The sequence below is a fragment of the Kitasatospora sp. NPDC001664 genome (genome assembly GCF_053596675.1).
Map to the genome: position 1 here is coordinate 1 of NZ_JBSFGS010000034.1, position 54,975 is coordinate 54,975.

Consider the following 54,975-nt stretch of genomic DNA (forward strand, 5'->3'; position numbering starts at 1 on the left):
CCGGCGGGGTGGGCCGCGGTGGCGCGGGCGGGGGGGGGGGCCGCTCGCCGGGGCGCCGCGCCGGGCCTGATCCACCCCACCGACGCCGCTGCGGCGGTCAACGCCTTGGCGGGGCTGACCGCGCGCCTGCCCGACCTGCTCGACCAGGTGGGCACGTTCCTCAGCGGCGAGCAGGCCACCGGCCGGATCGGCACCCCGCTGGCGGAGGACTTCGACGGCGTCCGGCTGGCGCGGGACGCCCGCGAGCACCTCTACGAGGCCGGCCGTACCGCCGCGCTGCTCGCGGAGTCGCTGGCGGCGGCCGCCACCGCCCTGGCTCCGCTCGGGCAGACCCGCACGGCCGGTGGCCCGACCACGCCGCACGTCTGACGGCGCCGCGCGTCCGGCGGCGCCGCGCCCTGACACCGGGATGACGGCGGCTGTCGGTGGGATGTCAGCGGCCTGCCGGTGGGGCCCGGCACCTTCGGAAGGGACGGCGGCCCGGATCCACCGGGCGGCCCGGCCTCGAAGGAGTCACCGTGCACGACACCCACGTCACGATCATCGGCGCCGGACTCGGCGGCCTCGCGCTGGCCCGCGTCCTGCACGTCCACGGTATCCCCGCCACCGTCTACGAGGCGGAGTCCTCGCCCGCCGAGCGGGCCCAGGGCGGGCTGCTGGACATCCATGACTACAACGGCCAACTGGCGATCCGGGCAGCCGGGTTGACGGAGGAGTTCGAGAAGATCGTGCTGCCCGGCCGGCAGGCGCTGCGCGTGCTGGCGACCGACGGCACCGTCCTGCTGGACAAGCCCGACGACGGCAGCGGCGGCCGCCCCGAGGTGGAGCGCGGCGAGCTGCGCCGGATCCTGCTGGAGTCGCTCCCGCCCGGCACCGTCCGCTGGGGCCGCAAGGTCGCCACCACCCGCGCGCTGGGCGGCGGCCGCCACGAGGTGGCCTTCGCCGACGGCGCGAGCGTCACCACCGGTCTGCTGGTCGGCGCGGACGGCGCCTGGTCGCGGGTGCGGCCACTGCTCTCGGACGCGGTGCCGCAGTACTCCGGGACCTCCTCGGTGGAGACCCACCTGTACGAGGCGGACACCCGGTGCCCGGCCGGAGCGGCGGCGGTCGGCGGCGGGTCGATGATCGTGCCCGGCGAGGGGCAGGAGCTGTTCGCCCACCGGGCGGGGGGCGGCACGCTGCACGTCTACGCGCTGCTGACCCGCCCTCAGGAGTGGTTCGAGGCGGTCGACTTCGCCGAGCCGGCCGCCGCCCGGCGGCGGATCGCGGCCGAGTACGCGGACTGGGCCCCCGCCCTGGCCGCGCTGGTGGCGGAGGGCGACAGCGCGCCCGTGCTGCGCCCGCACTTCGGCCTGCCGGGCGACCACCGGTGGGAGCGCGTCCCCGGGGTGACGCTGCTCGGCGACGCCGCCCACCTCCAGCCGCCGAACGGCGAGGGCGCCAACCTCGCCCTGCTGGACGGCGCCGAGCTCGGCCTCGCGATCGCCGCCCACCCGGGCGAGCCGGAGGCCGCGCTGGCCGCCTACGAGCAGGAGATGTTCGTCCGCAGCGCCGAGGTCGCCGCCGCGGAGCACGTCGGCGCGGACGACCTCGAGGGCTTCGCGGCGGCGCTCGGAGCGGCGTAGCCTGCGGCAGCGACGGACGGCAGGCGACGTGCGCCAGCGACTGGCAACAGCCGAGAAGGGGCACGCGCCAGCGACTGGCAGCAGGCGGACAGTGCAGCTGCCTGCGGCAACTGCCTGTCGCCCTGCCGCGCCTGGCGCACCGTCAGCCGGCTGCGAGGGGTGGGCCGCTCGGCGGTTCGGGGTCCGGAACACGCCTGAAGCACCTCCGCGGCGACCAGCCTGCGGCGGCCTTCGCCCGTGAGCGGGGCCCTTCGGCCTGCGGTGTCCAGCTCTCGAACGCTCCCGATGTCCCCGCGCAGCGTCCTCACCTGCCCGAGCCGCCGTCAACCGCCCGCCAGCGGGAGGCCCTGGCTCCGCATGGACTCGACCGTCGCGTCCTGGACCGTGCGCAGCGCTCCGCTCAGCGGCGTCCGGTTCTTGAGTGCCTTGGGCAGCTCCGCGGTGAGCGACTTGGAGGTGGCGGCCATCGCCGGGCCCCAGCGCCAGCGGGAGCTGCCCGAGGCGCCGAGTTGGCGGAAGACGTCGCCGATGACCTGGCCGCCGAAGTAGGGGCTGGGGGCGTTGAGGGCGGGGAGGGTGTCGGTGGCGACGGCCGCCGGGTAGATGCGGGCCTTCTCGACCAGGATGTCCAGGGCCTTGCGGTCGGTGCCGAGCCAGGCCGCGAAGTCGGCGGCGGCCCCCGGCTGGGCGCAGCCCCGGGCCACGGCGGTGGCGGAGCCGCCGTCGAAGACGGCCGGGTCGTTGCCCTTGCCCCAGCCGGGGAGCGGGGCGACCGCCCAGGCGCCGGAGGCGCCGGGGGCGTTCTCCTCCAGCAGGGCGGCGTACCAGACGGGGGCGGGGAAGGCCGCGACGGTGCCGTCGCCCAGGCTCTTGTAGAGCTCGGCGGAGAATCCCTGACGGACCGCCACCAGCCCCTTGTCCACCAGCCCTTGCCAGTACTGGGCGGTGGCGGCGGTGGCCTGGCCGGCGATGTCCACCTGCCACTTGCCGCCCTGGGTGGCGAACCACTGGGCCCCGGCCTGGGCGGCGAGGGCGGTGAACCACCAGGGGTCGTCGGGGGTGAAGGCGGTGAGCGTGGTGCGCGGGGCCACCCGGTGCAGCCGGTCGGCGTCGCGGGCGAACTCCTCCCAGGTGGACTGCGGGCGCATGCCGTACCGCTGGTAGACGTCGCGCCGGTAGAAGAGCGCCATCGGGCCGACGTCGACGGGCATCCCGTAGGCGTCGCCGTCCACCGTCACCTGGGACCAGGCGGATTCGGGGAACAGCACCCGGGCGGCGGCGGTGTCGACGGGGGTGACGGCCTTCGCCGCGACGAAGGCCGGGAGGGACTCGTAGCCGACCTGGACCAGGCAGGGGCCCTTCCCGTCGGCTATCGCCTGCAGCATCGCGTCGTAGCCGCCCTTGCTGCCGGGGTCGGTCGGCCGGAACTCGATCCGGGTCTTCGGGTGCTCGGCGGTGTAGGCGGCGGCCGCCTCGGCGTAGCCGGGGGCCCATCCCCAGAAGGTGACGGTGGTGCCGGTGTCGGCGGCAGGACTGGAGCAGGAGGCGGTCGCCGCGGCCATCATGAGGGCGGCGAGGGCGCCGAGACAGCGTCGTCTCGGGGAGCTGGTCACGGGTGGTCCTTGCATCGGTGTCGCACGGGACGGCGTGGGGGTGACCAGCAGTATGCCGCCAGAAATCGGCTGTACGTCAATGACTTTGATCGAATCGAGGCCGTACCGCCACCACCGCATGCCCGGACGCCGCACGCCTTGTCAGCACACGGTCAGATTCCTCGGCCCTTGGCAGAACGCACAGAGCTCACGCCCGGGGCGGGCAATCGGGCCGGAGCTATTGACCAGGGCGCGCAGGGTTTCTACATTCTGTTGCACCTCGAAGCGCGGAATCCTGATTCCGCATCGTGGATCCACCCATGGGCCGGTCCTGTTCGCCGCAGGAGCCGGCTGGCGAGCGGCTTCCCTCCCGCCCGCCGGGGTCGTCCCAACGTCGCCGCGTCCCCCAGCGGTCGCCGTTCCCGGACCCGAAGAATCCTTGGACGTGGAGGAACCACACGTGAGACCTCGGACCGCCGCCGAGCCCGGCCCGGCACCGCACCCCGTCGACGAGCTGCTGCCGCCCGGCCGGATGGCGACCGTCGCCCTCCAGCACGTGGCCAGCATGTACGCGGGGGTCGCCGCACCGCCCCTGATCATCGGCGCGGCGGCCGGCCTGACCCCCGCTCAGCTGACCACCCTGCTGGCCGCCAGTCTGTTCATCGCCGGCGTCGCCACCCTGCTGCAGACCCTGGGCCCCTGGGGCATCGGCTCCCGACTGCCGTTCGTCAACGGCGTCTCGTTCGCCACCGTGTCGCCGATCCTGGCGGTGATCGAGGCCGAGAAGGGCGCGGCGCTGCCGCTCATCTTCGGCTCGACCCTGGTCGCCGGCCTGTTCTGCTTCCTGCTCGCACCGCTCTTCTGCCGGCTCGTCAGGTTCTTCCCGCCGGTGGTCAGCGGCACCGTGATCACCCTGATCGGCATCTCCCTGCTCCCCGTCGCGGGGAACTGGGCGCAGGGCGGCAACTCCCTCGCCCCCGGCTACGGTTCGCTCGGCAACCTCGGCCTGGCCGGGGTGACCCTGCTCGCCGTCCTGCTCTTCAACCGCTTCCTGCGCGGCTTCCTGCAACGGATCTCGATCCTGCTCGGGATGCTGGTCGGCACCCTGGTGGCGATCCCGTTCGGCAAGGTCGACGCCGGCGCGCTCGGCGAGCTGCCGCTCTTCGAACTGCCGCACCCCTTCGCCTTCGGCGCCCCGCAGTTCCAACTCGCGGCGATCGTCTCCATGCTGGTGGTGATGGTGGTCTCGATGACCGAGTCCACCGCCGACATGATCGCCCTCGGCGAGGTGGTGGAGCGCCCCGCGGACGACCGCACCATCGCCGGCGGCCTGCGGGCGGACGGGCTGGCGACCGCCTTCGGCGGTGTCTTCAACGGCTTCATCTGCTCGGCCTTCGCCCAGAACATCGGCCTGGTCGCCCTCACCCGGATCCGCAGCCGCTTCGTGGTCGCGCTGGCCGGCGTCTTCCTGGTGGTCATGGGCCTGCTGCCGGTGGTCGGCGGGCTGGTCTCGCTGGTGCCGCAGCCGGTGCTCGGCGGCGCGGGCGTGGTGCTCTTCGGCTCGGTGGCCGTGGCCGGCATCCGCACCCTCGGCAAGGCCGACCTGAGCCTGGGCTCCAACGCCGTCATCGTCGCGGTCAGCCTGGCCTTCGGCATCTTCCCGATCGCCTTCCCCGGCTTCTACCGGGCCTTCCCCGAGCAGCTCGCCACCGTCCTGCACTCCGGCATCTCGGTGGGCTGCCTGCTGGCGGTCGTCCTGAACCTGCTCTTCAACCACCTCGGACGCGGCCGCGAGATCCCGCCCGCGTACGTCCCCGAGCAGCAGGTCGAGGCCCTCGGCCGGGTCGCCGACCCGGCCTGACGCCCCGTCCGCCCGACACCGCCGGTCCTGCCCGCGCCGCCCGTTCCCTTGCCGAGGAGCGGGCGGCTCAGGACACTTGACCCCGTTTCACCCGGCCCGGGTGGAGCGGACGCCGTCGGCGCGTCCGGCGGACCGGATCGGGGTGTCCATGGGTTCCAGGATCGTGGCCGGCCCCGGCACGCCCCCGCTGGTCGGCCGGGCCGAGGAGCTGGACGCGCTGCTGACCGCCGCGCTCTCGCCTCCCGCCGTGCTGGTCCTGGAGGGTGAGGCCGGGGTCGGGAAGACCAGGCTGGTCACGGAGCTGCTGGCCGCGCCGAGGCTGGCCGGGCACCGGATGCTCACCGGCCGCTGCCGGGCCTCGCGGGAGCCGTTCCCGTACGGCGTGGTCGTGGAGGCGCTCCTCGGGGCGGCCGCCCGGCTGCCCGCCACCGCACGGCACAGTCCCCTGCTCGGGGTCCTGGGCGGTCACCTGCCCGAGCTTGCGGCGCACCTTCCCGCACCCCCCGCTCCGCTCGGCGACCCGCGCGCACAGACGCACCGGTTCTTCCGCGCGGTGCGCGAACTCCTGGACCTGCTGGGCCCGCTGGTGCTCGTGGTGGAGGACCTCCAGTGGGCCGACGACCACTCCCGGCGGCTGCTGCGCTTCCTGCTGGACGACCTGCCGGCGCGCACCGTCCTGCTGCTGACGCACCGTCCGGAGGACTCCCCCGGCGGACTGCCGCTGGGCCGGGCGTTCCGGCCCGGGCCGGGCGGCACCAGCCTGCGCGTCCGGCTCGGCCCGCTGGAGGTGGCCGAGGTGGGGCGCCTGGCGGCCGGCCTGCTGGGCCTGCCGGAGGTGCCCGCCGCCCTCGCGGCCCGGCTGCACGACCGGACGGCGGGGCTGCCGCAGGTCGTGGTGGCGGTGCTCGGGGCCCCGGCGGGACACCACCGGAGCACCCCGGGTCGGGGCGGCGGCCGGGGCGGAGCGGTCCAGGGCGGTACGGGCCAGGGCGGTACGGGCCAGGGCGGCGTGCCGCCGAGCGACGAGCTCACGGCCCGGAGGCTGCTGGAGACCGCCCCGCTGCCGCCGGTGCTGCTGGAGTCGACGGCGGAGCGGCTGGCGGGGCTTCCGCTCGCCGCCCGCCGGGTCACCGAGGCGGCCGCCGTCCTGGCGGAGCCCGCCCCCGCGCACCTGCTGTCCGCCGTGGCCGGCCTGGCGCCCGCGCAGGGCCGCCGGGCCCTGAGCACCGCCCTGGAGCGGGCCGCGCTGGTCGAGGTCGCGGACTGCCGCTACGCCTGCCGCCACGAGCTGGCCCGGCAGGCGGTCTACGCGACGGTCCCCGGCCCCCGCCGCCAGGAGCTGCACCGCCGGGCGGTGGCCGCCCTGCTCGGGGAGCGGCCCGAGCCGTGGGCCAGGCTCGCCGAGCAGAGCCGGCTGGCCGGTGACCACGCCGGCTACCTGCGGTACGGCGAGGCGGCCGCCGACCGGGCGATCGGGACCGGCGATCCGACGACCGCGATCCGCCTGCTCCAGGCCCTCCTCCGTTCCCCGGAGGCCGGCACGGGCGAAGGCGGCGGCGCCCGTCCGGGCCCGGACCGGCTCGGCGCCGAGGACGTGGACCGCCTGGCGGCGAAGCTCGGCGCCGTCGCCTTCACCGGCGTCGCCCAGCGCGAGGTGCTCCCGCTGCTGACCGGACTGCTCGCCGGGGACCGGCTGTCCGCTCCCCGGGCCGCCGAACTCCGGCTCAGCCTGGGACTGTTGCTGATCCGTCAGGCCGACGGCCTGGAGGCGGCCCGGGTGGAGATCGAGCTCGCGCTGACGGGTCTGGCGCACCGTCCGGACCTCGTCGGGCTCGGCATGGCGGTGCTCGCGCAGCCGTACCTCGGCGCGTCCCCGCTGGACGCGCACCTGCCGTGGCTGCACCGGGTGGACGCGCTGATCGGGGCCACCGACGACCCCCGGCTGCGGCTCACCCTGGCGGCCAACAACATCGCCTCCCGCCTCCACACCGGCGACCCGGGGGCCTGGGAGGTGGCCGACGGGCTGCCGGTCGAGGCGGGGACGCCCGAGGAGCTGCGCCAACTGGCCAGGCTCTACTGCAACGCCGCCGACGCCGGCGCCTGGACCGGCCACCACCGCCGGGCCCGCGGCCTGCTCCAGCGCGGTCTCCGGCTGGCGGCCGACGCCGGCGCCCCGTACGTGCTGAGCACCGCCCGGGCCACCGCCGTCCACCTCGACTGGCTCACCGGGCAGTGGGCCGGGCTGGAGCAGCGGGCCGACGAACTGCTCGCCGAGTACCGGGAGTTGCTGCCGGTGGCGAGCGAACTGGAGCTGGTCCTCGGACTGCTCGCGGCGTCCCGGGGCGCCTGGGACCGAGCCGCCGCCCACTTCGCCGCGACCGGCGTGCACCAGCCGGACAACGCCGTCACCCCGGTGGCGATCGCCGCGCACGCCGGTCTGGTCGGCCTGCTGCTCGCCCAGGACGCCGACCGGGCCGCCGCCGAGGAGGCCGGCCGCGGCCTGCGGCTGCTGCGGGCCAAGGGCGTCTGGGCCTGGGCCGGCGAGCTCGTCCCGGCCGCGGCCGAGGCGTTCTGCCGGACCGGCCGGGCCGCCTCCGCGCTCCGGCTGATCGCCGAACTCGACCGCGAGAGCGCCGCGTTGGCCGCCCCGACGGCCCGGGCCGCGCTGGCCCGGGCCCGGGGCGTGGTCGCCGCCCACGACGGCGATCCGGCCACCGCCGCGAGCTGGTTCGACCGGGCCGGGGCGCTGTACGAGCGGCTGCCCGCGCCCTATCCGGCGGCCCTCGCGGCCGAGCGCGCCGCCCGCTGCCGCCTCGATCTGGGCGATCCTGGCGCACCCGCCGTACTCGGGGAACTGGCCGACCGGTTCGTGGAGTTGGGAGCACCACGCGACGCGGCGCGGTGCCGCCACGCCTTCCGGGCCACCGGTTCCCCCGCACCGTCCCGGCGCGGGCGCCGGGGCTACGGCGACCGGCTGTCGCCCCGGGAGCACGACGTCGCCCGGCTGCTCGTGGACGGCCACACCAACCGGGAGATCGCGGAGGCCCTCTTCCTCTCGGTCCGGACGGTCGAGCAGCACGTGGTGAACGTGCTGCGCAAGCTCAAGGTCGGCTCGCGCACGGAGGTGACCAGCGTCCCCGAGCCCGCGGCGGAGGCGGGCTGACGGCCCGTCGGCGCCGCATTCTTTCCGTAGCCGTACGGGGCGGTCCACCGATTGTTCCCCCCGGGGCCGCGCCCCGAGGGTTACCGGCAGCACACCACCCCGACAAGGAGCTGCCGTGAAACCGAACCACCGCGCGCTGGGCGTCCTGACCGCCGTGCTCGCCCTGCCGCTGCTCGCCCTCCCGACCGCCTCCACCGCCGGGGCGGCCGGGTCCCCGCCCCCGGCCGTCGCGCCGCTCGGCGACACCCCGCTGCCGCACGCGGACGTCACGCCGCAGTCGGTGGGCGGCACGCCCGCCTCCGTCAAGGACTATCCGTTCGTCATCGCCGGTCTGCGGCAAGGGGGTTCGCGACCGCAGGGCCAGACCTGCACCGGCTCGGTGGTGGCCCCCCGCAAGATCCTGATCGCCGCGCACTGCAAGGCCGCCGAGGGACAGAAGTCCTTCCTCTACGGCCTGGACGACCTGAACGCCTCGGGCGGCACCAGGATCGGCGTGGTCAGCTACGACACCCACCCCAAGTACGTGAACTTCGACCAGGGGTACGACGTCGCGGTGGTCACCACCGACCAGGACGTCCCGGTGCCGGGCGGCAAGTACGCCACGGTGGCCACCTCCGCCGACACCGAGCTCCACAAGCCCGGGAAGACGGGGCTGGGCCTGGGCTACGGCAAGAAGGACTTCAACGACGACTCCAAGGACGTCACCCTCACCAAGTTCGGCCTGCCGATCGTGGCCGGGTCCAACTGCAACGGCGTCGGCGCCGGATTCCAGGACGCCACGATGATCTGCAGCGGCTACTCCGACGGGCACGTCTCGATCCTGCCCGGGGACAGCGGCGGCCCGCTGATCGTGGACGGCAAGGTGGTGGGCGTCGCCTCCTGGAGCCGCAGCGACTTCAAGTGGTACAGCGTCTACGGGCGGCTCAACAACGACATGGGCGACTGGGTCAAGGAGCAGATCGGCGGCACCCAGCCTCCGCAGACCTTCTCCCTCGGCCTCTCCCCCGCCGCCGTCAAGGTGGACCCGGGCAAGTCCGTGTCCACCACGGTGACGAGCACCGCCGGCCAGAACGGCAGCGAGACGGTCGAGCTGACCGCCTCCGGCCTGCCGCAGGGGGCGAAGGCCACCTTCCAGCCCTCCTCGATCAGCACCGGCACCAACGCCAAGCTCACCGTCGAGACGGCGTCGACCACCCCGCAGGGCGACTACCAGGTGACCGTCACCGGCACCGGCCCGAGCGGCACCGCCACCACCAAGCTCACCCTGACCGTCGGCGCGGGCACCCCCGCCCCCGGTGACCTCAAGGTCTCCGTCAACCCGACCGGCGGCACCTCCTCGCCCGGCTTCTTCCTGAACGTGACGGTGACCGTCACCGGCGGCACCGGCACCGTGAAGCTCTCGGCCACCGGCCCCGGCCTGCCGATCCCGCCCTCGTTCAGCCCCGCCTCGGTGAACGGCTCCGGGACCTCCCAGATGCAGGTGGTCGCCCCGTTCCAGGCCGGGACCTACCCGGTCACCGTGACGGCGAAGGACGCCGCCGGGAAGACCGCGACGGCGACGTACACCCTCACCGTCCGGTAGCGGCGGGATGACGGGGAGGGCCGCACCCGGCGGGGTGCGGCCCTCTTCGGCGCGTGCTGACGGCGGGTCAGAAGGTGAGCGTGAAGCCCTCGACGGTGCCGGTGTCGAAGCGGTACACGTCCTGCACCCGCAGCGACCAGGTGCCGTTCGCCGTCTCGGCCGAGGCGTTCACCGTGTAGGTGGTGTGGAGGCCGGCCGCCGACCCGACGCCGCCGGCCTTCTGCAGGGAGAAGACCGCGCCGCTCGGTCCGACCAGGTCCACCACCAGATCGGCGGTGTAGGTGTGGCCGATGTCCACCTTCACCGCGAGCGCCGCCGGTGCCTTGCCGTCACAGCCCTGCTGGGTGACCGAACTGCTCACCGCCGCACCGGCGTCCGGGATCGCCACCGGCGTGGTGGTGGAGCGCGGGGCGCAGGCCGGGGGCGGGGTGTCGCCGCCGATGAACGAGACGTTGAGCAGCTTGTTCGGCGAGCCGGAGCCGGCGTTCTTCACCACGCCGTCGGTGGCCCCGGCCACCAGCGCGTCCCGGACGGCCTTCGGGGTGGCGGTGGGGTTGGCGGCCAGGTAGAGCGCGGCGGCGCCGGCCACGTGCGGGGAGGCCATCGAGGTGCCGCTCATGGTCGCGCTGCTGCCGCTGTTCAGCCCCAGCGAGACGACGTTGTTGCCCGGGGCGAAGATGTCCGTGCAGGAGCCGTAGTTGGAGAAGGACGCGCGGTTGTCCGACTCGTCGGAGGCGTTGACGGTGATCACCTCCGGCACCCGGGCCGGGCTGGTGCCGCAGGCGTCGGTGCTGCTGTTGCCCGCCGCCACGGCGTAGGTGATCCCGGCCGCCACCGAGCGCTTGAGCGCCTCGTCGCCGACGCCGACCTGGTCCATCGTCATGCTCATGTTGGCCACGGCCGGCTTGGCCGCGTTCACCGTCAGCCACTCGATCGCGTCCACCGCGGCGGAGTCCGGCCCGGTGTTGGAGCAGTCCCCGCCGAGGACCTTGAGCGCGACCAGCTTGACCTTCTTGGCCACCCCGTAGGTCTTGCTGCCGATGGTGCCCGCGACGTGGCTGCCGTGCCCGAAGCCGTCGGCGCCGCCGCTGCCGACGAAGTCCTTGCCGACCGAGGCCCGGCCCTCGTACTCGGGGTTGTCGGGCTTGATCCCGGTGTCCAGCACGTAGGCCGTGACGCCCTCCCCGGTGTTGGGGTAGGTGTAGGACTTGTCCCGGGGCAGCGCCTTCTGGTCGATCCGGTCCAGCCCCCAGGTCGGGTTCGCCTGGGTGCCGGCCGTCCGGGCGGTGCCGTCCTCGTAGACCGCCGCCACCGCCGGGTCGGCCGCCAGCCGGCGCGCCTGGCGGGCCGTCAGGCCCTTGGCCGAGAAGCCGTGCAGGGCCTGGCTGTACGTCGAGCGGACCGTGCCGCCGTACTGCCCGGCCAGGGCGGACGCCCCGGCGAGGGCGGCGCCGCCCTTGAGGACCACGACGTACTGGTCCCCGTAGTGCTGCCGGGCCGCCACCACGGTGCCCTCGGGCTGGGCGGCGCCGGCCGGGGCGGCGAGGGCGAGGAGGACCGGTATCGCCGCTGCCGCGACGAGGAGTCTGCGCATGCTCTGGCTCCACTTGCTCGTGCAGGGGACCGCGGGGCGGGACCGCGCCGCGGGCGGTGGCCACCGCCACCGCTGCCTCACTGTTGGGGGTGCTCTCCGGGCGAACAAGCGAGGTGGGGCCCCGTAGGGCTACCTAGGAAATCCGGATGCGGCGGCGGGGAGCGGCCGACGGCGCCGTCCGGACCGCCGAGGAGTGACGGGCCGTCACCGGAGCGGGCCGGTAGCGTCGGGGCATGATGCGGATCACAGTGGACCTTGAGTTCGGGCCGGACGGATGGCCGGACCTGGCCGGCGGCGGGGTGCTGGCGGTCCGGGTGCAGGACGTCTCGCTGATGGACGCCCCCGCCCGCACGGTCGCCTCCCGCTCGGTTCCCGTCCCCTCCGGCGGCACGGTGCCGACCGCCTTCGCCCTCGCGTTGCCGGAGCCCGAGGCCGTTGCGCGCTACGCCGCGAGCGCGGTGCTCAACCTCGGCTGGGCCCCGTCCGACGGCGAGTGGCTGCGCCCCGGCGACTGGCTCAGCACGACCCACCATCAGATCCGGCCCGGTGACCGCACCGTGACGGTCCGGCTGGAGCGCTACGCCCCCGGGGGCTGAGCCGGCCGAGCCGCTGCACGATCGCTGCGGGTGGGCGGCCACCACCGACGGACGCCACGGTGGTGCGGACGGAGGGAGCGTGGCGGTGGCAGCGAAGCGCGGAGGTGCTCGTCCGCACTGGGTCTTCGGGGACCAGCTGGGGCCGCACTTCCGGGAGCCCGGGGAGGGCGGGCCGGACGAGGCGGCGCCGATCGTGATGGTCGAGGCCCGGTCGGTGCTGCGGCGGCGGAGGTTCCACCGGGCCAAGGCACACCTGGTGCTGTCGGCGATGCGGCACGCGGCCGCCGAGCTCGGTGACCGGGTGCGGTACGTGCGGGCCGAGACCTACCGGGAGGGGCTCGCCGAGGCCGTCGGGGCGGGCGCGGAGGTGACGGTGTGTCATCCGACCTCGCGGGCCGCGCTGGGGTTGGTGTCGGCGATGCCCTCGGTGACGGTGCTGGCGCCGCGCGGTTTCCTGGTGCCGTTCGCCGACTTCCGGCGGTGGGCCGGGCCGCCGCGGTCGCGGCGGCTGGTGATGGAGGACTTCTACCACCGGGTGCGGCGGGCGGAGCACCTGCTGCTGGAGCCCGACGGCGGGCCGGCCGGCGGGCGGTGGAACCTCGACCACGACAACCGGGAGCCGCCACCCAGGGGCGTCGCCGCGCTGCCCGTGCCGCCGCCGTTCGAGCCCCGGGAGGACGGGATCGACGAGGAGGTGCGGGCCGATCTGGACCGCTGGGAGCGGGCCGGCGAGGTGGCCTTCGTGGGGCGGGACGGGCCGCGCCGGTTCGCCGCGACCAGGGCCGAGGCGCGGGAGGCGCTGGCGCACTTCGTCGAGCACCGGCTGCCGGACTTCGGCCGCTACGAGGACGCGATGCTGCACGCCGATCCGTGGATGGCGCACAGCGCGCTCTCCGTGCCGCTCAACCTCGGTCTGCTGGACCCGGGCGAGTGCGTGGCCGCCGCCGAGGCGGCGTACCGGTCCGGTGCGGTGCCGCTGAACAGCGCGGAGGGCTTCGTCCGGCAGGTGGCGGGCTGGCGCGAGTACGTCTGGCAGCTGTACTGGCACCTCGGCCCGGAGTACCGGGAGGTCAACCGCCTGGGCCACCACGAGCCGCTGCCGGAGTGGTTCCGCGAGCTGGACGCCGACGCCGTCACCGCCCGCTGCCTGGCCGGGACGCTGGCCCTGGTGCGGGACCACGGGTGGGTGCACCACATCCCCCGGCTGATGGTGCTCGGCAACTGGGCGCTCCAGCACGGCTGGGACCCGGCCGAGTTGACCGACTGGTTCCACCGCTGCTTCGTGGACGGCTACGACTGGGTGATGGCCGCCAACGTGCTGGGGATGTCCCAGTACGCCGACGGCGGGCTGGTCACCACCAAGCCGTACGCGGCCGGGGGCGCCTACCTGCACCGGATGGGCGACCACTGCGGGCCGTGCGCCTACCGGCCGACCGAGCGCCTGGGGCCGCGGGCCTGTCCGTTCACCACCGGCTACTGGGCCTTCGTCCACCGCCACCGGGAGCTGCTGGCGGCCAACCACCGCACCTCACGCGCGGTGGCGGGCCTGCGCCGGCTCGGCGGCCTGGAGGAGGTGCTGGCCGCCGAGCGCGAGCGCGGGCAGGCGCCGCCGTGAGGAGCGGGAGGGGGTGACGGCCGGTCAGACCAGGCTGCCGTGGAGGCGCAGGCGCGCGATGCCGCCGTCCGGGAAGACGTCCAGGCGGACGTGGGTGGCCGGGCGGGGTGCGTCCAGCAGCAGGCGGTGGACTGCGTCGGGCTGCAGGCGGGTGGGCGGGAGGAGCTCGAACCAGGCGTCCGGGTCGGCGGCCTCCTCGTCGCGGCCCCACAGGCCGGCCCACCCGGCGGCGTTGCCGACGTAGTAGCCGGTGTCGATCTCCACCGCCCGGATCGCGCCGCGCCCGGCCAGCCGCAGCCGGACCCAGTCGTGGCCGCCGTCGCGGCGCCGGCGGTTCTCCCAACCGTCGCCCATCGCGCCGGACTTGCCGGGCAGCGCGATGCTCACCGGGGAGGAGAAGAAGCGGTCCGAGGCGTCCTCGACGGTGCCGCCGTTCTCGACCGCCGCCAGGTCGAAGGTGCCGAGCGCGGCCAGCCAGGCGTGGTCGGGCCGGGCCTCGCCGTGCACCCGCAGGCGGGCGATGCCGCCGTCCGGGTACTGACGCAGTCTCAGGTGGGTGAAGCGGCGGCCGCCCTCCACCGCGAAGCCGTTGGCGGCGTGGCCGCGCACCGGCGAGCGGGGCACCAGCGGGTGCCAGGCGGTGTCGGCCGCCAGCAGCTCCTCCGGGCCCGGGGTGCCGGGGAGTTCGGTGCCCTCGACGGCGACGTGCAGGGGGTGGTTGCCCCGGAAGTGCGCGGTGTCGACCACCACGCCGTGCACCACGCCCGGCACGCCGAGGCGGATCAGCGCCCAGTCGTGCTCGTCGGCTCCGGGGTGCGGGCGGCCGTCGGCACCCCGGCGGCGGCGGGTCTCCCAACCGTCCATGATCTGGCCCTTGTTGCCGAAGGTGTGCGGCCGGAACTCGGCGGGGTGGGGCAGCAGCAGGTTCTCCCGGTCGGCGAAGAGTTCGTCGTTCGCGGCGAGCACGGCGCCGCCGAGGCGGCGGTCGGCGAGGTCGACCAGCTCGGTGAACGGGAACTCGCCGGAGCGGTAGTCGGCGTAGGGGTTGCCACCGGCGTACGGCGGGGCGGAGGCGTCGGTCGGCGTGGCGGTTGCGGAAGGCTGTGTGGTCATGGATCCACCATCGGCCCTGACGACCTGTCAGGTCCATCGCAGAGTTCTGAGCGAACCGTTCAGCTGGACTGAAGGGTCCGGGCCACCCCGGCCAGCTCGGCCAGCACCCGGCGCAGCGGCGGCGTGGACTCGGTCCCGGCCCGGACCGCGGCCACCACCCGGCGGACGGGCAGGTCCTCGGGCAGCGGGCGGATCACCGCCGCACCGACCCGGCCGGCCGAGGCCAGCCGGGGCACCAGGGCCACCCCGAGCCCGGCCGTGACCAGGGCCAGGATGGCGGCCCAGTCCACGGCGGTGTGCGCCCGCCCGGGGACGAACCCGGCCCTGGCGCAGGCCTCCAGGGTGATCTCCCGCCAGGGGCCGTCGGCGCCGTAGATCCACCCCTCCTCCGCCAGGTCGGCCAGCCGCAGGCCGGGTGCGGCGGCCAGCGGATGGCCGGGCGGCAGGGCCACGTCCATCGGATCGGTGAGCAGCGCCGTCTCGACCAGGCCGGGCCCGCGGCCGACCGGCCCGACGGCGAGCGACAGCGCCAGGTCCACCTCACCGGTGGTGAGCAGCCGCAGTGCCTCCTCCGCCTCGGCCTCCTCGACCCGTACGGTCAGCCCGGGCACGGAGGTGCGCAGCCCCGCCACGGCCGGGACCACCAGCCCGGTGATCGCGGTGGCGAAGGCACCGACCCGCACCTCGCCCGCCTCGCCGTGCAGGTAGCCCGCGAGCTCCGCCTCGGCGCGCTCCAACTGGCCGAAGACCACGGCCGCGTGACGCAGCACCAGCCGGGCCGCCGGGGTGAGGCGGACGCGCCGTCCGTACGGCTCCAGCATCGGCGCCCCCACCTGGCGGGCCAGCGCCGAGACCTGCTGCGAGACCGCCGAGACCGACAGGTGCAGCCGCTCGGCGGCGGCCGTCACCGTCCCGCACTCGTCGACCGCCCGCAGCACCCGCAGCCGTCTCAGGTCCCATTCGCCCGTCGCTCCGCCCATCGGGCCAGCTTAGGGGGCCGTTTCCTCCGGCGGCCGGGCCCGTCGGTCAGGGGGTGGTCGGGCCCGTGGCGTCGATCTCGGCCCAGACGGTCTTGCCCTGCGGGTTGGGTGCGGCGCCCCAGCGGTCGGAGGCCTGCTGCACGATGTAGAGGCCGTGGCCGCCGGGCACGCCGGGGCGGTGCGGCTCGCGGAGCACGGGCAGCTGCGGGGAGGTGTCGCTCACCTCGATCCGCAGCCGGGCCTCGGCCACGTCGAGCACCACGTCGAGCGGGCCGTCCGCGTGCAGCATGGCGTTGGCCACCAGCTCGGCCACCAGCAGCACCACGTCCTCGGCGCCGGGCCAGGACCAGTCCGCCAGTGCGCCGAGGGTGAACTCGCGGGCGCGGGCGACGGGCTTGCGCTGCCCGGCCAGGGCCAGCCGCCGGCGCTGGCCGCCGGGCGGGAAGGCGGGGGCGGCTCCGGAGTGACGGACGGTCAGGGTCTCCCGGGGCGCGGTCATTCGGTCAACCCTTCCGATCGGTGGTCGTCACAGGGCCTGCTTCCCGCCCTGCCGCGTTTGATGCACGCGACCTCACCGCGGTGGTCACCGGGCCCCGTCGAGTGCGGCCTGAACGCTCGGGCTCAGCTCGAACACCGCTTCGGCGCCGGTCAGTTCGAGCAGTCGCCGGACGGGCGCGGAGGCCGCCGCCAGCCGCAGTCCGACCCCGGCCCCCTGGGCGGCGACCCGTGTCCTGAGCAGCAGGTTGAGCCCGGAGGAGTCGCAGAAGCCGACCTCGGCGAGATCGACCACCACGACCTCCGGCCGGGCGTGCAACGCATCGTCGAGGACCTGCTCGGCGGGCGAGAGCGACTCCACGTCCAGGTCGCCCACGAGGCGGCAGACCACCGCGCGTTCGCCGACGGCGCTCAACTCGGCCGTCAGCCCTTCGTCGTGGACCGGCATCCGCGTCCCCTCCCCCAGTGGTGTCGTCATGACTCTACGCGCTCCGGGTGCTCAGGTGGATTCGAGGCCGCGGCGCAGCTTGGCGAGCGTACGGCTGAGCAGGCGGGAGACGTGCATCTGGGAGAGCCCGAGCCGCTCGCCGATCTGGGACTGCGTCAGTTCCTGGGTGAAGCGCATCGACAGGATGAGCCGCTCGCGCTCGGGCAGGGCGGCGATCAGCGGCTGGAGGGAGACCAGGTCGTCGACCAGGCCGAGGCGCGTGTCGCTGCCGCCCAGGCGGGCGGCCAGGGCGCCGCCGGCGTCCTCGTCGGGGCCGACGGGGAGGTCGAGGGAGTCGGCGCTGTGCGCGTTGGCGGCGCCCAGGCCCTCGATGACCTCCTCCTGGGTCAGTCCCAGGTGCTCGGCGAGCTCGGCGACGGTGGGGGCGCGGTCGAGGTGGTGGGCGAGGTGGTCCTGGGCCTTGGCCAGGGCGAGGCGCAGCTCCTGCAGGCGGCGGGGGACGTGGACGGCCCAGGTGGTGTCGCGGAAGTGGCGGCGGATCTCGCCCAGGATGGTGGGGATGGCGAAGGTGGTGAACTCCACCCCGCGGTCGGGGTCGAAGCGGTCGATCGCCTTGATCAGGCCGACCGCACCGACCTGCAGCAGGTCCTCCGCACTCTCGCGGTGGGCGGTGAAGCGGCGCATCGCGAAGCGCACCAGCGAGAGGTTGAGCTCCACCAGCGAGGAGCGCACGTAGGAGTACTCGCGGGTGCCCTCCTCCAGTCCGGCCAGGCGGGCCAGCAGCACCCGGGTCAGGTCACGGGCGTCCGCCGGCGCCACCTCGCCCAGGTCCTCCACTCCGTCCAGCTCCGGGGCCACCTCCCGGTGGCCGCGCGGCGGTGCGATCCGTACGCGGTCCTGCGGGATGGTGAGCTCGGCTGTCACGAGCTGGTCCCCGATCGCGGGCATGTCGGTCCTTCCCTCGGCTGCCAGGTCATTCGCCCGGCTACCCCCGTGTTCGGAGCTCATGCACCAGCGGATGGTGAAGGTCTTGTGAAGGCGCCCGGGGGTGGCGCTTGGCGGTCCCACTGCAGGTGGAGCACGGCGAGGTCGTCGGTGTGCCGGCCGTCGTTCAGGGCCTGGGCCCGCTCGATCACCCGGTCGACGTGGACGGCGGGGTCACCCGGGACGCCGGAGCCGATCAGCGCGAGCAGGCCCTCGACCCCGAGCCGCTCGCCGGTGCCGCCGTTGTGCCCCTCGGTGAGGCCGTCGGTGTAGATGGTCAGGGCGCCGGCCGACGGGAGCGGGACGAGCGTGCTGGGCCAGTTCCGCAGCCCGGGCAGGATGCCGAGCGCGATGCCGTGGTCGGCGCGCACCTCGCGGGTGCCTGCGGGGGTGGTGAGCAGCGGCTCGTGGTGGCCGGCCAGGTACAGGGTGGCGGTGCCCCCGCCCTGGTCGAGGGTGAGCAGGGTGCAGGTGGCGAACTGCGAGTCGCCGCCGCGCTCGGCGACCAGCACCCGCTCCATCAGGTCCAGCAGTTCCTCGCCCCGATGGCCGCCCAGCACCAGCGAGCGCCAGGCGATCCGCAGCAGTACGCCGAGCGCGGCGGCGTCCCGGCCGTGTCCGCTGACGTCGCCGACCACGGCGTGCAGCAGACCGTCGTCGCCCACGACCACGTCCAGGAAGTCACCGCCGAGCAGCGCCATGGCGGTGCCCGGCAGGTAGCGGCTGGTCACCCGCACGGTGGAGGTGCCGAGGATCGGCGGCGGCAGCAGGCCGCGCTCCAGCCGGGCGTTCTCCTCCGCCCGCAGCCGGACGGTCCGGGCCTCCATCGCGGCCCGTTCGGTCCGGCTGCGGTAGACCGCGTAGCGCAGGGTGCGGCGCAGCAGTTCGGGGTCGACCTTACCCTTGACCAGGTAGTCCTGGGCGCCGGCGGCCATCGCCTCGGTGCCGGCCCTGGCCTCGGCCAGGCCGGTGAGCACGATCACCGCGTGCTCGGGGGCGAGCTCGCGCACGGCGGTGGTGCCGGCCGCGTCGGGCAGGTGCAGGTCCAGCAGGACGCAGTCGATCCGACGGACCGTCAGGACCTGCTTGGCGTCGGCCAGCGTGGTGCTGACGGTGAGTTCGTGGGGCAGGCCGGTGTCCAGCAGCAGTTCCTCGACCAGGAGCGCGTCGGCCTCGTCGTCCTCGATCAGCAGGACCCGGTAGACCGGCTGCTCCTCGGCCGCTGCGGGGCGGGCGGTGGCGGCGGAGGTCACCGGGCCTCCTGACCGGCGGCCAGGGTGAAGGCGATCCGGGTGCCGTCGCGGTGCTCCGGGTCGACGGCGATGGTGCCGCCGTGGAACTCGACGATCTTGCGGCACATCGCCAGGCCGATGCCGCTGCCGCCGTAGGCGTCCTTGGTGTGCAGCCGCTGGAAGATCACGAACACCTGCTCGGCGAACTCGGGGGCGATGCCGATGCCGTCGTCGGTGACGGCGAACTGCCAGAGCCCGTCCTCCCCGGGCCGGGCCGAGACGTGGACCGTCGGACGCCCGCCGGGGCGGCGGAACTTCACCGCGTTGGCGATCAGGTTCTGCCAGAGCATCCCCATCTGGGTGGGGTCGGCCACCACGGTGGGCAGCGGGTCGTGGGTGATCCGGGCGCCGGCCTCCTCGACGGAGATGCTCAGGGCGTCCAGGGTCCGCTCCAGGGTCTGCTCCAGGTCGACCTCCTGGTGGCTCTGGTGCACCCGGCCGACCCGGGAGAACTCCAGCAGGTCGTTGATCAGCGCCTGCATCCGGTTGGCCCCGTCGACCGCGAAGCCGATGTACTGGTCGGCCTTGGCGTCGAGTTGGCCGCCGTACCGGCGCTGGAGCAGCTGGGTGAAGCTGGAGACCTTGCGCAGCGGCTCCTGGAGGTCGTGCGAGGCGACGTAGGCGAACTGCTCCAGCTCGGCGTTGGAGCGCTGCAGGTCGGCCGCCTGCTCGTCCAGGCGCTGCCGGGCCTCCTCCGCGAAGTCCAGCTCCCGCACCAGGCGCAGGCGCATCGAGTCGATCTCCGCGCCGAGCCGCCGCAGGTCGGCCGGGCCGGTGGCGGTGATGGCGTGCCCGAAGTCGCCGCCGGCGACCCGCCGGGCGTCCGCGCCGAGCCGCTCCAGAGGGCGGGTGACGCCCCGGCGCAACCCCTCGAAGGCCAGCACGGTGAGCACCAGCACGACCGCGCCGATCGCCGCGAACAGCCAGTTGCGCACCCGCATGGTGGACAGCAGGTCCGCGCGCGCCCGCGCCCGGTCGGCACTCAGGTGCTCCTGCTGGCGGCGCAGTCCGTCCCGGACGGCGTCGAAGGCGGCCTTGCCGGCGGCGGCCGACTCGGCGGCCCGGGGGGTCGGCGCGCCGGGCGGGAGCGCGGCGACCGGGTCGGCCGTCTCCTGCTGCCACCGGGCGACCGCGTCCTGAAGGGCCGTCAGGTCGGCGAGCCCGGTGGCGTTGCCGCGCAGCAGCTCGGCCAGCCGCGCGGTGTGGGTCCGCTGGTCCGCCAGGCCCTGCTGGTAGGGCGTCAGGAACGCGGGGTTCCCGGTGAGTCCGTAGCCGCGGATGCCGGTCTCCTGGTTGAGCAGGGCGGACTCCAGGCGGAACGAGGTCGACATCGCCGGGGACCGCACGTCCACCAGCTCGGTGCTGAGCACCTGGGTCCGGTCAAGCACCCAGTACCCGGAGACGCCCAGCACCGCCAGCACCGCCAGGGCGAGCGCGGCGCCGCTCCGCAGCCACCGCCGGGTGGTCCAGGCGGCCGACGGCCGGGAGGACGGGGGCCTTCGGTCCTCGGACATGGTTTGAGCACCTCCAGTAGCGGCCATCCGGGGGAGGTGGCCCGCGCATACTGTAGGGCCATCATGACAACGCTTGTTGTCGCGGGTCGGGGAGGCGGCCTAGAGTGGCGCCATGCCTGGCAAGAACTTCCTGCTCCGGGCCACCACGGAGGAGACCGCGGCGATCGCGGAGGCCGCGGTGGACCGGCTGGCGCGCCGCCTCGCGCTCCAACTGCTGGCGGACTCCCCGGCGGCCGGGACAGCGGCGCCCGCGCTGGGCCTGCTGCACGTCCTGGAGCAGGTCCAACGGGCCGCCGAACGGCTGCAGGGCGGGGCCGCCGCCACCGCCGTCCGGGCCGGGGCCGGCTACCCGCAGCTCGGCTCGGCCTGCGGCCTCACCCGCCAGGGCGCCCGGCGGCGCTGGCCGGGCATCCACGACCGATCCGCCGAAGCACCCACGGAGACCTTGATGATGACCAGTCCCGCCCGCGCCTTCGACGTCCTGCTGGTCGAGGACGACGCGGCCGACGCCCTGCTCATCGAGGAGGCGCTGGCCGAGCGCGGTGCCCGCAACCTGGTCCAGGTCACCGACGGGATCGCCGCGCTGGAGCACCTGCGCGCGCCGGGGGCGGTCCGCCCCGACCTGATCGTGCTGGACCTCAACATGCCCCGGATGAACGGCCGGGACCTGCTGCGGGTGCTGAAGACCGACGAGGAGCTGCGGACCATCCCGGTGGTGGTCCTCACCACCTCCTCCGCGCCGGACGACGTCGCGGACGCCTACAGCAGCCACGCCAACGCGTACGTCACCAAGCCGGTGAACCTGGACGAGTTCGAGCGGGCGGTGCAGAGCATCGACGCCTTCTACCTCGACACCGCCACCCGCCCTCCCCGCGACTGACGGACGGTCAGGACCCGATGGCACCGGATCTCCGGGCACCGACAGGACGCGAGGGCGTGGGCATGGCGTGGAGCGGGCACCTGCACCGGCTGTGGAGCCTGGCCACCTCGGCGACGGACGTCACCGCGCTGACCGCGGAGCTGTTCCGCGCGCTGGCCGCCGAGCCCGGCGTCCTGGTGGTGGCCGGGGCCCGGTGGGGCGCGGACCAGCGGGTGCGCTACCTGCGGCTGCTGCTGCCCGGTGAGGCCGAGCCGCGCTGGGAGTACCCGGACCCCGCGCTCCACCCGTCGGACGGCCGCCGCCCCGCCGACGGCTGGCAGGTGCGCCGGCTGGACCCGGCGGACCCGGCCGGGTCGCACCGGCCCGAGGCGGCGGCGCTGCGGGCGAGCGGGGCACCGCTGGCGGTGGAGGCGCTCTTCCCGTTGAACGAGGGCGGCTGGGGCACGGTGGTGCTGGGGGTCACGGACGAGGACGCCGCCGCGCGGGGGGCCGCCTGCCTGGCCCAGGCCAGGGACGTGGCGGCCTGCTGCGAGCAGCGGATCGCCGAGCAGCGCGGCCGCGAGGAGCGGCTGGCCCGGGACGCCATCCTGGCCGAGGCCTCGCTGCAGATGGGGTCCTCGCTGGAGATCGGCGAGACCCTCCAGCGGGTGGCCCGGATCGCGGTGCCGGCGGTGGCCGACGGCTGCCTGGTCCACCTGCTCCGGGACGGGGAGCCGACGCCCGTCGCCCAGGTGCACGTCAGCGCCCGCCGGCAGGCGGAGCTGACGGCGGTCGATCCGGCCGACCCGTGGATGACCGGCGTGCTCACCCGGGCCGGCCGCTCCCCGCGCGGCCTGCGGCTCGGCCCGGCCGACCTGGCGGGCGGCCCGTTCGGCCCGGCCGCCGCCGCGGGCGCTGTGCGGGCGGTGACGGTCGATCCGCTCCGGGCCCATGGCCGGACCCTGGGCACCGTCACCTTCCTCTACAGCCGGGACCGGGTCCCCCAGGAGGAGTTCCGCGCCGACCTGGCCACCCGGGCCGCGCTGGCGATCGACAACGCCGCCCGCTACGAGCAGCGCCGGCAGGACGTGCTCTCGCTCCAACGCCACCTGCTGCCCGCCCGGCTGCCGGAGGTGCCGGGCCTGGAGTTCGCCGCGGCCCACCGGGTCGGCGACGCGATGCTGGAGGTCGGCGGCGACTTCTACGACGTGGTGACCGGCCCGGACGGGCAGGTGTCGCTGCTGGTCGGCGACGTCTGCGGCCGCGGGGCGCCGGCCGCCGCGCTGACCGGCCTGGCCCGGCACACCCTGCGCACGGTGCTGGAGGACGGCACCGGTGCGGGCCCGGCCCTGAGCCGGCTCAACCGCGCCCTGCACTCGGCCGCCACCTCACGGTTCGTCACCGCGCTGGCCTGCGTGCTGCGGTGGCACGGGGACGGGCTGGTGGTGCGCGCCGCCAACGCCGGGCACCCGCCGCCGCTGGTGCTGCGGGCCGACGGCAGGGTCGAGGAGGTGCCGGCCCGCGGCCTGCTGCTCGGGGTGGTGGAGGACGTCACGTACGAGGAGTGCACCGTCCGGCTCGGCGGGGGCGACCGGCTGGTGATGTTCACCGACGGCCTGACCGAGGCCCGGGACGCGGACGGCGTCTTCTTCGAGGCGCACCTGCGCGGCCGGCTGACCGAGCTGCGCGACCGGTCGGTGGCCGAACTGGCCGAACGGCTCACCCGGGAGGCGACCGAGTTCACCGCTGCGGGGACGGACGACACGGCGGTGCTGGTGGCCGGCCTGCCGGCCGCCGGCCCGCGTCGCGGCGGCCGGAGGAACACCAGGAACGACCCGGCATCCGGAGGAGCACGATGAAGGACCCGGCACTCGTCCTGGTGGTCGAGGACTCCGAGGAGGACACCGAGGCGATCATGCGCGCCCTCGGCCGCTCGCACCCGCTGCTGCGGCTGGAGTTCCTGGCCCGCAGCGAGGCCGCCCTCCCCCGGCTGCTCGACCCCGGCCGCCCGGCGCCCGACCTGGTGCTGCTGGACCTCAACATGCCGGGGCGCGGCGGGCACGGCGTCCTGGCGGACATCCGGGCCCGGCCCGAGCTGCGGGAGGTGAAGGTGGTGGTGTTCACCTCCTCCACGGCACCGGCGGAGGTGGACGCCTGCTACGCGGCCGGGGCCGACAGCTACGTCTACAAGCCGGTCAACTTCGAGCTGTTCCAGACCGTGCTGCGGGGAGCGGTCGACTACTGGCTGGGCGAGGGGGCGGGCTGACCGGCTGACGGGGCGTCGGTCCGGCCGGCCAGGGTGAACCAGACCTCGGTGCCCCTGCCCGGGGCGCTGTCCAGCCAGAGCAGACCGCCGTGCCGCTCGACGATGCGCTTGACCACCGCCAGGCCGACGCCCGATCCGCCGCCGCGCTCGTCCCGGTGGTGCAGCCGGCGGAACAGCTCGAACACCTCCTGCTGCTGGTCGGCCGGGATCCCGATCCCGTTGTCCCGGACCACCACCGCCCGCACCGGCCCGCCGCCGCCCGGCGGCACCCGCTCGCCGACCCCGACCTCGACCGTGCGGCGCTCCACCTCGCCCGGGTCGGCCGCGTACTTGGCCGCGTTGACCAGCAGGTTGACCAGCACCTCGTGCAGCCGGTCGCGGTCGGCCACCACCTCGGGCAGGGCCGCCGGGCGCTCCACGGTGACCAGTTGCTCGGCGAGCCTCGGCCCGGCCACCTCCAGCGCCTCGTCCAGGGCGGTGTCCAGCGACACCGGGGCGAGCCGCAGGCCCGCCCGGCCGAGCCGGGCGAAGTGCAGCAGCGAGTTCAGCAGGTCGTCCATCCTGGTGGCCAGTCGCTGGACGGTGCGCAGCCGGCGGCGCGAGGTGCCGTCCAGGCCGTCGCCGGCGTCCTCGGCCATGAAGGCCGCCGCGTTGGCGATGCCGCGCAGCGGCTCCTTCAGGTCGTGCGCGGCGGCGTGCGCGAAGGAGTCCAGGTCCTCGTTGTAGCGGGCGAGTTCGGCGTTCAGCCGGGCGAGCTCGGTGGTGTGCCGGAGCATCCGGGCGGTGACCGTGCGGCCGAGCTCGCGGGCCGCCAGCAGGTCGGCGGTTCCCCAGGGCTCGCTGCGGCCGCGCACGGTGGCCTCGAAGACGGCGGAGGAGCCGCGCGGGGTGAGCCGTTCGCCCCGGCTGCCGACCCGCACCGGGTGCCGGGGGTCGGCGGCCCAGCGCCGGGTGACGGTCCGTTCGCCCCGGTGCCAGAGCAGGAAGTCGCCCTCCTCGGAGAGCGGGGTGAGCAGCACCCCGCTGGGCGGGAGCGGCCGGTCGGGGTCGGGGCGGCCGTCCTCGCCGTACAGCTCCTCCCACAGCCGGTCGGTGGTCCAGACCCCGGAACGCCCCTGACCGCCGGCCCGTCCCGCGCGGTCGGCGAGGTCGGCGACCTCGGCCAGCAGCGGGCCGGGGAGTCCGTCGGCGTCGCCGACCGCCACTCCCTCCCGGTGGAGCACCACGCCCTGGGCGCCGACGAGTTCGCACAGCGCCTCGCGTTCGGCCAGGACGAAGGCGGCCAGGTCCGGCGAGAGCCGCTCGCAGGCGCGGTCCACCGCGGCGCGGGCCGCCTCGGCGGCCTCGGACTGCTCGCGCTCGGCGATCGCCGCGAGTTGCAGCGAGAAGGCGATGCCGAAGAACTCGCAGGCGGCGCGGAGTTCGGGCGACAGCCGGTTCGGCCGGTCGCCGTGACAGGCGATCAGGCCCCAGAGCCGGCCCTCGAAGAGGATCGACACCGACATCGAGGAGCGCACCCCGATGTTGCGCAGGTACTCCAGGTGGAAGCCGGAGACGGTGCGCAGGACCGACCCGGACAGGTCCAACGGCCGTCCGGTGGACGGGCGCAGCGGTGGCTCCAGCCCGACCGTCGGGTCCTCGACGTCGGCGATCACCCGGATCCAGTTCTCCCGGTAGAGGCGGCGGGCCTGCGGCGGGATGTCGGTGGCGGGGAACCACAGGCCGAGCCACGGGTCGCGGCCCGCCGCGGCGTCCTCCGCCAGCACCTCGCCCGGGCCGTCCTCGCCGTCGAAGCGGTAGGCGACCACCCGGTCGAAGCCGGTCAGCGCACGCACCTCGCGCACCGCGGCCTCGCAGCACTCCAGGACGGTGCGGGACTTCTGCAGGCGCTTGAGGGCCTGTCGCACGCCCCGGTAGAAACCGTCGAAGCGGAACTGCGGCTCGGTCCTCGGCTCGAACTCCAGCACCAGCAGCGGGCCGTCGCGGTGGACCGTCACGTCCACCGTCCGCCGCCCGCCCTCCCCCGCTCCCTCCAGCACCATCGGCAGCAGGGCCGCCGCGCCGCCCTCCTCCTCGGCGGCCTCCACGGCCTCGGCGTACTGCCGGGCACCGAGCAGCTCCTCCGCCGGGAGGCCGACCGGGGACCGGCCGGGCGCTCCGAGCAGCTCGCCCGCGTTGGCGGCGGCGGTGTCCACCAGGCCGGTGGTGGTGTCGACCGCGAGCAGCGTCCCGTGGGACTGCACGCCGCCCAGCAGGTGGATCTCCTCACGGACGCAGGCGGACAGGTCGAAGTCGCCTCCGACCGCCTGCTCCGCCGCGACCTCGCGCTCCGACAGCCAACCGTCGATCTCCACCGTGCACGCACCTCACCGCCACCGACCGGCCGTGCACCGGTACCTGACGCATCCTCGCAGGTTGCGGACCGTCGGGCGGACCCTACCGGTCCGGAGGGCTGAAGTCGGCGGTGACGGTCTTGCCGTCGGTCTGGAGGCGGGTGTGCCAGGCGTCCGCGAGGGCCGCCACGATCCCGATGCCGCGGCCGCCGGTGGCGGTGGCGTCGGGGCTGCGGGGCACCGGCGGGACCGGGGAGGCGTCGTGGACGCTCACCTCCAGGCGGCGGCCGTCCCAGGTCAGCACCAGGGAGGCGTCGCTGCCCGCGTGGCGGTGCGCGTTGGTGAGCAGCTCGGAGACGGCCAGCAGGACGGCGTCCGCCGTCTCGGGCTCGTGCGCGCTCCAGCCGAGCGTGTCGAGGTGGTGCCGGGTCCACCGCCGCCCCGCCCGCACCCCGCCGCTGACCGGGAAGGACCGGGCCCAGCCCGTCGCCCGCATCGCCTGATCACCCATCACACCCGGCCTCCGTCCTGGTCCTCGACGGTCACCGCCTACCCCGTGGCGCCGGGATCACCACAGCAACCTGGCCAGGCAGCCGTCCACGTCGAGGTGGAGCGCCTCCTCGCCCGGCGGGACGAGCTCGTACGAGTCCTCCAGGAAGTGCTTGACCTGCTCGCCCGGCACGCTCAGCACCGCGACGCCCTCCCCGCCGCGCAGCTCGATCAGCACCGAGCCGCCGGGGCCGGACGCGACCAGGACGTCGCCCAGGCCGGCCGGCGTCCGGCGGCCCTGGTCCAGCAGCTCGCGGGCGAAGCTCCAGCGCACCGGCGGTCCGTCGATCCGGTACGGCCCCGAGTCGGCCACCACCAGCTCGACCGCGTACGGGTCGGCCGAGTCGTAGACCAGACGGCCCGGCAGCAGCAGGTCCGGGTGCGCGCTGTCCGGCATCCGGATGCCCAGGCGGTGGGCGACGGTCCTGGCAGTGTCCAACACTCCCCCTCGTGACGAGTGGTCAGGCGGTGCGCCGGGACCGCTTCCCGACGTCGTGCGGACCGGCTGCCCCGCCGGCGGGATTCCACTCCGCTTCGGTCGCCGCATTCACTCCGACGGCCCCGCTCGCTCCGGAACCTCGGTGCATGGGTTCGACCGGAGCGGGCAGGCGGGCCCCCGACACCGACCTGGGAGGTCCTCATGGTTCCGCTTCTGCTCGTCCTGCTGCTCGCTCTGCTCCTGTTCGGCGCCGGCTTCGCCCTCAAGGCCCTGTGGTGGGTGGCGGTGATCGTCCTGGTGTTCTGGCTGGTCGGCTTCCTCGCCCGGAGCACCGGTGCCTCCGGCAGCCGCGGCCGTTGGTACCGCTGGTAGCACTACCGGACGCCGCGGGCGGGCCGGAGCGGACACCGCTCCGGCCCGCCCGGCTGTCTGACCGGGGCTCAGAGGTGGTGGACCGCACCGGTGGGGGTCGTCCAGAGCCAGTTGACGGGGGCGTGCTGCTTCTTCGCCGCGTTGCGGGCCTTGGCGAGACCGGCCAGGGCCTCGGTGACGCTCTCGCCGAGGGCGGTGAGGTCGCCGGGAACGGGGACGCGCAGCACGAAGTGCTGCTTGCGGTGGGCGAGCAGCAGCTCGCCGGTGGGGGTGGCGGTGAGCAGGGCGAAGTGGGCGAGGGCCTTGAACGGGGCCTCGGTGGTGCGGAGGGCGGCGCGCAGCGTGCCGTCGGCGGTCCAGGCGTAGAGGCCGTAGCGGTTGAGGTGGAAGGCGAGGCCGCGGTGCGGATCGGTGGTCACGTCGAACAGGTGGCCGGTGTAGGGGCTGTCCGCGTGGCGGTCCAGGCCGCCGAGGTGGCCGTGCACGGTGCCCTCGGCGTCCAGCAGGGCGAAGGCGAACCGCTGGCCCCGGCTCCCGGAGCGGTAGGTGCGGCCGTACACCGGGACGACGTAGAGCTCGTCGGAGAGCGGGACGGGGCGGTGCAGGAAGGCCCGGTCCCAGTCGTAGGCGCTGCCGCCGACCAGCCCGGACACCAGTGAGCCGAGGGCGGGTGCGGGGCGGTTGTCGCCGAGCACCGGCGCGCCCGCGTGGCGGACGTGCGGGTGGGCGTCCTGCTCGGTCTGGCGGGCGGCGGAGGTCGACAGGGTGGCGAAGGCGTGCAGCACGGGCTTGCGGCCCGGGGCGAGCACCTCGCCGGGGTCGCTGACGGCGACCAGGTTGGGGATCGGGACCCCCCAGTTCTCCAGACTGGTCTCGGAGACCAGGCAGAGCAGCCGGCCGCCCGGGGTGACGGCGACCGAGGCGGCGAAGGGGTCGTCCGGGCCGTTCTCCTCCTTGGTCCAGGAGTACGTCGACATCCGCCAACCGGCCAGCTCACGGTCCAGGCCGGGGGCGAGCAGGTGGGTGTTGCCCGGGCGGGAGCTGAGCACCAGCGTGCCGTCCGGCAGGAGCGCGAGATTGGACTCGTTGCCCCAGCTGATGGTCGAGCGGGTGCCGCCGGGGACCTCGTAGGGGATGACGGCGGTGGCGGTGGTCGCGCCGTCCGGGGCGTGACGGGTGATCAGCTGGAGGACGAAGCCCCGCCCGCCGTCCTCCGTGCGCTGCCCGTCGCGCCGCCACAGGCCGCTCAGCACGTAGGTGTCCCCCGCCCCGGTGCCGACCGCGTGCCGGATCTCGTGGCCCCAGTCGTCGGTCGCGGGGTCGAGGCCGAGGGACTCGGCCAGGGAGGCGGGCACGGTGATCGGAAAGAGCGTCATGACCGCCATCCTGGACCACCGTTGTGACAGGCCCGCGGGCCGGGGCGGTCGCGGGCGCCGCCGTATGCTGGTGCGGTTCGGCGGCCCGCGGGTCGCCAAAGGGAACGACACGGGGGCAGGGCGGGCGGCATGGAGCTGCGGGACATCGAGATATTCCTGGTGCTGGCCGAGGAGTTGCACTTCGGCCGCACCGCGCAGCGGCTGCTGGTCTCCCAGGCCCGGGTCAGCCAGGCGATCCGCAAGCAGGAACGCCGCATCGGGGCCGACCTGTTCGAGCGCACCAGCCGCACGGTGCGGCTCACCGAGGTGGGCCGCCAGCTGCGGGACGACCTCCAGCCGGTCTACGCGGGGCTGCAGCTCTCGCTGGAGCGGGCCCGCTCGGCCGCCCGCGGGGTCACCGGGAGGCTGCGGATCGGGATGATGCCGTTCAACGTCGTGGACCTGCACGTCTACTGGCGGGCCTTCCGCTCGCGGTACCCGCAGTGGGAGCTGGAGATCCGCCAGCTGACCTACGACGACATCTTCGGCAGGCTGCGCAACGGCGAGATGGACGTCCTGGTCACCTGGCTGCCGGTAGAGGAGCCGGACCTCACCGTCGGGCCGGTGCTGTGCACGGACCCCCGGGTGCTCGCCGTGGCCCACGACCACGAACTCGCCGCACGGGGCTCGGTGGGGCTGGAGGTGTTCGCGGACTTCCAGCACGCCATGCCGCCGGGGATGCCGGGCTACTACCAGGAGCGGTACCTGCCCTTCGAGACGGCCCGCGGCCGGACGATCGAGCGCAGGGGGACGGTGACCAACGCCGAGGACCTGATCAACCGGGTCGGCATGGGCGAGATCATCCACGGCTTCCCCAGCCACGTCACCCGGTACTGGGGCATGCCGAACATCCGCTGGATCGCCGCCCCCGACCTGCCCACCCTCGACTTCGCCCTGGTCTGGCGGAGCGAGGCGGAGAGCGAGCTGATCGCCGCGCTCGCCGGCACCGTCAGGGAGCTGGGCACCTTCGGTTTCTGACGCACCGGCAGGTGCGGGACGGCGACCGATAACAGCGGGGTTATCGGTGCGGCGCCGAAGTGCGCGTTGATCACCACCGGGCGGCCACGGGAGGCTGGAGGCACCCACCCCGACGCCGCGAGCAGGAGCCGCACACCCGTGACGGACAGCTTCGACCTGACCGTGACCCGCGCGATGCACGACGCGCTCCGCAGGGAGCTGCGCCACCTCGCCCTGGTCACCGCCTCGGTCGCCCCCGACCCCTGCACGGTCCTGCGGACCGCCGCGGGGTGGGACCTGTTCCGCCGGGCGCTGCGGGCCCACCACTCCGCCGAGGACGACGCGCTCTGGCCGGCGCTGCGCGCGGCGCTCCGGGGCCGCCCGTTCTCGCTCGCCCGGCTGGAGGCGATCGAGGCCGAACACGCGGCGATCGCCTGCCTGTTGGCGGAGATCGACCGGGCGCTGGACGACCCCGGGGCCGCCACCGAACCGTTCGGCTCGCTCGCCGACGCACTGGTCACCGGCCTGCGCGGGCACCTGCGCCACGAGGAGGAGACCGTCCTCCCGCTGGCCCGGACCGTCCTGGGCCCGGACGCGTGGGAGCACTTCGGCCGCGTCCACGCCCGGCGGATCCTCACCGACCCGGCCCGGCTGCTGCCGTGGCTGCTGGACGGCGCCGACGGGCCGACGGCCGCCGCCGTCCTGGTGCGGCTGCTGCCGGAGTCCGGCCGCCGGGCGTACGCGCGGCAGTGGTGGCCCGCCTACGCGCGCCTCGACCGCTGGGGCGGGCGGAGCGCACCACCATCCACCGATCACCAACCACCGATCACCGAACGGGGCACCGGGCCCCGTTCCACGGAAGACGGGAACGTCATGAAGGTCCTTCTCACCGGTGCGACCGGCTACATAGGCACGGCCGTCGCCGAGCACCTCACCGCCGCCGGCCACCAGGTGGTCGCCCTCGTCCGCGGCGCCGAGCCCCGGACCGGCCACGCCTGGGCCGCGCAGGTGGCCGGCGACACCGCCGACCCGGCCACGCTGGCCGGGGTGGTCACTCCCGACATCGAGGCGGTGCTCCACCTCGCCCCGCCGAGCACCGACGCCGCCGTGGACGCGGCGGTGATCGAGGCGCTGGCCGCCCCGCTGCGCGGCACCGGCCGTGCGTTCGTCTACACCAGCGGCGTCTGGGTGCTCGGCGCCACCGGCGAGGCCCAGGAGGTCGGCGAGGACGCCCCGACCAACCCCGTCGACCTGGTCGGGTACCGCCCGCTGATCGAGCGTCAGGTCATCGCCGAGGCCGCCGAGGGCGTGCGCGCGGCCGTGATCCGTCCGGGCATCGTGTACGGGCGCGGCGGCGGCATCCCGGCGATCCTGGTCGACCGGGCCCGCGGCGAGGGCTCGCCCGAGTACTACGGCGAGGAGGGCGTGCGCTGGCCGACCGTCCACGTCGACGACCTCGCCGCGCTCTACGTGGCGGTGCTGGAGCGGGCCGGGGCCGGCACCCTCTGGCACGGGGTCTCGGCGGCCGCGACGCCGGTCCGCGACCTGGCCGTGGCGGCCGGGCGGGTGGCAGGGGTCGACGGCGCTCCGCGCGTGGTGCCCGCCGAGCAGGCCGCGCAGGTCTTCGGCCCGCTGTTCGCCGACGCGCTCGCCCTCGACCAGAGCGTCGCGGGCACCACCGCCCGCACCGAGCTCGGCTGGCGCCCGGCCGGGCGGGACGTGGTGGCAGAGCTGCTGTCCGGCTCCTACGGGCCGGTCGCGGCGGGCGCGAAGTAGTGGGGAGCGGCGCGTCCATGACGGACCACCAGCGGACCGACCAGGAGCTGGCCGCACAGCCGGCCGCCTACTGGACCGGCGTGGCGTACGAGGCCCTGATCGCGTTCACCCGCGCCCGGCAGGCCGAGAAGGGCTACACCCAGCCGCAGTTCTGGCTGCTGCGCAACCTCTCGGCGAACGACCTGTCCCCGGATGGCGGGAGCCGGACGGTGGCGGAGCTGCGGGCGGCCATGAGCGCGTACCTCCGGCCGGAGGACGACCTCGCGGCCGAGGGGGCCGCACTCGTCGAGCGCGGCTGGCTCCGCCTCGACGGGGAGGACCGGTTCCGGCTCACCGAGGAAGGCGAGCGCGCCCGGGTGGAGCTGGCCCGCAACGCGCCCGCGATCCGGGCCGCCCTCCACGAGGGCATCGACGACGCGGACTACGTCACCGCGCTCAAGGTACTCGGGCGGCTGATCGCCAACGCGGGCGGCACGGCTCCCTGACCGTCCCCCGCCCGGGCAGGGCAACCTGGGGCGCGAGGAACTGCGCGGGTCGGAAGGCGGCGACCCGTGTGCCGGGTACGGACGGGCACGTGCAAGTGAAACCCCGTACCCGGCACACCAGTCCGGTCCTTCCGGCTCGCGCAGTTCCTCGCGCCCCTGGGTCGCTGCCCTTCCGGGTGTCACCTTCCGGGTGTCAGGGGTCGGGGTCCACCGCGAGTTCGGCCCAGATGGTCTTGCCGCGGGCCGCGTAGCGGCAGCCCCAGCGGTCGGCGAGCTGGGCGACCAGGAAGAGGCCGCGGCCGCCCTCGTCGCTCTCCAGGGCGCGGCGCATCCGAGGCTGGGTGTTGGAGGGGTCGGAGACCTCGCAGACCAGGATCCGGTCGCGGATCAGGCGCAGCTCGACCGGGCCGCCCGCGTGGCGGATGGCGTTGGTGACCAGCTCGCTGACGATCAGTTCGACGGCGAAGTCCAGGTGGCCCAGGCCCCAGTCGGCCAGCCGGGCGGCGGTGTCGGCGCGGGCCCGGGCCACCTCGGAGAGGTCGGCGTACCGCCAGCCGGCGGTGGACTGCGGCAGCACGACGCGGGTGCGGGCGAGCAGCAGGGCGATGTCGTCGTCGGGGTGCTCGGCGGGGACGGTGGCGATCAGGTCGGCGCCGATGGCGGCCAGCGGCCGGTCGGGGCGGTGCTGCCGGGTCAGTTCGGTGAGCAGGGCCGGCAGGGCGGTGTCCGGGTCGTGGCCGGTGAGGCCGTCCGTGTAGAGGGCCAGCAGGCTGCCGGCGGGCAGGGTCGTGCGGTACGGCTCGAAGGGCTGGTCGGCCGCGCCGAGCGGGGGCCCGGGCGGGACGGGGAGGTACTCGGCGCTGCCGTCGGGGGTGAGCAGCAGCGGGGGCGGGTGGCCGGCGCTGGCGAACTGGCACTCGCCGGTGACGGGGTCGTAGACGGCGAACAGGCAGGAGGCCCCGACGGTGTCGGGCTCCTCGGCCTCGGCGGCCATCCGCTGGACGAGGTCGTTCAGGCGGATGAGCAACTCGTCGGGCGGGAGGTCGAGTTCGGCCAGGGTCTGGACGGCGGTGCGCAGCCGGGCCATGGTCGCGGTGGCCTGGAGGCCGTGGCCGACCACGTCGCCGACGACCAGGGCGACCCGCAGCGAGGAGAGCGGGAAGGCGTCGTACCAGTCACCGCCGACGCTGAGCGCGCCGCTGGCGGGACGGTAGGCGCCGGCGGTCTCGCAGGCGGTGCTGGTGGTGGCGGCTGGCGGGAGCAGGCTGCGCTGGAGGACGACGGCCGTCTGGTGCTCGCGGGTGTAGCGGAAGGAGTTGTCGAGGGCCAGCGCGGTGCGGTCGCAGAGGTCCTGCACCACCTCGACGTCCTGCTGGTCGTGCGGGTCGGCGTCGCCGGTGCGCCAGACCAGCACGTAGCCGAAGAGCCGGCCCCGGTGGTAGAGCGGACAGCCGATCGCCGACCGCATGCCCGCCGGGATGTGACGGGCCGCCATCTCCGGCTGGTCGCCCATGGCGAGCAGGGCGGTGGCGGGGTCGAACAGGATGGCCCCGCCGACGACGATGGCGGCGGTCTCCGGGGTGGCCGCCGGGGTCGGCACCGGCTCGCCGACCTGGACGAGCGCGGCGGGCCAGCGCCCGTCGGCGGCCTTGGCCGCCACCCGGCGCGGGGCCGAGGCCTCCGGCCCGGGGTAGCCCAGCTGGGGGTCCCGGCCCTGGAGGACCGCGTCCGGGAAGTCGACGGCCGCGAGGTCCCCGAGGGCCGGGACCAGGACGTCGACCAGTTCGCGGGCGCCGCCGACCACGTCCAGCGAGGCGCCGATCTCGGCGGCCCGCCGGTAGGCCTCGGCGAGCTGCAGCCGCCCGGCCGGCCCGGGCCGCTCCGGCCGGACCACCAGGAGGGCGGAGGAGGCGCCCTCCTGGGCCCGTGCGCCGTCGGCCGAGGGCAGCAGGGTCAGGTCGGCGGTGAAGCTGCCGCCGTCGGCCCGGCGCAGCACGGCTCCCTCGACCCGGGCGGACCCTTCCGGCAGCGGTGCGCCGAGGACCTCGACGGCGGGGCGGCCGAGCGCCTCGGCCGCCGGGCGCCCGAACAGGTCGGCGGCGGCACGCGACCACCAGACGACGGTGGAGCGCCCGTCGACCAGGACGGTGGCGGTGCCGTCCGTCGCGAAACCTGGTGCGTCCACCGCGTGGTCCGCCTTCCGCTCCGGCCGGTGCTCTCCCGCAGCAGCTTGCCCCGGTTGGCCGGGGACGGCATCCGGGGTCGGCCGTCGGGTGGGGGTGCCGTGCAGCGGAACCCCCACCCTCTTTCGGAGTCAGGCGCCGACGTGGATGCCGGGGCGGCGCTCCGGGTCCGGTTCGTTGCGGCGGATGATCTCGTGGGTGACGGGAGCGGTGTCGCCCCGGCCCAGCAGGAAGTAGCGGAACATGTGCTTGAGCGGGCTGCCCTCGGCCCAGGCGAAGTAGCAGTGCGGCCGGACGCCGGTGGCGTCGCGCAGGGCGAGCAGGACGGCGGCGATCGCGTTCGGCGCGGCCGGGGCCTCGGCGCGCAGGACCCGGTAGCCGTCCACCTCGACGCCGCGCACCTGGAGGGTGTCGCTGAACTCGGAGGGGTCGACCACCTCGATCTCCAGGAACAGCACGTCGGCGGTGCCGGGGACCGGGTTGTCGCCGCGCTGCTCGCGCTCCTTGAACGCGTACTCGGCCGCGTCCCCGGTGTGGCGGCGGTTGGTGATGATGTTGATCGCGTTGTCGTACGCCAGGGTGTCGGTGATGAACTGACGGGCCGTCGGGTCGAAGGCGATGGAGTCGGCGCGCAGCTCGGTGGTGCGGGAGATCCGCGAGACCAGCGACACCAGGACGATGCCCAGGATGAAGAACCCGGAGATGGTGATGCCGTCGGGCTTGTCGACGATGTTGGCGACCAGGGCGTAGAGCAGCACGGCCGTGAGGGCGGCGAAGCCGGCCGTGGCCGCGCGGCGGCGCCGGCGCAGGGCCGAGACGGTCACCGCGAAGGCGCCCGAGACCATCATCGCCAGCACGCCGGTGGCGTAGGCCCCGGCCTGGGCGTTGACGTCGGCGTCGAAGACGACGGTGATGACCACGCAGAGCAGCGTGTAGACCAGCACCACCGGCCGTACCGCGCGGCCCCACTCGGGGGCCATCCCGTAGTCCGGCAGGTAGCGCGGCACGATGTTGACCAGGCCGGCCATGGCCGAGGCGCCGGCGAACCAGAGGATCAGGATGGTGCTGATGTCGTACGCGGTGCCGAAGGCCTCGCCGACCTGCTCGTGCGCCAGCCAGGCCAGCGCGCGCCCGCTGGCGGCGCCGCCGGGCTCGAACTCCCGGTGCGGGATGAGCACGGTGGTGACGAAGCTGGCGGCCAGCAGGTAGACGCTCATCACGGCGGCGGCGGTGGTGAGCAGCTTGCGGGTGTTGCGGATGCGGGAGTGCAGCCGCTGGGTCTCGTCCTCGCCCTCGGCGGCCACCAGCGGCATCATGCTGACGCCCGTCTCGAAGCCGGACAGCCCCAGCACCAGCAACGGGAAGGCGAGCAGCGCGGGTTGGACCAGCCCGCCGAGGCCGCCGCCGCCCTCGGTCAGCGCGTGCGTCCACGCCGACCAGGCACCGGGGGTGGTGACCACCTCCACCACGCCGGCGCCGATGGTGACCGCGTTGAGCAGCAGGAAGACCGCCACCAGCGGGATGGCGACCTTGACCGCCTCGCTGAAGCCGAGCAGGAACACCCCGCCGAGCAGCAGCAACAGGCCGACGGTGAGCGCGACTTCGTGGCCGTGCAGGGCGCCGGTGAGGTACGGGTTCTCCACCAGGTGGACGGAGGCGTCCGCGGCGGAGAGCGTGATGGTGACGATCCAGGAGGTGGCGACGAAGCCCAGCAGCACCAGCACGAACAGCTTGCCCCGCCAGAACGGCAGCAGGTCCTCCAGCATCGCCACCGACCCGGCGCCGCTTGGGCTCTCCTTCGCCACCCTGCGGTACATCGGCAGCATCCCGACCAGGGTCAGCGCCACCAGGATCAGCGTCGCCAGCGGCGAGACCGCGCCTGCGGCGAGGGCGGCGATGGCGGGGACGTAGGCGAGGCTGGAGAAGTAGTCCACGCCGGTCAGGCACATGACCTTCCACCAGGCCTGCGGCTCCGAGTGGCCCTCGGCCGCGGCCGGGCCGACCGGCTGGACGCGGTACTTCAGTAGCCAGCGGGCAGCGGCGCCCTGCGGCTGTGCGCGCCGGGCGGGGCTCTCCACCACGGCCGGGACCACGTGCTCGGGCTCCTCCGGGGTCTCCTGACCGGCAGCGGCCGAGACCTCCGGGCCCGGCTCCTGCGGGGCCGTCTGCCGAGGCACCGAACGGTCCGGCACCTCCGGCTCCGGTAGTGCCTGTTCAGCCGTGTTGCTCATGCCTGACCCTTCGTCACCTGGCGTCCCACCGTCGCGGCCGCCGGCGGGTGACCGCGTCACGGCCTGCGCCATCATGGAGCATGACCGGAGCCGCCGGAGCCCCACCCCCTGGTTGACGGGTGGTCACGGCAGCTGCCCGGCAGCGCCGCCGGCCGCGGCCCGGCGACGCCGCCACCGGTCCTGACCTCCCCCTCGCCCACCCTCTCCCCCGCACCGTCCGGCCGACACCGCTCCGGACGGCTACCCGCGACCGCGCGTCCGACACCGCCGGATCCGGACGGACTCCCCGGAAAGGCCGCCCGCACTCCGGGACTTGCGTACTCCGCGCCCCGAGGCGGTCAGGCCCGCGTCGCCGGAGCCGCGCGCCGGACCGGCCGACCCGCCTGATCCGGCACCCGGCCGAGAGGGGTTGGGAGCCGGGGCAACGGAAACACGGGCAGCATGCCGACGTTCCGCGATCACCACGACCAGCTCGGGCCCAGCCGCTCTGGCCACCCCGAAGGGCCCGGCGGGGATGTGCCCCGAGGCCCGACCGATCTGCCGCGCCGCAGCTGGTGGCCGGTGCTGCGCCGCACCGGCCTGGAGTTCCTGGAGGACGAACTCCCGGACCGGGCCGCCGCGTTGACCTACTACGGGGTGCTGGCGGTCTTCCCGGCGCTGCTTCTGCTGGTCTCCCTGATCGGGCTGGCCGGCCCGAGCGTGACCGGTCGCCTCATCGACGACCTCGCGGCGCCGGCGCCGGGGCCCGCGCAGGACGTCCTGCGCGGTGCGGTCGTCCAGCTGCAGGAAGGCCGCGGCAGCAGCGGCGTCCTCGCGGCGGTCGGCCTGCTCGGTGCGCTCTGGTCCGTCTCCGGCTACATCGGCGCGTTCATCCGGGCGTCCAACGCGGTGTACGACATCCGGGAGGGACGACCGGTCTGGAAGCTCACCCCGATCCGGCTCGGGCTGACCGTGCTGCTGCTCGTCCTGCTGGCCGCCAGCGCGCTGATCGTCGTGTTCACCGGGCCGCTGGCCCGGCGGGCCGGCGACCTGCTCGGCCTGGGCGACACCGCGCTCGGCGTGTGGTCGGTCGCCAAGTGGCCGGTCCTGGTGCTGCTGGTGGTCGCGATGGTCGCCCTGCTGTACTGGGCCGCGCCCAACGTCCGTGGCCGGGGCCTCCGTTGGGTCTCCCCCGGCAGCGTGCTGGCGGTCGTGCTGTGGCTGCTGCTGTCCGGCGGGTTCGCCGCCTACGTCGCCGGCTTCGGCTCCTACAACAGGACGTACGGCGCCGTGGCCGGCGCCATCGTCTTCCTGGTCTGGCTCTGGCTGACCAACCTGGCGATCCTGCTGGGCCTGGAGTTCGACGCCGAGCTGGTCCGCCAGCGCGGGATCGAGGGCGGCATGGCCGCCACCCGCGAGCCCTACCTCGAACCGCGGGACACCCGCGCCTGGCCGGACGGCGCACAGCCGTGAAAGCCGGACGGCGGCCGGCCCCGATGGGGTCGGCCGCCGTCCGGACGGCTGGGTCAGGCGGCTGCCAGGCGCCGGAGGAGGTCACGGTAGTCGCGGAGCGCGAGGCGCAACTCCTCGGTGCGCTGCGGGCCTTGGCCTTGGCCCTGGCCCGGGTACTCGGCGTCGGCCTCGGCGTGCCAGGAGGCGCGGAGCGCGGAGCGCCGCTCGCGCAGGTCTGCGGCGAGCCTGCCCAGTGTCTCCTCCAGTACCGCGTCCGCCTCCCGCACGGCGCCCCGGGGGTCGTCCACGAAGCCGCCCAGCGCCCGGTCCAGACGCTGCGTCAGCTGCGCGGCGACGTCCTGCGAGAGGAGACGGTCCTGACCGGTCCGCCCGCTGCGCCCCGAGCCGGACGTACGTTCCCGCTCCTCGGCGACCGCCGCGTCGTAGGCGGCGGCGATGTCACCGGGACCGGCCTTCCGGGTGTCCGGGGCCGCCTCGCGGCGCGGGTCGGCGGAACGGGCCCAGCGGCCGATGGTGCCGGTCGTGCCGGTGCCGGCGGTCCGGCTCTGCGGCCGGTCCTGGGCACGCGGGGTGTCCACGGAGTCGGTGCGGTGCTCATGGTGACTGATGGTCATGCTGTCCTCCTCGATCGTGGGACGGGTTTGGGTGGGGCGTGCTGCTCAGGCGTGGTGCTCGCGCTGCTTCGGGAACTGCCGCAGGGCCCCGCCGCCCGGCGCCACCGGCGTCCCGGCACGGACCGACCGCACCGCCTCGCCGGCACCGGCACCGGCACCGGCACCGACCAGCACGGTGAACAACTCCCGTGCCCGCAGCAGGGCTTCGCGCCGTTCCTCGGTGTCGGCCGCCTCCGGGCGGGCCTTGGCCCGCAGCACGCGGTAGGCCTCGATCTGCTCACCGTGGTCGACCGAGATCGCGTCGATCCGGGCGTCCACGTCGGAGTCGGGGTAGCCGCGTTCCCGGGCCACCCGGGCCAGCAGCGTCTCGGCCTCGGCGAGGGCCCGCTCCGGGGAGTCCACGAAGTGCATCTGCACCTCGGCCCACTGCTGCTCGGCCCGGGCCCGCGCGGAGGGCTCCAACGGAGCCAGCACCAACTCACCGTGCTGGGACACGCGTTGGGTGAGCTCCTGCTCGGCGGCGGCGGTGTCGCCGCCGTACCGGGCCACGGTGCGGCCGTACTCGGGCCCGAACCGACGCTTCAGGTCGGGGTGCCGCTCCCGGCGCTGCCGCACGCCGACGGCCACGAGGACCGCCACCGCGACGGCGACCAGGACGACCGCCACGATCAGACCACTCGACATGCTCCGTCTCCCGTCGTCGCCGCACCGTGACCGTTGTCCACGGTGCGTCCTGGGAGCGCGCCTGCCCCGGATTCGGCGCCTCACGCACCGTCAGACGCTTAGTCCGAAAGGCTGATGTGGAGGACGCAAGTGTCGTCGCGGCGCTCGCGGCCGTCCTGGAGGGTGCGGACCAGGGCGTCGACGAACCGGGGGGAACCGGCTCGAACCTCGGCGGCGCGGGCCAGTCGGGCCAGGCCTTCGTCGATGGGCTCACCGGGGTGCTCGACCAGGCCGTCGGTGTAGAGCAGTAGCTGGTCGCCGGGCAGCAGGTCCAGGGTGGCGGCCCGGTAGCCGGGGGCGTCGGCGGCGCCCAGCAGGATGCCTTCGGGGGACGGCAGGAAACGGGCCTCGCCGTCCCGCAGCAGCAACGGCGGCGGGTGGCCGGCCCGGACCCAGGTGAGCCGGGAGGTGGCGGGCTCGTACACGGCCATCACCATGGTGGCCGTGTGGAACTGACGGTCCGAGGTGTGCAGCAGCAGGGTGTTGAGGTTGGCCAGCACCGTCGGCAGCGGGGTCCCGGTGACGGCCATCCCCTTGGCGGTGAAGCGCAGGAGGGCCATGGTGGCGACCGCGTCCAGCCCGTGGCCCGCGACGTCCCCGACCACCAACAGCGCCCGGCCGTCCGGGAGTTCGATGGCGCTGTACCAGTCTCCGCCGAGCTTGAGCCCCTCCTGGACCGGCTGGTACGCGACGTCGACCGTCAGCCCGCCCAGGCGCAGCACCTGCTGGGGCACCGGCAGGAGGGTCTCCTGGAGCCGGGCGGCGAGGTCGCGTTCGGCCGCCAGCTGGCTCTGCTGGCTGAGCACGGCCCGCCGCTGCTCCAGCAGTTGGCGCTCGGCCCGCTCGGCGGCGGTACGGTCCTGGAACAGCCCGTGCAGGCGGACGGGCCGGCCGTGCCCGTCCCTCTGGGTCTCCGCCAGGACCCGGACGTGCCGCACCTCCTGGCGGGGCAGACGGATGCGGACGGTGCGGTCGATCGGTTCGCCCGAGCGGAGCAGCCGCCGCACCTCCTCCTCCAGCAGCAGCCGGTCCTCGCCCTCGGCGAGGAGGGCCAGCTCCTCCAGGAGCAGCGGGCCCTGCGAGCGCTCTCGGCCGAAGATCGAGTACGCCTCCTCGGACCAGGTGACCTCGTCCCGGGTCAGGTCGCGGTCCACCCAGCCCATCCGGCCCAGGCGCTGCATGAGGGCCAGGCGGCGCTCCGCCCGCTCGCCCGGGTCCAGGAGCTCCCAGGACACCAGCAGCCCGCCCCGGCAGGGAGCCGCCGTCACGCTCCACCGTGAGCGGTACGGGATCCCGGCGGAGGTCTCCAGGTACTCCAACTCGCCCGCGTAGCGCGTCCCCCCGAGCGCCGTCAGGTACCCCTTCCAGAGCTCGGTGCCGCGCGTGCCCGGATAGCTCCCGAGCAGCGACCGTCCCAGCAGTTCGGTGCCCCGGCGCCCGCCGACGTCGACCGCCTCCGGCGAGGCCGCCACCACCACGAAGTCCGTCACCTCGCCGCACGGCCCGTACACCGGTCGGAGGAACACCACGGATCCGGTCAGACCGGCCAGGACCTCCGAGACCGCCTCCGGATCACCGCCCGCCGCCGCGGGACCACTGCCCGGCTCCGGTGCCACCCGTTCCTCGAGGTGCGTCATGCGAGGAGCATGTCACGCATCGACCCGCTCGTGGGCGAACGCCCCTCGCCGACGCACACCCCGGCACACCGCCGAAGTGGGGACGAAGGACCGTGTCCGAGGGGACGTTCGGCGGCCGATCCGCCGCCCCGGCGGCAGCAGGATGAGCTCATGAACCGTCGAACCCGCCGCCTCGCCCTGGCCTCCTTCGTCCTGGCCCTCGCCGCCGCAGGCTGCGCGACCACCGAACGCACGGGCACCTCCCCCTCCCCCTCCGGCCCCGCCACCGCTCCGGCCGAGGTGGTGCCGCCCGCGACCGGCGACCCGCAGGCGGAGCAGGCCGGACGCGAACTGGGCCGCCAGGCGGAGCAGGCCGGACGGGAGACGGGCCGTCAGGGAGAGCAGCAGGGGCGCGAGCTGGGGCACCAAGCAGAACAGCAGGGACGGGAGCTGGGTCGTCAGGCCGAGCAGCAGGGACGGGAGACCGGTGAGCAGTGGCGCGAGTACGGCGAGTCCTGGCGCCGCTGACGACCGGTCACCCGCCTGTGGACGGCCGGCCCGTCAGCCGCGACGGGACCAGACAGGAGTGACGACGGCGATCAGGACGGCCGCGACACCGATCTGCAGCAGGTGGCGGATCCAGTCGATGCCGCTGGTGTCCCGCACGCCGAGTCCGCTCGCGAGGGCGTTGCCGGCCAGGCCGCCGATCGCCCCGAGGATCACCGTCAGCCAGAGCGGGATCGGCTGGCGGCCGGGCAGGACGAGCTTGGCGAGCAGGCCGATGACCAGGCCGGCGATGAGGGCCCACAGGAACGACATGGGTGAACTCCCTTGTCCGAAAGGGTGCCCCGCGCATTCAGCACGGGCCGTGCGGTCCTTTTGCCCCGGATGTCCGGAGGGCAACCACACCCACCTGCCACGACCGCCAGGGGTCGGTGCCCCGGTGACGGCAGGTCAGCCCCGTGCCAGGTGGGACCACCCAGCGGGGCGGTACGTCACCGGCGACCGGTAGCCTGCGGACATGTCGGTCAACATCGATCTCCACTTCACCGTCTCCCGCCTCGCCGACCCGGCCCAGGCCGAGGCCGTCGCCGCGTCCATCGGCGAGCTGCTGCGCGACGAGGGCTTCGAGGGCCAGATCAGCTACGGCGCGGTCCGCGACAACGGCGTCGACTACGTGTCGGGCGAGTCGAAGTTCCCGATCAGCATCAGCGGGTTCGGCCGCTGGCAGCCGTACTTCGAGAGCTCCTTCGCCTCCGCCGTCGCCGAGGCCGCCCCCGACGCCGAGGTCGCCGTCGAGTGGGGCTACCCGGACGAGGAGTACTGACCGGCGCTCCGAGGCCTTGGTCGCCCCGTCGAACGTCAGGCGTTCGCCCGGTGAAGGAGCTCGACCGCCAAGAAACGGGCGGCTTCGTCAGCCTCTGGAGAATCGCCGTGCCCGACCTCATGACAACGGCTGTGCCTCGTCCGACCGCGTTCCCCGCAGTCACGGGGTCGGCCCCGCCGCGATCCGGGTCAGCACGGCTCCCTACGGCTCGGACGGCCGACGCTGTAGCGGCCCTCGCCGTCGACATCCAAGCCGTGCCCCGTGCGGACGCGCTCGACCGGGACGGCGACGGCATCGCCTGCCCGGCCCTCCCCGGCCCGAAGGACCGCAAGCCCGTCCCCCGCGACTACACGACCGACCTGGACGGCGCGCCGATCGTCGAACCGATCGCACCGCCGTCCCCCTGACCGAGGTGGCGGCCGCCACCCGGAGCCGTCGGACGCCCCGGGGTTCACCACCCCGCGACGCGTCCGACGGCGAAGGCCGCGAGGGCGAGCGCCATCACCAGGATCAGGGTCAGCGGGATCCACCCGGGCCAGGCGTCGTGCAGCTCCACCGGCTCGGGCACCGAGATCGCGTGACAGGTGGACGCCTCGCACTCCGGCGTCTCGGCGGGCGCCGGCCCGGCGGCGGGCTTCCGCAGCGACGGTTGCTCCGTGGACATGACGGCTCCTCAGGAAAGCTGCTGGGAAGGGGCGGCGAAGGGCGCGGTCACCAGCCCGTCGTCCCCGGGGCCCCCTTGAACGGGCCGGCGATCTCGTCGGTGATCCAACCGCCGTAGAAGCCGCCGTCCTGCGGCCGCACCGCCTCGCCGTCCACGGTGCAGCGGTCCACCCGGCCGGGGTAGAAGGCGAAGCAGCCGCGCAGGACGTCGTAGCCCGGGAGCGGGTCCGGATAGGACCACGCCGCACGCGCCGCGCGGCGCTCACCGACCGTCAGGTCCCAGTACGAGGCCAGGCCCTTCCACTCGCAGGCGCTCACCGCCTCGGCCGGGGTGAGCAGCTCCAGGGCGACGTCGGCGGCCGGGAGGTAGTAGACCGGCGGGTGGCTGGTCTCCAGCACCCGCAGCGCGGACCTGGTGGAGGCGACCTGCCGGCCGCCGAACCAGACCTCCACCGTCCGGCCGGAGGCGTCGTCCACCGCGGGTGGGCGCGGGTAGGCCCACACCGACTCGCGGACGCGGTGCGGATCGGTCACCGGACTCCTCCTTCCGCTCGCCCCCTCGGACCACCGTCCCAGCCTGCGCCGCCGCGCCGCCCGCGCGTACCCGCAGCGTTGGTGCAGCGGATTCCCGGTCGGACCGGCACCGGCCCGGCGACGTCGTCGCCGGGCCGGTGGCCGTCAGCCGGGAGCGGTCGTCACCACGGGCTCCAGACCGTGGTGGAGTACGAGACGCTCGCCGTCCGACGGGCCGCGTCGGTGACGGTCAGGGTGGTGGTGGTCATGCCCCAGGCGGTGGGGGTCCCCGAGATCACGCCGGTGGCCCGGTCGAGGGAGAGGCCCGGGGGCAGGTTGACCGCGGTCCAGGTGTGGGGGGTGGTGCCTCCGGTGGCGGCGGGGGCCAGGCGGTAGGGGCGGCCGGTGTAGGCGGTCTGGGCGCCGGGGTTGGCCAGGGTCAGCGGGCCGGTGCCGCCTGCGGTGACCGTCCAGGTGAAGGCGGCCGAGCCGACCCGGCCGGCCGCGTCCTTGGCCGACAGCGTGACCTCGGAGCTGCCCGGGGTGGTGGGGCTCCCGGTGACGGTGCCGGTGGCGGCGTCGACGGTCAGGCCGGCCGGCAGGCCCGTGGCGGTCCAGCCGTACGGGGCGGTGCCGCCGGAGACCGAGGCCGGCAGCGACACCGGGGTGCCGACCGGGGTGCTCCGGTTGCCGGGGTTGGCGACCGTGACGCCGCCCGGGGCCGGCGGAGTCCCCGTGGTGAGGGTGAGGTTCCACTTGGTGAGCGCCTCGACGACGGGCTGGCCGATGGTGGTCGGATCCGACTGGCCGCAGCCGTTGCCGCCGCCCGAGTGCACACCGACCGCCTTGGCGTCGGTCTTCGGACCGGTGACGTACGAACCGCCGGAGTCACCGCCGCCGGAGCAGGCATTGGTCTCGAACAGGCCGTCGATCACCACCGAGCCGTAGTCGACGGTCTGGTTGACCTTGGTGACGGTGCCGCACTGGAGCCTGGTGTTCGCCCCGGAGTGGCAGACCGACATGCCGACGGTCGGGTCGACGGCTCCGGTCACGGTGTAGTCGCCCGCCCCGTAGCCGGAGACCCGGCCCGCCAGGGCCCAGCCGGCCTCGGTGACGTCGACCAGTCCGAAGTCGCCCTCGTGGGCGTTGACCGAGTGGGTGCCGCCGCGGTTGGAGGTGCCCAGCCGGGTGCCGTCCTTGCCGTAGGCGGGCTGGTCGACGTCGTTGGTGCAGTGACCGGCCGTCAGGAAGTGCCGGGCGCCGCCCGCCCCGCCGGCGGAGAAGCCGACCGAGCACTGGCTCTCGCTGCCGGGCTTCCAGGACTCGCCGCCGACCACGTCCCCGCCCTGCTGGCGGTAGGTGACGGTGGATCGGACCACCTCGACCGCCGGGGAGAACGCCCGCAGGTCCTGCTCGGCCGAGGCCGGAGCACCGGAGGCGAGGACCACCACGACCCGGTCCCGGACCGGGTCCGGGCCGTACGCCCGCACCCCCGCGACCCGGGGTATCGCGGCCGCCACCCGGGCCAGCTCACCCGGACCGAACCGGACCCGGGCGGGCAGCGCCCCGGCCACACGAGCGCGGGACGCCTCGGCCTCCGAGGTCACCGGCACCACCAGGCGGCCCGAACCGGCGTCGAACCAGGACGCGGCGGGGCGCAGCCTGGCCTGCACCGCCCGTGCGGCGTCCTCCGCGGCCCACCGCTGGAGGACCTGAGGAGCCGTCAGGCCGAGGCCGCGCTCCATCGCGTCGAGCAGAGCGTCGGAGGCCGGAGCGGCGTCGGAGGCCGGAGCGGGGGCGGGAGCAGCGGAGGGGGCAGGGGGCACGCCGGGGGCGGGGGCGGCCAGTGCCCCGGGTGCGAGGGGAACGGCGAGTGCCGCGGCGAGGGCCACGGCGCCCAGCAGGCGCAGTCGTCTCATGGGGGGACCCTTCGAGTGGGGGTGAGCGGTGCCCAGAAAGCTAGGCCGGTCCCGCAGCCGCCGAAACGGGGGAATCCCTCGTCCCCGCCCGGGGCGGCGGGAGGGTTGTCCGGGGCGTTCCCGGCCCGTACCGTCACCGCATGCCCGAGGAGCCACTGACAGCGGCCGCCGGCCTGCTCCGCTCGGCGGGGTGCCTGGTGGTGCAGGGCCCGTGGGGCAGCGGCAAGAGCACGCTCCTCGCCGCCCTGGTCGCCGGCGCCGACCGGCCGGTGCTCCGCCTCGCCCCTCAACCCGGCGACGAACGGCGGCCGTTCGGGACGCTCACGGCCCTGGCCGGACAGCTGCCGCCGACCGCGGCAGCGGACCTGCCGGCGGCGCTGCGCCCCGTGGCGCTCCCGGACCGGGTGGGGACCCTCCACCCCGCCGCCGTACCGGACCCGTCGTCAGCGCCCGCCACATCGGCGGCGGTTCACCCGTCGGCGGCGGACCCCGCAGGCCCGGCCGAGCGCGAGGCCGTCCGGCTGGCCCTGCACGCGGCAACCGCCGCACGCCCCGTCCTGCTGGTGGTCGACGACGCCCAGTGGCTCGACCCGGCCACAGCCGCGGTGCTCGCCCACGCCCGCCGGGCCCTCGCGCCGGGCCGGCTGTCCGTCCTGGCCGCCGTGCGCGGCGCGGCCGTGCCGGTGCCGGTCCGGCAGTTGTGCGGGGACCACGCACCCCGTCTGACGCCCGCTCCGCTGACCGTCCCTCAACTCGCCGACCTGCTGGGGGCCGCCGGCCTCCCGCGCCGTTGGGCCGGCCCGGTGCACCGGTGCAGCGGAGGGAACCCGGCCCTGGTCAGGGCGTCGCTGGCGGCCGCCGGACCGGCGCGGGCCGACGGTCCGGCACTCCCCGGCAGCGTCGGCGACGCCGCCTCCAGGGAGGCCGAACGCTGGCTGGGGACCGTCCCAGCGCCGGTCCGGGAGGTCCTGCTGACGGCAGCGCTCAGCGAGCACCCCACCCTCACCCTGCTGGGCCGCCTGACCGGCCCGGCCGCCTCGGCGGCCCGCCTGCGCGAGGCCGAGGACGCCGGGCTGGTCGGGATCGCCCCGGACGGCGCCGTCGCCTTCGCCGCGGACGCCCTGCGTGCCGCCGCCCGGGGCGGCCGGGCGGTCGGCCCCGCCGCCGTGCCGGCCGCGCACCTGGCCCTGGCCGCCGCCGAGACCGATCCGGTGCACGCGGTGCGCCACCGGCTGCTCGGCCAGGACCCGCGGGACCCACGGGCACCGCACGCCGCGGCCGACGCCGAACACGCCGCTGCGCTGGCCCGCCGCGACGGCGAGCGCGCGCTGGCCGCCGAGCTCCTGCTGCTGGCCGCCGACCGCGTCCCACCGGCCGACCGCACCGCCCGCTCCCGCTGCCTGGCGCTGGCCGCCGCGGACGCGGCGGCAGCGGGCCGGCCGGACCTGGCCGCGCGGGTCGCCGGGGCCGTACGCGCCGCCCGGCTCGGACCGTCCGAACAGGTCGCCGCCCTGCTCGCCGTGATCGACACCCGGGGCCAGGCCCTGCACGAGAGCGACGCCCTGATCGCGCGCGCCCGCCACCTCGCCGGGGACGACCCCGTGCTGCTCGCCGCCGTCCACCTGCGCGACGCCGTGCGCGCCAACATCGGCCACGGCCGCCCGCACCGCGCCGTGCGGGCCGCGGCGCTCGCGGCCGACCTGGCCAGGTCCGGCGGCGACCGGGTCCTGGAGGCGGCCGCCCTGACGATGCGGGCGCGGATGGAGCGGGTGCTCGGCGACCCCGCCTCGGCCCGGAGCCTGGAGCGGGCCCGCGGCCTGGGCGTCCCGGTGTCCCGGCTCGGGGTGCGCGGCAGCCCCGACTACCTGACGGCGCGTCACGCCGTGTTCGACGACCGGCTCGACCGGGCCAGGGCCGTGCTGCTCGACCTCCTGCCGGCGGCCGAGGCCGGCGGCGACGCCGAGGACGTCCAGGAGGTGCTGCGCAGCCTCGCCGAGGTCGAGTGCCGGTCCGGGCACTGTGCCCGCGCCCTGGAGTGGGCCGGGCGCGCGCTGCGGCACCGCTCGGTCACCGGGCTGTCGGCCGGTCCGGTCTCCTACACCGCCGCGCTGGCCGAGACGGCCGGCGGCGCGTTCGCCCGGGCCGCCGAGCACGCCGCCCTGGGCCTGCGGGTGGCCCGGGAGGAGCACGACCTGGTGTTCACCTCCCGCAACCTGCTGGCGCTCGGCACCGTACGGCTCGCCACCGGGCGGCTGCGGGAGGCCGCCGCCGCACTGGAGGAGGTCGCCGCGCTGGAGGCCGGTCAGCAGGTCGGTGACCCCACGGTGCTGCGCTGGCAGCCCGAGCTGGCCGAGGCATGGGCGGGCCTCGGCCGGGCCCGGGAGGCCCACGCGCTGCTGGTGAGCACCCGCGCGGCCCTCGGCCGCGGCGCCCCCGGGACCGGGGCCGAGGCCGCCTGCCTGCGCGCCGCGGCGGCCGTCTCCTCGCAGCTCGGCGAGGCGGACCGGGCCCGGGGTCAGCTGCGGACGGCCGCCGAGCTGTTCGCCGCGCTCGGCCTGCGGCTGGAGCACGGCCGGACGCTCCTCGCCCTTGGTGGTCTGGAGCGCGCCCACCGCCGCCGGGCCGCCGCCCGGGAGGTCTGGGACGAGGCCGCCGAGCTGTTCGCCCGCTGCGGCGCCGCCCCGTGGACCGCCCTGCTCGACGCGCTGGCCGGCCGCTCCGGCCCGACCGCGCCCGGCGGTCCGGCCCGCTCGCCCCTCCCGACCGCCGGTCTGACCGGGGCGGAGGACAGGCTCGCCGCGCTGGTGGCCGACGGCCTCACCAACCGCGAGACCGCCGAGCGGCTCCACCTCTCGGTCAAGACCGTCGAGGCCGTGCTCAGCCGCGTCTACCGCAAGCTCGGCGTCCGGTCCCGCACCGAACTGGCCCTGGCCCTGCGCCGGCCGGTGCCGGAGCGGCGGGGCCGCGGCCACTGAGGGCAACGCCGTTCACCGGATCGGGTGAGACGCACCTCCCTTTCGTCACGTTGAGTGTCCGAACGGGCATCAGAGCGTTACCCATTGGAGGCGGGAGAGCAGGAGGTGCTGGGGATGGCGCGCTTCCGCACGGACCGCCCGCGGCTTTCCTGGTGCACCGCGGCGCTCGTGGCCACCCTGGCCCTGCTCCACACGGTCCTGAGCAGCACCCAGCCGCACCTGCCGATGGGCCACCCCGACCACTGCCGCACCGTGGTGACGGCCGTGGCCGCGCCCGCCGGTCAGGAGGACGCGGCCACGGCCGCGACCGAAACGGTGGGCCGGGACCGTCCGGCCCCCGGCCAGTGCGCGGTCGACACGCACCAGGGGCGGCACTCCTCGCCCCAGGTCCGTGCGTCGGTCTCCGTCGTCGCCCTGGGCGTCACCCCCGGCGCCGACCGCCCCCCGACCCGCCCTCGGACGCCGAGCGCCCCGCGCCCCGCGTCGAACTCCTCGACGGTCCTGCGCTGCTGAGGGAGCCCGCACGCCGCACTGCCGACCGGCACGCGGCGTGCCGCCGTTCCCCGTCCTGACACATCGGCACATCCGCAGGAGAACTCCGTCATGCCCGACCCCTACTTCGCCGTGCGCGCGCTCGTGCGCGCCGAGGCCACCCGCCAGTCCGCCGTCCGGCCGCCGCAGGCCCCCCGGCCGACGCCCCCGCTCCACCCGGCGCCGCAGCCGGACGCCTCCCCCGCGACCACCCGGCCCGCGGCGTCCCCGAAGGCGCCGCGATCGGCGCTGACCAGCGCGCTCCGCGCACTGCGGACCGTCTTCGGATAGCGCGGCCCACGGGCCGGGCGGATGGCCACCGCCCGGCCCGTCCCCGCCGCCGGAAGGTAAAGGACCGTTCGGACGCCCTGGGATACAGTCACTCCGCGAATCCTCGGCGTCACGGAAAGTCGCATCGATGAAGCACACTCCCGCCCGGGCCACCCGGGACCAGGCCGACCAGGTCCCGCTGCTCGGCGAAGTCACCCAACGGGCCACCGTCGTCAAGTGCATGGGCCGCACCTACACCGCGGCCGCCGCCGACCCCGGCGGCGGCACCGTCCGCCTCGACGACGTCACCGACCCCACCCACCCGCTCCCGCTCGGCACCGCGCACCCCGCGTCCGGCGCGTGGGAGGTGCACGACCGGACCGGTGCCCACCTCACCAGCACCGGCGACCTCCTGTACGCCCTGGCCCTGCTACGCGAGCACGAGTGGCCCGCTCCCGCGCACGGCCACCCGGGAGCCTTCGGCGGCCTTCCGTAGGCCGACGCCGGGGCCGGCGGCAGGGCCGGTGGCGGTCAAACTCTGGGCAAAGCCTTTCCCAACCACTTGTGTGATCATCTCGGCCCGGCGGGTACGGGCCCCGGCCGCCGCCCGCACCCGCTCCTCCGCCTCACCCCGGAGGAGACGTCGAAGGACGAACCGGTTCGGCATCACGGAGGAGGACCTCCGGGCGGCCCACAGGGCCGACCTCGCGATCCGGGCCGAGGAGGGCGTCCAACGGATCCACGAGCGCGCCGGGCACCGCGCCGACGAGATCCACCCGCTGCCGTTGACGGTCTGACGCGCAGTCACCCCGCAGGGCCGGTCTCGACGGGCTCGTGGTCAACCGGTCCGTCCGAGGGCCTGGCGGCTCGTCGGGCTCCGCCGGGCGTGCGCCGCGCGCGCCTGGTCCAGGAGTTCGGCCCAGGACTCCACCGTGGGGCGGCGGCGCAGCAGCGCCCGGCGGTCGCGTTCGGTCATCCCGCCCCAGACGCCGTGCTCGATGCGCTGGTCGAGCGCATGGGCCAGGCACTCGGTGCGGACCGGGCATCCGTCGCAGACCGCCTTCGCCCGGTGCTGCGCCGCTCCCTCGACGAACAGCGCGTCCGGGTCGACCCTCCGGCACGCCCCGCGCTCCGCCCAGGTCCCGTCGATGTCCCCCACGATCTTCCCCTCCCGATGGCGTTCCTGACGGCCCGACAGAGCCGTCGGACGGGTCCATGACACTAGGTGCCCGTCCGCCCGCCCGACAGCCGACCATCATCCGATCGAGTGAAGATCGGACAATGCCCCACCGCGCGCGGTCAGCGGCGTGAGCCGGGGATCAGACCGTCCAGGTCCGGCACCGGGTGGGGCACGGTCAGCCAGTGCACGAGGGCCTGCCCCCCGAGGCTGGCGCGGCGCAGGCGGCCCGCGACCAGCTCGGCGACGGCACGGGCCTGCCGCGCGGTGAACGGACCGGTGACCAGTCGGCGGCCGTCGGGGAGCACCAGCAGACCTGACCGCGGACGCCGGGCGGATCCGGTGATGCCGACCAGCAGCGCGGCGGCCGGCGGATCCGGGACGGCGTGCGGGAACGGACGTGCGGCAACGGCGGACCGGATTCGTCGGGGCATGGCGTCATCGTGCCCCGCCCGCACCCGAACCGCCTGCCGGACCACCCGCCGCAACACTCGCCGGATCAGACCGCGGCGGCGAGGTCGGCGGCGCCGAAGCCGACGGAGAAGCGCTTGCACCAGATGACGGCGCTGTGCAGGCCGCTGAGGTCGGTGCCGGCCGGGACGGCGTAGTTCTGGTTGCCCATGTTGCCCTTGAGGCGGCCGAGTTCGACGGCGCCGGGGCCGAGGTCGTCGAGCCTGGACTCGGCGGCGGGGCGGGTGGAGAGGTAGACGCGGACGTCGGGGCCCTCGGAGGTGGCGAGGTTCTCCAGGCGCAGGACGGTGCTCCCGTCGGCCAGCCGGACGAGGCGGGCCTGACCGGTGGTGGTGTGCTCGCCGGACACGAAGCTCCCCCGGCCGAGGTCCGTCGGCGCAGCAGCGGACGGGGCGGCACCGGACGGGGCGGGGCTCGCGGCCGTCGAACTGCCGGTCGCGGGCGCGGCGGTGGGGGCGGCAGCGGGAGCGGCGACCACGATCGGGAGGGCCTCCTCGACGGTCGTGGTCGTGAAGGCCTTCCACGGCTCGAAGGCGAGCAGGCCCGCCGCGACCACCGCCGCCAGCGCGAGCGACAGGGCCGTCAGGGTGGGCTTGGACACGCGTCGTCGCATCAGGAACTCCGGGGCGGGGAACGGGCTGACGACCACGATCGAAGCACCACGGGTGTGCGCCGTGCCAGCTCCGAGGGCATTACGGAACCCTGACGCCGACGAGCCCTGCCGGGCACCCGCCGGACCGGACCGGACCGGACCGGATCAGCCGACCCGTGCCCGCAGCCGGCGCCCTTCCGCCCCGGACGGAGCGCGGTGGCTCACGCGGTTCGCATGCACACCGAGTTCTACCGTCTGTACGGGTGATTCCGTGCCCGCGGCGGGGCCGGCCCGTGCCGGGCGTGGTGGAGTGGCCGGGGCCGGCGTCGCGTCCGGCCGCTGACCTCCTGGAAGGAACTCCCCCTGTGCGTATGCGTGTTCGCATGAGCCTGGCCGTCGCCGTCGCCGCCGCCTGCCTCGCCTCGACCGGCGCGGCGAGCCCTTCCCGGGCCGTCACCGCCCCGACCGCGGAGACGGCGGCCGCGGCACTGCAGCGCGCGGCCGAGCAGTGCGGCTCGGGCGAGGTCTGCTTCTGGCGCGACCGGAACTTCTCGGGGACCCCGTGGCGCTGGTCGCCCTCGAACGGCTACCGGGACCTGCCGTCCAACCTGCACGACCACGTGTACTCCTTCTACGCCAACGCCCGCGCCTGCTTCATCGACTGGAGCCCCGCGGAGCGCCGCGCGGTCAACAGCGGTGACTACGCCAAGGCCTACGACACCAACTTCGGCAAGCGGATCGACGCCGTGGACGTCCGCTGCTGAGACCCCGGCCCACGGGGCTGATGCGCCGTCAGCCGGGGAGGCGTGAACGGCTGGCATGTTCCCGGCCGAAAAATCCCTGTTCACGGCCCTAGCGGCAGCCGGATCACGGGGTCTAGTGTTCCGGCCACGGCGGCCCCACCACAGCCTCGACCGGGCCGTCGGGCAGAGCAGCCGTGCCCCGCCACGGGCACTGCTTGCCTCCCACCGGCCGGGTCCGCCCGGAGCGGTCCCCCGTCGCTCCCGGACCCGGCCGTCTGCTGCCCTCCCCCGCCCGTGGCGGGGCGTCAGGGGTGGAGGGAGGCCTCGTGCTCGGTGTGCCCCTCGGGTTCGAGCTGGATCGTCGAGTGGGCCACGTCGAAGTGGTCACCGACGCAGCGCTGGAGGCGGGCGAGCAGATCGCCCTCGTCGCGCGCGAGCGCCGCCCGCTCCACCACCACGTGCGCGGTGAGGACCGGCATTCCGGAGGTGACCGTCCACCCGTGCAGGTCGTGCACGGCGACGACGCCCGGCTCGGCCGTCATGTGGCGGCGCACCTCGGCGAGTTCGAGCCCCTGCGGGGTCGCCTCCAGGAGCACGTGCACGGCGTCCCGCAGCAGTCCGTACGCCCTCGGCACGATCAGCAGTCCGATCACGATGGAGGCGATCGGGTCCGCCGCCTGCCACCCGGTCAGCAGGATCACCAGGCCTCCCACGATGACCGCGACCGAGCCGAGCGCGTCGCCGAGCACCTCCAGGTAGGCGCCGCGCAGGTTGAGGCTCTGGTCCTTGGCGTCCCGCAGCAGCCACAGGCCGACCAGGTTGGCGGCCAGCCCGCCGACCGCGACCACGAACATCAGCCCGCCCTTGACCTCGACGGGTTCACTGAAGCGGCCGATCGCCGACCAGAGCACCCACACGAAGATGCCGACCAGGAGCAGGGCGTTGAGCACCGCCGAGAAGATCTCGACCCGGTAGAAGCCGAAGGTCCGCTTCGGGGTGGGGGCGCGCTGGGCGAGGGTGATCGCGCCGAGGGCGAGCGAGACCCCGACCGCGTCGGTGAGGCTGTGCGCGGCGTCGGCGAGCAGCGCCAGCGAACCGGAGACCACCGAGCCGACCACCTGGATGAGGGTGATCGACGCACTGATGCCGATGGTCCACAGCAACCGCTTGCGGAAGCCGCCGCTCAGGGTGCCGGAGGCGGCGGACGGCGCACCGTGGTCATGGCCCATGCACGCACCGCACCTCTCGCTGACGTCCGGCACTCCCCGAGGTCGCGCGTGCCGGATCCGTACGCCAGTCGACCACGCGGCCCGCACCCCGGCCACCGGCACTGGCCCGAACGCGGTCCCCGTCGATCCCCCCGTTCTCCCGGCCCCGCCCGCCCGCGGCGGTCAGGCCGCGGCCGACTGGTCGCGCCAGTGGCGGAACTCCAGGAGCGGGTCGCCGTCGAGGTCCCACGGGTGTGCGGTCACCACGTGGCCGACGGCCTCGAAGGCCCTGGCCGCGTCCTTGGGGCGGTTGGCCTTGACGAGGGCGTGGGCGAGCAGGTTGAGGTCGGCCTTGGCATGGGCGTGCCGGAGGCCGCCCGGTGCGGTCCACCGCAGGGCGCGGTCGAGGGCCGCTGCGGCGTCCGGCTGCTCCCAGCGCTGACGGGCCGCCAGGGCGCTCGACCCGCCGGCCGCCAGCGCGGCGCGGTAGCGGCCGAGGTAGAGGGCGAGTTCGAGCCCCGCCACCGGTGAGCCGGGCGGCGCGGTGGCGCGGACGTCGTCGACGAAGGCGAGCTCCTCCGCCCGCGAGCCGGACTCGGCCGGGGAGAGGTAGCCGAGCAGCTCCAGGTGCGCGGTGCGGTTCCACCGGTCACGGGCTCCGATCTCCCGGCAGGTCGGCAGCACCTCGTCGAGCGGTCGGCCCAGCAGCCGCTGGGCTCCGAGCAGGGCGATCCAGGGGGCCGGGTCCTGCGGGCGGGCACCGGCCGCGTCGCGGCACCACCGCTCCACGCCGTGCAGTTCCTCGGTGCTCCCGGTGCGGCGGGCGGCGGCGACGTGCACCCATGCCCGGAAGACCAGCGGATCGGCGTCGTCCGGGCGCTGTCGTCGCCAGACCTGGGCCAGTCGCGGGGTGGCCGCCTCGGCCAGGACCGCCAGGCGCAGGGTGCGACGGTCCCAGGCGGAGCCGGCGTCGCGCAGTGCCCGCTCCACCAGGACGGCGGACAGCTCCAGTTGGCCGTGGGTCTGCGGCACCGTCAACTGCCGGTGCACCAGCGCGAGTTCGGCGTCGTCGAGGGCGGGCATGAGGCGTGGCCCGGCGGGGCGGCGGCCGAAGATGGGCATGGCGGGCGGTCCCGGGGGTCGAGCCGGCGGAGGGGTTCACCGATCCAACACGCGGCGCCCCGCTACGGTCAACACCCTTGTCATAAGACCGGGGCCGCGCCCCTCACCCCGCCCGGGGCCCGCGGCTCATCCCCGCGGGACGGCCCCTGCGGCCGCCGTCCGCAGCACCTCGTAACCCGCCTGTACGAAGCGCCCGTCCAGCGCGGGCGCGGTGTTGGCCAGGGCCGCGACCGTGGTGGGGCCCTGCGGGGAGAAGCCGACGAAGGAGGTGAACCCGCGGGTGCCGCCCGAGTGGAAGTAGAGGTCCCGGCCACCGGAGTGACGGTGCATCCAGACCAGACCGAGCCGGTCCGTCGAGCCCGGCAGCCGCAGTCGCAGCCGCTGGACATCGGCCAGTGCCGCGCCCAGTTCGGCGCCGACGGAGACACCCGCGGCGGAGCCCGGCGGCCGGCTCCGGCTCTCGGCGTGGGTGCGCAGGTAGCGCAGGAGGTCGGCCCCCGAGGACCGCACGGCCCCCGCGCCCGGCAGCCCGGGCATCAGCCACGGCGGCCGCGCCCGCCCGTGGCGGTAGCCGACCGCCAGTCCCGCCGCGTCCGGCCGGCAGGAGGTGGCGGTGAGCCCCAGCGGCCCGCAAACCCGTTCGGCCAACAGCTCCCCGTACGTCAACCCGCCCGTCTCGGCGAGCAGCCGGCCGAGCAGCCCGACCCCGTAGTTGGAGTAGCGGTACCGGCTGCCGGGTG

General features: G+C 75.4%; 52 protein-coding genes (1 of these 52 only partly in view). 24 read left to right on the top strand and 28 right to left on the bottom strand.

Annotated elements, in window-relative coordinates:
* On the top strand, window positions 1-369 hold a 369-nt coding region (locus ACWCYY_RS34080; protein ID WP_449798212.1), incomplete at its 5' end, for a hypothetical protein.
* Between the two features lie 149 nt (window positions 370-518).
* A complete protein-coding gene (locus ACWCYY_RS34085; RefSeq protein ID WP_380150266.1) occupies window positions 519-1,625 on the top strand; it encodes an FAD-dependent oxidoreductase in 1,107 nt (368 codons plus the stop codon).
* 323 nt (window positions 1,626-1,948) lie between these two features.
* Here the strand turns inward: ACWCYY_RS34085 and ACWCYY_RS34090 are convergent, their stop codons facing one another.
* On the bottom strand, window positions 1,949-3,238 hold the full coding sequence (locus tag ACWCYY_RS34090; protein WP_345290907.1) for an ABC transporter substrate-binding protein: 1,290 nt from the start codon (window positions 3,236-3,238) through the stop codon (window positions 1,949-1,951).
* Window positions 3,239-3,677: 439 nt separating this feature from the next.
* Here ACWCYY_RS34090 and ACWCYY_RS34095 point away from each other — a divergent pair, with 439 nt between their 5' ends.
* The 3 genes from ACWCYY_RS34095 (at window position 3,678) to ACWCYY_RS34105 (ending at window position 9,823) form a co-directional block, all read left to right on the top strand.
* Window positions 3,678-5,078, top strand: coding sequence for a nucleobase:cation symporter-2 family protein (locus ACWCYY_RS34095; protein ID WP_449798213.1), 1,401 nt, complete (start codon window positions 3,678-3,680; stop codon window positions 5,076-5,078).
* A gap of 148 nt (window positions 5,079-5,226) precedes the next feature.
* On the top strand, window positions 5,227-8,241 hold the full coding sequence (locus tag ACWCYY_RS34100) for an ATP-binding protein (protein WP_449798214.1): 3,015 nt from the start codon (window positions 5,227-5,229) through the stop codon (window positions 8,239-8,241).
* A 115-nt stretch (window positions 8,242-8,356) separates the two neighbouring features.
* Window positions 8,357-9,823: a trypsin-like serine protease gene (locus tag ACWCYY_RS34105; RefSeq protein ID WP_449798215.1), complete on the top strand. Its 1,467-nt coding sequence runs from the start codon at window positions 8,357-8,359 to the stop codon at window positions 9,821-9,823.
* Window positions 9,824-9,890: 67 nt separating this feature from the next.
* On the opposite strand, the gene ACWCYY_RS34110 is transcribed toward ACWCYY_RS34105, so the two are convergent.
* On the bottom strand, window positions 9,891-11,417 hold the full coding sequence (locus tag ACWCYY_RS34110) for a S8 family peptidase (protein WP_449798216.1): 1,527 nt from the start codon (window positions 11,415-11,417) through the stop codon (window positions 9,891-9,893).
* 233 nt (window positions 11,418-11,650) lie between these two features.
* Between ACWCYY_RS34110 and ACWCYY_RS34115 the strand changes: the two genes are divergently transcribed.
* Window positions 11,651-12,013 carry a YbaY family lipoprotein gene (locus ACWCYY_RS34115; protein WP_345290910.1) on the top strand — a complete coding sequence of 121 codons (363 nt, stop codon included), beginning with the start codon at window positions 11,651-11,653 and terminating at the stop codon, window positions 12,011-12,013.
* 85 nt (window positions 12,014-12,098) lie between these two features.
* Window positions 12,099-13,628 carry a cryptochrome/photolyase family protein gene (locus tag ACWCYY_RS34120; protein WP_449798217.1) on the top strand — a complete coding sequence of 510 codons (1,530 nt, stop codon included), beginning with the start codon at window positions 12,099-12,101 and terminating at the stop codon, window positions 13,626-13,628.
* 24 nt (window positions 13,629-13,652) lie between these two features.
* Here ACWCYY_RS34120 and alc read toward each other — a convergent pair whose 3' ends face one another.
* From alc to ACWCYY_RS34155, 7 genes are all read right to left on the bottom strand, one after another.
* A complete protein-coding gene (gene alc / locus ACWCYY_RS34125) occupies window positions 13,653-14,741 on the bottom strand; it encodes an allantoicase (protein WP_449798218.1) in 1,089 nt (362 codons plus the stop codon).
* Between the two features lie 59 nt (window positions 14,742-14,800).
* Window positions 14,801-15,721, bottom strand: a complete 921-nt coding sequence (locus tag ACWCYY_RS34130) for a LysR family transcriptional regulator (RefSeq protein ID WP_345290913.1) — start codon at window positions 15,719-15,721, stop codon at window positions 14,801-14,803.
* Between the two features lie 46 nt (window positions 15,722-15,767).
* Window positions 15,768-16,220 carry an ATP-binding protein gene (locus ACWCYY_RS34135; protein ID WP_345290914.1) on the bottom strand — a complete coding sequence of 151 codons (453 nt, stop codon included), beginning with the start codon at window positions 16,218-16,220 and terminating at the stop codon, window positions 15,768-15,770.
* A gap of 84 nt (window positions 16,221-16,304) precedes the next feature.
* A complete protein-coding gene (locus ACWCYY_RS34140) occupies window positions 16,305-16,664 on the bottom strand; it encodes an STAS domain-containing protein (RefSeq protein ID WP_380150267.1) in 360 nt (119 codons plus the stop codon).
* 51 nt (window positions 16,665-16,715) lie between these two features.
* Complete coding sequence (locus tag ACWCYY_RS34145) at window positions 16,716-17,612, bottom strand: SigB/SigF/SigG family RNA polymerase sigma factor (RefSeq protein ID WP_345290916.1); 897 nt, start codon at window positions 17,610-17,612, stop codon at window positions 16,716-16,718.
* Window positions 17,613-17,668: 56 nt separating this feature from the next.
* Window positions 17,669-18,901 carry a PP2C family protein-serine/threonine phosphatase gene (locus tag ACWCYY_RS34150; RefSeq protein ID WP_345290917.1) on the bottom strand — a complete coding sequence of 411 codons (1,233 nt, stop codon included), beginning with the start codon at window positions 18,899-18,901 and terminating at the stop codon, window positions 17,669-17,671.
* Window positions 18,898-20,454 carry a sensor histidine kinase gene (locus tag ACWCYY_RS34155; protein ID WP_449798219.1) on the bottom strand — a complete coding sequence of 519 codons (1,557 nt, stop codon included), beginning with the start codon at window positions 20,452-20,454 and terminating at the stop codon, window positions 18,898-18,900. The genes ACWCYY_RS34150 and ACWCYY_RS34155 overlap by 4 nt, the downstream gene beginning before the upstream one ends.
* 112 nt (window positions 20,455-20,566) lie before the next feature.
* Between ACWCYY_RS34155 and ACWCYY_RS34160 the strand changes: the two genes are divergently transcribed.
* From ACWCYY_RS34160 to ACWCYY_RS34170, 3 genes are all read left to right on the top strand, one after another.
* Window positions 20,567-21,334, top strand: a complete 768-nt coding sequence (locus ACWCYY_RS34160; protein ID WP_345284443.1) for a response regulator — start codon at window positions 20,567-20,569, stop codon at window positions 21,332-21,334.
* Between the two features lie 62 nt (window positions 21,335-21,396).
* Window positions 21,397-23,172, top strand: coding sequence for a PP2C family protein-serine/threonine phosphatase (locus ACWCYY_RS34165; protein WP_449798220.1), 1,776 nt, complete (start codon window positions 21,397-21,399; stop codon window positions 23,170-23,172).
* Entirely contained in the window at window positions 23,169-23,579 is a 411-nt protein-coding gene (locus tag ACWCYY_RS34170) for a response regulator (protein WP_345284445.1), read from the top strand. The genes ACWCYY_RS34165 and ACWCYY_RS34170 overlap by 4 nt, the downstream gene beginning before the upstream one ends.
* On the opposite strand, the gene ACWCYY_RS34175 is transcribed toward ACWCYY_RS34170, so the two are convergent.
* From ACWCYY_RS34175 to ACWCYY_RS34185, 3 genes are all read right to left on the bottom strand, one after another.
* On the bottom strand, window positions 23,552-25,933 hold the full coding sequence (locus ACWCYY_RS34175; protein WP_449798221.1) for an ATP-binding protein: 2,382 nt from the start codon (window positions 25,931-25,933) through the stop codon (window positions 23,552-23,554). The two genes, ACWCYY_RS34170 and ACWCYY_RS34175, sit on opposite strands and share 28 nt — an antisense overlap.
* Before the next feature lie 82 nt (window positions 25,934-26,015).
* Complete coding sequence (locus ACWCYY_RS34180; protein WP_345284449.1) at window positions 26,016-26,423, bottom strand: ATP-binding protein; 408 nt, start codon at window positions 26,421-26,423, stop codon at window positions 26,016-26,018.
* 57 nt (window positions 26,424-26,480) lie between these two features.
* A complete protein-coding gene (locus tag ACWCYY_RS34185; RefSeq protein ID WP_345284451.1) occupies window positions 26,481-26,900 on the bottom strand; it encodes an SsgA family sporulation/cell division regulator in 420 nt (139 codons plus the stop codon).
* A 201-nt stretch (window positions 26,901-27,101) separates the two neighbouring features.
* On the opposite strand from ACWCYY_RS34185, the gene ACWCYY_RS34190 reads away from it, so the two are divergent.
* Window positions 27,102-27,272: a hydrophobic protein gene (locus ACWCYY_RS34190; RefSeq protein ID WP_345284453.1), complete on the top strand. Its 171-nt coding sequence runs from the start codon at window positions 27,102-27,104 to the stop codon at window positions 27,270-27,272.
* 68 nt (window positions 27,273-27,340) lie between these two features.
* On the opposite strand, the gene ACWCYY_RS34195 is transcribed toward ACWCYY_RS34190, so the two are convergent.
* Complete coding sequence (locus tag ACWCYY_RS34195; RefSeq protein ID WP_449798222.1) at window positions 27,341-28,648, bottom strand: hypothetical protein; 1,308 nt, start codon at window positions 28,646-28,648, stop codon at window positions 27,341-27,343.
* Window positions 28,649-28,777: 129 nt separating this feature from the next.
* Between ACWCYY_RS34195 and ACWCYY_RS34200 the strand changes: the two genes are divergently transcribed.
* From ACWCYY_RS34200 to ACWCYY_RS34210, 3 genes are all read left to right on the top strand, one after another.
* Window positions 28,778-29,665 carry a LysR family transcriptional regulator gene (locus ACWCYY_RS34200; protein ID WP_449798223.1) on the top strand — a complete coding sequence of 296 codons (888 nt, stop codon included), beginning with the start codon at window positions 28,778-28,780 and terminating at the stop codon, window positions 29,663-29,665.
* Between the two features lie 138 nt (window positions 29,666-29,803).
* Entirely contained in the window at window positions 29,804-31,420 is a 1,617-nt protein-coding gene (locus tag ACWCYY_RS34205; RefSeq protein WP_449798224.1) for an NAD-dependent epimerase/dehydratase family protein, read from the top strand.
* A 17-nt stretch (window positions 31,421-31,437) separates the two neighbouring features.
* A complete protein-coding gene (locus tag ACWCYY_RS34210; protein ID WP_380150271.1) occupies window positions 31,438-31,905 on the top strand; it encodes a MarR family transcriptional regulator in 468 nt (155 codons plus the stop codon).
* A gap of 193 nt (window positions 31,906-32,098) precedes the next feature.
* On the opposite strand, the gene ACWCYY_RS34215 is transcribed toward ACWCYY_RS34210, so the two are convergent.
* Window positions 32,099-34,090 (bottom strand): SpoIIE family protein phosphatase, encoded by a 1,992-nt coding sequence (locus ACWCYY_RS34215; RefSeq protein WP_449798225.1) that lies wholly within the window; start codon window positions 34,088-34,090, stop codon window positions 32,099-32,101.
* Between the two features lie 129 nt (window positions 34,091-34,219).
* Window positions 34,220-36,319 (bottom strand): amino acid transporter, encoded by a 2,100-nt coding sequence (locus ACWCYY_RS34220; RefSeq protein WP_449798226.1) that lies wholly within the window; start codon window positions 36,317-36,319, stop codon window positions 34,220-34,222.
* 441 nt (window positions 36,320-36,760) lie between these two features.
* On the opposite strand from ACWCYY_RS34220, the gene ACWCYY_RS34225 reads away from it, so the two are divergent.
* Window positions 36,761-37,771: a YihY/virulence factor BrkB family protein gene (locus ACWCYY_RS34225; RefSeq protein WP_449798227.1), complete on the top strand. Its 1,011-nt coding sequence runs from the start codon at window positions 36,761-36,763 to the stop codon at window positions 37,769-37,771.
* 53 nt (window positions 37,772-37,824) lie between these two features.
* On the opposite strand, the gene ACWCYY_RS34230 is transcribed toward ACWCYY_RS34225, so the two are convergent.
* From ACWCYY_RS34230 to ACWCYY_RS34240, 3 genes are all read right to left on the bottom strand, one after another.
* The gene (locus tag ACWCYY_RS34230; RefSeq protein ID WP_449798228.1) at window positions 37,825-38,385 is read right to left on the bottom strand and encodes a hypothetical protein; all 561 of its coding nucleotides are present in this window, start codon (window positions 38,383-38,385) and stop codon (window positions 37,825-37,827) included.
* A gap of 45 nt (window positions 38,386-38,430) precedes the next feature.
* On the bottom strand, window positions 38,431-39,069 hold the full coding sequence (locus ACWCYY_RS34235) for a hypothetical protein (RefSeq protein WP_449798229.1): 639 nt from the start codon (window positions 39,067-39,069) through the stop codon (window positions 38,431-38,433).
* 98 nt (window positions 39,070-39,167) lie between these two features.
* Complete coding sequence (locus ACWCYY_RS34240; protein ID WP_449798230.1) at window positions 39,168-40,745, bottom strand: PP2C family protein-serine/threonine phosphatase; 1,578 nt, start codon at window positions 40,743-40,745, stop codon at window positions 39,168-39,170.
* Between the two features lie 150 nt (window positions 40,746-40,895).
* Here ACWCYY_RS34240 and ACWCYY_RS34245 point away from each other — a divergent pair, with 150 nt between their 5' ends.
* The gene (locus ACWCYY_RS34245; RefSeq protein ID WP_449798231.1) at window positions 40,896-41,252 is read left to right on the top strand and encodes a hypothetical protein; all 357 of its coding nucleotides are present in this window, start codon (window positions 40,896-40,898) and stop codon (window positions 41,250-41,252) included.
* Between the two features lie 33 nt (window positions 41,253-41,285).
* On the opposite strand, the gene ACWCYY_RS34250 is transcribed toward ACWCYY_RS34245, so the two are convergent.
* Window positions 41,286-41,543, bottom strand: a complete 258-nt coding sequence (locus ACWCYY_RS34250) for a GlsB/YeaQ/YmgE family stress response membrane protein (protein WP_380150279.1) — start codon at window positions 41,541-41,543, stop codon at window positions 41,286-41,288.
* Between the two features lie 202 nt (window positions 41,544-41,745).
* Between ACWCYY_RS34250 and ACWCYY_RS34255 the strand changes: the two genes are divergently transcribed.
* Both ACWCYY_RS34255 and ACWCYY_RS34260 read left to right on the top strand, forming a co-directional pair.
* Window positions 41,746-42,051: a hypothetical protein gene (locus ACWCYY_RS34255; RefSeq protein ID WP_380150280.1), complete on the top strand. Its 306-nt coding sequence runs from the start codon at window positions 41,746-41,748 to the stop codon at window positions 42,049-42,051.
* 254 nt (window positions 42,052-42,305) lie between these two features.
* Window positions 42,306-42,458 (top strand): hypothetical protein, encoded by a 153-nt coding sequence (locus ACWCYY_RS34260; RefSeq protein WP_380150281.1) that lies wholly within the window; start codon window positions 42,306-42,308, stop codon window positions 42,456-42,458.
* A 44-nt stretch (window positions 42,459-42,502) separates the two neighbouring features.
* Here ACWCYY_RS34260 and ACWCYY_RS34265 read toward each other — a convergent pair whose 3' ends face one another.
* The 3 genes from ACWCYY_RS34265 to ACWCYY_RS34275 all read right to left on the bottom strand — a co-directional run bounded on the left by ACWCYY_RS34265 (window position 42,503) and on the right by ACWCYY_RS34275 (window position 45,146).
* Window positions 42,503-42,715, bottom strand: a complete 213-nt coding sequence (locus ACWCYY_RS34265) for a hypothetical protein (protein ID WP_449798232.1) — start codon at window positions 42,713-42,715, stop codon at window positions 42,503-42,505.
* A gap of 47 nt (window positions 42,716-42,762) precedes the next feature.
* Window positions 42,763-43,248: a DUF427 domain-containing protein gene (locus tag ACWCYY_RS34270; protein WP_449798233.1), complete on the bottom strand. Its 486-nt coding sequence runs from the start codon at window positions 43,246-43,248 to the stop codon at window positions 42,763-42,765.
* Between the two features lie 161 nt (window positions 43,249-43,409).
* Window positions 43,410-45,146: a putative Ig domain-containing protein gene (locus ACWCYY_RS34275; protein ID WP_449798234.1), complete on the bottom strand. Its 1,737-nt coding sequence runs from the start codon at window positions 45,144-45,146 to the stop codon at window positions 43,410-43,412.
* A 140-nt stretch (window positions 45,147-45,286) separates the two neighbouring features.
* Between ACWCYY_RS34275 and ACWCYY_RS34280 the strand changes: the two genes are divergently transcribed.
* The 5 genes from ACWCYY_RS34280 (at window position 45,287) to ACWCYY_RS34300 (ending at window position 49,719) form a co-directional block, all read left to right on the top strand.
* Complete coding sequence (locus ACWCYY_RS34280; protein WP_449798235.1) at window positions 45,287-48,121, top strand: AAA family ATPase; 2,835 nt, start codon at window positions 45,287-45,289, stop codon at window positions 48,119-48,121.
* Between the two features lie 114 nt (window positions 48,122-48,235).
* Entirely contained in the window at window positions 48,236-48,634 is a 399-nt protein-coding gene (locus ACWCYY_RS34285) for a hypothetical protein (protein WP_449798236.1), read from the top strand.
* Between the two features lie 90 nt (window positions 48,635-48,724).
* Complete coding sequence (locus ACWCYY_RS34290; protein WP_380150287.1) at window positions 48,725-48,943, top strand: hypothetical protein; 219 nt, start codon at window positions 48,725-48,727, stop codon at window positions 48,941-48,943.
* A gap of 127 nt (window positions 48,944-49,070) precedes the next feature.
* Window positions 49,071-49,418, top strand: a complete 348-nt coding sequence (locus tag ACWCYY_RS34295; RefSeq protein WP_380150288.1) for an LVIVD repeat-containing protein — start codon at window positions 49,071-49,073, stop codon at window positions 49,416-49,418.
* 70 nt (window positions 49,419-49,488) lie between these two features.
* Window positions 49,489-49,719: a hypothetical protein gene (locus ACWCYY_RS34300; RefSeq protein WP_449798256.1), complete on the top strand. Its 231-nt coding sequence runs from the start codon at window positions 49,489-49,491 to the stop codon at window positions 49,717-49,719.
* Between the two features lie 41 nt (window positions 49,720-49,760).
* Here the strand turns inward: ACWCYY_RS34300 and ACWCYY_RS34305 are convergent, their stop codons facing one another.
* The 3 genes from ACWCYY_RS34305 to ACWCYY_RS34315 all read right to left on the bottom strand — a co-directional run bounded on the left by ACWCYY_RS34305 (window position 49,761) and on the right by ACWCYY_RS34315 (window position 51,183).
* Window positions 49,761-50,072 (bottom strand): WhiB family transcriptional regulator, encoded by a 312-nt coding sequence (locus tag ACWCYY_RS34305; RefSeq protein WP_449798254.1) that lies wholly within the window; start codon window positions 50,070-50,072, stop codon window positions 49,761-49,763.
* 149 nt (window positions 50,073-50,221) lie between these two features.
* Complete coding sequence (locus tag ACWCYY_RS34310) at window positions 50,222-50,533, bottom strand: hypothetical protein (protein ID WP_345288495.1); 312 nt, start codon at window positions 50,531-50,533, stop codon at window positions 50,222-50,224.
* A 65-nt stretch (window positions 50,534-50,598) separates the two neighbouring features.
* Window positions 50,599-51,183, bottom strand: coding sequence for a DM13 domain-containing protein (locus ACWCYY_RS34315; RefSeq protein ID WP_449798237.1), 585 nt, complete (start codon window positions 51,181-51,183; stop codon window positions 50,599-50,601).
* 362 nt (window positions 51,184-51,545) lie between these two features.
* Here ACWCYY_RS34315 and ACWCYY_RS34320 point away from each other — a divergent pair, with 362 nt between their 5' ends.
* Window positions 51,546-51,926, top strand: a complete 381-nt coding sequence (locus tag ACWCYY_RS34320) for a peptidase inhibitor family I36 protein (protein WP_345288491.1) — start codon at window positions 51,546-51,548, stop codon at window positions 51,924-51,926.
* Window positions 51,927-52,210: 284 nt separating this feature from the next.
* Here the strand turns inward: ACWCYY_RS34320 and ACWCYY_RS34325 are convergent, their stop codons facing one another.
* From ACWCYY_RS34325 to ACWCYY_RS34335, 3 genes are all read right to left on the bottom strand, one after another.
* Window positions 52,211-53,134 carry a cation diffusion facilitator family transporter gene (locus ACWCYY_RS34325; protein ID WP_345288490.1) on the bottom strand — a complete coding sequence of 308 codons (924 nt, stop codon included), beginning with the start codon at window positions 53,132-53,134 and terminating at the stop codon, window positions 52,211-52,213.
* Window positions 53,135-53,296: 162 nt separating this feature from the next.
* Window positions 53,297-54,235 carry a hypothetical protein gene (locus ACWCYY_RS34330; RefSeq protein WP_345288488.1) on the bottom strand — a complete coding sequence of 313 codons (939 nt, stop codon included), beginning with the start codon at window positions 54,233-54,235 and terminating at the stop codon, window positions 53,297-53,299.
* A 126-nt stretch (window positions 54,236-54,361) separates the two neighbouring features.
* Window positions 54,362-54,975, bottom strand: partial view of a serine hydrolase domain-containing protein gene (locus tag ACWCYY_RS34335; RefSeq protein ID WP_449798238.1) — the 3' portion only. 487 nt of this gene lie beyond the right edge of the window; only the last 614 of its 1,101 coding nucleotides appear in the window; its start codon lies beyond the right edge, outside the window — the gene reads right to left on this strand; it ends in the stop codon at window positions 54,362-54,364.

Excerpts from the sequence above, each read along its gene's own strand:
- ACWCYY_RS34100 (WP_449798214.1), top strand. The coding sequence starts at position 5,227 with ATGGGTTCCAGGATCGTGGCCGGCCCCGGCACGCCCCCGCTGGTCGGC.
- ACWCYY_RS34110 (WP_449798216.1), bottom strand. The coding sequence starts at position 11,417 with ATGCGCAGACTCCTCGTCGCGGCAGCGGCGATACCGGTCCTCCTCGCC.
- ACWCYY_RS34115 (WP_345290910.1), top strand. The coding sequence starts at position 11,651 with ATGATGCGGATCACAGTGGACCTTGAGTTCGGGCCGGACGGATGGCCG.
- alc (WP_449798218.1), bottom strand. The coding sequence starts at position 14,741 with ATGACCACACAGCCTTCCGCAACCGCCACGCCGACCGACGCCTCCGCC.
- ACWCYY_RS34130 (WP_345290913.1), bottom strand. The coding sequence starts at position 15,721 with ATGGGCGGAGCGACGGGCGAATGGGACCTGAGACGGCTGCGGGTGCTG.
- ACWCYY_RS34135 (WP_345290914.1), bottom strand. The coding sequence starts at position 16,220 with ATGACCGCGCCCCGGGAGACCCTGACCGTCCGTCACTCCGGAGCCGCC.
- ACWCYY_RS34140 (WP_380150267.1), bottom strand. The coding sequence starts at position 16,664 with ATGCCGGTCCACGACGAAGGGCTGACGGCCGAGTTGAGCGCCGTCGGC.
- ACWCYY_RS34145 (WP_345290916.1), bottom strand. The coding sequence starts at position 17,612 with ATGCCCGCGATCGGGGACCAGCTCGTGACAGCCGAGCTCACCATCCCG.
- ACWCYY_RS34155 (WP_449798219.1), bottom strand. The coding sequence starts at position 20,454 with ATGTCCGAGGACCGAAGGCCCCCGTCCTCCCGGCCGTCGGCCGCCTGG.
- ACWCYY_RS34160 (WP_345284443.1), top strand. The coding sequence starts at position 20,567 with ATGCCTGGCAAGAACTTCCTGCTCCGGGCCACCACGGAGGAGACCGCG.
- ACWCYY_RS34165 (WP_449798220.1), top strand. The coding sequence starts at position 21,397 with ATGGCGTGGAGCGGGCACCTGCACCGGCTGTGGAGCCTGGCCACCTCG.
- ACWCYY_RS34170 (WP_345284445.1), top strand. The coding sequence starts at position 23,169 with ATGAAGGACCCGGCACTCGTCCTGGTGGTCGAGGACTCCGAGGAGGAC.
- ACWCYY_RS34180 (WP_345284449.1), bottom strand. The coding sequence starts at position 26,423 with ATGGGTGATCAGGCGATGCGGGCGACGGGCTGGGCCCGGTCCTTCCCG.
- ACWCYY_RS34190 (WP_345284453.1), top strand. The coding sequence starts at position 27,102 with ATGGTTCCGCTTCTGCTCGTCCTGCTGCTCGCTCTGCTCCTGTTCGGC.
- ACWCYY_RS34195 (WP_449798222.1), bottom strand. The coding sequence starts at position 28,648 with ATGACGCTCTTTCCGATCACCGTGCCCGCCTCCCTGGCCGAGTCCCTC.
- ACWCYY_RS34200 (WP_449798223.1), top strand. The coding sequence starts at position 28,778 with ATGGAGCTGCGGGACATCGAGATATTCCTGGTGCTGGCCGAGGAGTTG.
- ACWCYY_RS34210 (WP_380150271.1), top strand. The coding sequence starts at position 31,438 with ATGACGGACCACCAGCGGACCGACCAGGAGCTGGCCGCACAGCCGGCC.
- ACWCYY_RS34220 (WP_449798226.1), bottom strand. The coding sequence starts at position 36,319 with ATGAGCAACACGGCTGAACAGGCACTACCGGAGCCGGAGGTGCCGGAC.
- ACWCYY_RS34225 (WP_449798227.1), top strand. The coding sequence starts at position 36,761 with ATGCCGACGTTCCGCGATCACCACGACCAGCTCGGGCCCAGCCGCTCT.
- ACWCYY_RS34230 (WP_449798228.1), bottom strand. The coding sequence starts at position 38,385 with ATGACCATCAGTCACCATGAGCACCGCACCGACTCCGTGGACACCCCG.
- ACWCYY_RS34235 (WP_449798229.1), bottom strand. The coding sequence starts at position 39,069 with ATGTCGAGTGGTCTGATCGTGGCGGTCGTCCTGGTCGCCGTCGCGGTG.
- ACWCYY_RS34240 (WP_449798230.1), bottom strand. The coding sequence starts at position 40,745 with ATGACGCACCTCGAGGAACGGGTGGCACCGGAGCCGGGCAGTGGTCCC.
- ACWCYY_RS34245 (WP_449798231.1), top strand. The coding sequence starts at position 40,896 with ATGAACCGTCGAACCCGCCGCCTCGCCCTGGCCTCCTTCGTCCTGGCC.
- ACWCYY_RS34250 (WP_380150279.1), bottom strand. The coding sequence starts at position 41,543 with ATGTCGTTCCTGTGGGCCCTCATCGCCGGCCTGGTCATCGGCCTGCTC.
- ACWCYY_RS34255 (WP_380150280.1), top strand. The coding sequence starts at position 41,746 with ATGTCGGTCAACATCGATCTCCACTTCACCGTCTCCCGCCTCGCCGAC.
- ACWCYY_RS34265 (WP_449798232.1), bottom strand. The coding sequence starts at position 42,715 with ATGTCCACGGAGCAACCGTCGCTGCGGAAGCCCGCCGCCGGGCCGGCG.
- ACWCYY_RS34275 (WP_449798234.1), bottom strand. The coding sequence starts at position 45,146 with ATGAGACGACTGCGCCTGCTGGGCGCCGTGGCCCTCGCCGCGGCACTC.
- ACWCYY_RS34280 (WP_449798235.1), top strand. The coding sequence starts at position 45,287 with ATGCCCGAGGAGCCACTGACAGCGGCCGCCGGCCTGCTCCGCTCGGCG.
- ACWCYY_RS34285 (WP_449798236.1), top strand. The coding sequence starts at position 48,236 with ATGGCGCGCTTCCGCACGGACCGCCCGCGGCTTTCCTGGTGCACCGCG.
- ACWCYY_RS34290 (WP_380150287.1), top strand. The coding sequence starts at position 48,725 with ATGCCCGACCCCTACTTCGCCGTGCGCGCGCTCGTGCGCGCCGAGGCC.
- ACWCYY_RS34295 (WP_380150288.1), top strand. The coding sequence starts at position 49,071 with ATGAAGCACACTCCCGCCCGGGCCACCCGGGACCAGGCCGACCAGGTC.
- ACWCYY_RS34310 (WP_345288495.1), bottom strand. The coding sequence starts at position 50,533 with ATGCCCCGACGAATCCGGTCCGCCGTTGCCGCACGTCCGTTCCCGCAC.
- ACWCYY_RS34315 (WP_449798237.1), bottom strand. The coding sequence starts at position 51,183 with ATGCGACGACGCGTGTCCAAGCCCACCCTGACGGCCCTGTCGCTCGCG.
- ACWCYY_RS34320 (WP_345288491.1), top strand. The coding sequence starts at position 51,546 with ATGAGCCTGGCCGTCGCCGTCGCCGCCGCCTGCCTCGCCTCGACCGGC.
- ACWCYY_RS34325 (WP_345288490.1), bottom strand. The coding sequence starts at position 53,134 with ATGGGCCATGACCACGGTGCGCCGTCCGCCGCCTCCGGCACCCTGAGC.
- ACWCYY_RS34330 (WP_345288488.1), bottom strand. The coding sequence starts at position 54,235 with ATGCCCATCTTCGGCCGCCGCCCCGCCGGGCCACGCCTCATGCCCGCC.